The 57,671-nt window shown below is 72.3% G+C and carries 44 protein-coding genes and 2 pseudogenes (1 of these 46 running past the window's edge); 24 read left to right on the forward strand and 22 right to left on the reverse strand.

Going from position 1 to position 57,671, the window contains the following annotated elements:
- Window positions 1–144: 144 nt before the first annotated feature.
- Both H181DRAFT_RS18565 and H181DRAFT_RS18575 read right to left on the reverse strand, forming a co-directional pair.
- A complete protein-coding gene (locus H181DRAFT_RS18565) occupies window positions 145–1,014 on the reverse strand; it encodes a PaaX family transcriptional regulator (protein ID WP_074467936.1) in 870 nt (289 codons plus the stop codon).
- A 9-nt stretch (window positions 1,015–1,023) separates the two neighbouring features.
- Window positions 1,024–2,847 carry an AMP-binding protein gene (locus tag H181DRAFT_RS18575; RefSeq protein ID WP_045865675.1) on the reverse strand — a complete coding sequence of 608 codons (1,824 nt, stop codon included), beginning with the start codon at window positions 2,845–2,847 and terminating at the stop codon, window positions 1,024–1,026.
- Between the two features lie 224 nt (window positions 2,848–3,071).
- Here H181DRAFT_RS18575 and H181DRAFT_RS18580 point away from each other — a divergent pair, with 224 nt between their 5' ends.
- From H181DRAFT_RS18580 to H181DRAFT_RS18600, 5 genes are all read left to right on the forward strand, one after another.
- On the forward strand, window positions 3,072–4,199 hold the full coding sequence (locus tag H181DRAFT_RS18580) for an acyl-CoA dehydrogenase family protein (RefSeq protein ID WP_045865676.1): 1,128 nt from the start codon (window positions 3,072–3,074) through the stop codon (window positions 4,197–4,199).
- Window positions 4,200–4,246: 47 nt separating this feature from the next.
- Window positions 4,247–4,639 carry a RidA family protein gene (locus H181DRAFT_RS18585; RefSeq protein WP_045865850.1) on the forward strand — a complete coding sequence of 131 codons (393 nt, stop codon included), beginning with the start codon at window positions 4,247–4,249 and terminating at the stop codon, window positions 4,637–4,639.
- An 84-nt stretch (window positions 4,640–4,723) separates the two neighbouring features.
- Complete coding sequence (locus H181DRAFT_RS18590) at window positions 4,724–5,548, forward strand: GNAT family N-acetyltransferase (RefSeq protein ID WP_045865677.1); 825 nt, start codon at window positions 4,724–4,726, stop codon at window positions 5,546–5,548.
- A gap of 91 nt (window positions 5,549–5,639) precedes the next feature.
- Window positions 5,640–6,149 carry a MarR family winged helix-turn-helix transcriptional regulator gene (locus H181DRAFT_RS18595; protein ID WP_045865678.1) on the forward strand — a complete coding sequence of 170 codons (510 nt, stop codon included), beginning with the start codon at window positions 5,640–5,642 and terminating at the stop codon, window positions 6,147–6,149.
- On the forward strand, window positions 6,146–7,381 hold the full coding sequence (locus H181DRAFT_RS18600; protein WP_045865679.1) for a multidrug effflux MFS transporter: 1,236 nt from the start codon (window positions 6,146–6,148) through the stop codon (window positions 7,379–7,381). The genes H181DRAFT_RS18595 and H181DRAFT_RS18600 overlap by 4 nt, the downstream gene beginning before the upstream one ends.
- Here the strand turns inward: H181DRAFT_RS18600 and H181DRAFT_RS18605 are convergent.
- The 11 genes and pseudogenes from H181DRAFT_RS18605 to H181DRAFT_RS18655 form a co-directional block, all read right to left on the reverse strand.
- Entirely contained in the window at window positions 7,357–8,208 is an 852-nt protein-coding gene (locus H181DRAFT_RS18605) for an isocitrate lyase/PEP mutase family protein (protein ID WP_045865680.1), read from the reverse strand. The genes H181DRAFT_RS18600 and H181DRAFT_RS18605 overlap by 25 nt on opposite strands.
- Window positions 8,205–9,038, reverse strand: a complete 834-nt coding sequence (locus H181DRAFT_RS18610) for a helix-turn-helix domain-containing protein (protein ID WP_254666905.1) — start codon at window positions 9,036–9,038, stop codon at window positions 8,205–8,207. Before H181DRAFT_RS18610 ends, H181DRAFT_RS18605 begins: the two co-directional genes overlap by 4 nt.
- Before the next feature lie 100 nt (window positions 9,039–9,138).
- Window positions 9,139–9,924, reverse strand: a complete 786-nt coding sequence (locus H181DRAFT_RS18615; protein WP_045865681.1) for a hypothetical protein — start codon at window positions 9,922–9,924, stop codon at window positions 9,139–9,141.
- Window positions 9,925–10,068: 144 nt separating this feature from the next.
- The gene (locus H181DRAFT_RS18620; protein ID WP_045865682.1) at window positions 10,069–11,415 is read right to left on the reverse strand and encodes a hypothetical protein; all 1,347 of its coding nucleotides are present in this window, start codon (window positions 11,413–11,415) and stop codon (window positions 10,069–10,071) included.
- A gap of 181 nt (window positions 11,416–11,596) precedes the next feature.
- Entirely contained in the window at window positions 11,597–12,253 is a 657-nt protein-coding gene (locus H181DRAFT_RS18625) for a hypothetical protein (protein ID WP_045865683.1), read from the reverse strand.
- A gap of 287 nt (window positions 12,254–12,540) precedes the next feature.
- Window positions 12,541–13,251, reverse strand: a pseudogene (locus H181DRAFT_RS18630) (ABC transporter ATP-binding protein); the annotation flags it as partial.
- Between the two features lie 158 nt (window positions 13,252–13,409).
- A complete protein-coding gene (locus H181DRAFT_RS18635; protein ID WP_052708640.1) occupies window positions 13,410–14,804 on the reverse strand; it encodes a hypothetical protein in 1,395 nt (464 codons plus the stop codon).
- Complete coding sequence (locus H181DRAFT_RS18640) at window positions 14,801–15,709, reverse strand: hypothetical protein (protein ID WP_045865685.1); 909 nt, start codon at window positions 15,707–15,709, stop codon at window positions 14,801–14,803. Before H181DRAFT_RS18640 ends, H181DRAFT_RS18635 begins: the two co-directional genes overlap by 4 nt.
- Window positions 15,706–16,317: an RNA polymerase sigma factor gene (locus H181DRAFT_RS18645; protein ID WP_045865686.1), complete on the reverse strand. Its 612-nt coding sequence runs from the start codon at window positions 16,315–16,317 to the stop codon at window positions 15,706–15,708. The genes H181DRAFT_RS18640 and H181DRAFT_RS18645 overlap by 4 nt, the downstream gene beginning before the upstream one ends.
- Window positions 16,318–16,479: 162 nt before the next feature.
- Window positions 16,480–17,838 (reverse strand): hypothetical protein, encoded by a 1,359-nt coding sequence (locus H181DRAFT_RS18650; protein WP_045865687.1) that lies wholly within the window; start codon window positions 17,836–17,838, stop codon window positions 16,480–16,482.
- A 248-nt stretch (window positions 17,839–18,086) separates the two neighbouring features.
- On the reverse strand, window positions 18,087–19,616 hold the full coding sequence (locus H181DRAFT_RS18655; protein ID WP_045865688.1) for a helix-turn-helix domain-containing protein: 1,530 nt from the start codon (window positions 19,614–19,616) through the stop codon (window positions 18,087–18,089).
- 511 nt (window positions 19,617–20,127) lie between these two features.
- On the opposite strand from H181DRAFT_RS18655, the gene H181DRAFT_RS18660 reads away from it, so the two are divergent.
- From H181DRAFT_RS18660 to H181DRAFT_RS18710, 11 genes are all read left to right on the forward strand, one after another.
- On the forward strand, window positions 20,128–22,980 hold the full coding sequence (locus tag H181DRAFT_RS18660; protein WP_045865689.1) for an aconitate hydratase: 2,853 nt from the start codon (window positions 20,128–20,130) through the stop codon (window positions 22,978–22,980).
- Between the two features lie 334 nt (window positions 22,981–23,314).
- Window positions 23,315–24,739: an N-acetylglucosamine/diacetylchitobiose ABC transporter substrate-binding protein gene (ngcE, locus tag H181DRAFT_RS18665; protein ID WP_045865690.1), complete on the forward strand. Its 1,425-nt coding sequence runs from the start codon at window positions 23,315–23,317 to the stop codon at window positions 24,737–24,739.
- A 47-nt stretch (window positions 24,740–24,786) separates the two neighbouring features.
- Complete coding sequence (locus H181DRAFT_RS18670) at window positions 24,787–25,710, forward strand: carbohydrate ABC transporter permease (protein ID WP_045865691.1); 924 nt, start codon at window positions 24,787–24,789, stop codon at window positions 25,708–25,710.
- Complete coding sequence (locus H181DRAFT_RS18675) at window positions 25,710–26,654, forward strand: carbohydrate ABC transporter permease (RefSeq protein WP_078895828.1); 945 nt, start codon at window positions 25,710–25,712, stop codon at window positions 26,652–26,654. Before H181DRAFT_RS18670 ends, H181DRAFT_RS18675 begins: the two co-directional genes overlap by 1 nt.
- A 189-nt stretch (window positions 26,655–26,843) precedes the next feature.
- Window positions 26,844–28,151 (forward strand): ROK family transcriptional regulator, encoded by a 1,308-nt coding sequence (locus H181DRAFT_RS18680; protein ID WP_045865692.1) that lies wholly within the window; start codon window positions 26,844–26,846, stop codon window positions 28,149–28,151.
- Window positions 28,152–28,381: 230 nt separating this feature from the next.
- Entirely contained in the window at window positions 28,382–29,473 is a 1,092-nt protein-coding gene (locus H181DRAFT_RS18685; protein ID WP_045865693.1) for a substrate-binding domain-containing protein, read from the forward strand.
- Window positions 29,474–29,572: 99 nt separating this feature from the next.
- Complete coding sequence (locus H181DRAFT_RS18690; protein WP_045865694.1) at window positions 29,573–30,370, forward strand: ATP-binding cassette domain-containing protein; 798 nt, start codon at window positions 29,573–29,575, stop codon at window positions 30,368–30,370.
- 50 nt (window positions 30,371–30,420) lie between these two features.
- A complete protein-coding gene (locus H181DRAFT_RS18695) occupies window positions 30,421–31,677 on the forward strand; it encodes a sugar ABC transporter permease (RefSeq protein WP_045865854.1) in 1,257 nt (418 codons plus the stop codon).
- A gap of 530 nt (window positions 31,678–32,207) precedes the next feature.
- Entirely contained in the window at window positions 32,208–34,118 is a 1,911-nt protein-coding gene (gene dxs / locus H181DRAFT_RS18700) for a 1-deoxy-D-xylulose-5-phosphate synthase (RefSeq protein WP_175439802.1), read from the forward strand.
- Window positions 34,119–34,208: 90 nt separating this feature from the next.
- Window positions 34,209–35,729 carry a glycosyltransferase family 39 protein gene (locus H181DRAFT_RS18705; protein WP_045865696.1) on the forward strand — a complete coding sequence of 507 codons (1,521 nt, stop codon included), beginning with the start codon at window positions 34,209–34,211 and terminating at the stop codon, window positions 35,727–35,729.
- Window positions 35,730–35,898: 169 nt separating this feature from the next.
- Window positions 35,899–36,564 carry a DedA family protein gene (locus H181DRAFT_RS18710; protein WP_045865697.1) on the forward strand — a complete coding sequence of 222 codons (666 nt, stop codon included), beginning with the start codon at window positions 35,899–35,901 and terminating at the stop codon, window positions 36,562–36,564.
- Between the two features lie 123 nt (window positions 36,565–36,687).
- Here the strand turns inward: H181DRAFT_RS18710 and H181DRAFT_RS18715 are convergent, their stop codons facing one another.
- From H181DRAFT_RS18715 to H181DRAFT_RS18735, 5 genes are all read right to left on the reverse strand, one after another.
- Complete coding sequence (locus H181DRAFT_RS18715) at window positions 36,688–38,817, reverse strand: 3-hydroxyacyl-CoA dehydrogenase NAD-binding domain-containing protein (RefSeq protein ID WP_045865698.1); 2,130 nt, start codon at window positions 38,815–38,817, stop codon at window positions 36,688–36,690.
- Complete coding sequence (locus H181DRAFT_RS18720; RefSeq protein ID WP_045865699.1) at window positions 38,814–40,055, reverse strand: thiolase family protein; 1,242 nt, start codon at window positions 40,053–40,055, stop codon at window positions 38,814–38,816. Before H181DRAFT_RS18720 ends, H181DRAFT_RS18715 begins: the two co-directional genes overlap by 4 nt.
- Before the next feature lie 287 nt (window positions 40,056–40,342).
- Window positions 40,343–41,647, reverse strand: a complete 1,305-nt coding sequence (locus H181DRAFT_RS18725) for a ribonuclease D (protein ID WP_045865700.1) — start codon at window positions 41,645–41,647, stop codon at window positions 40,343–40,345.
- A 197-nt stretch (window positions 41,648–41,844) separates the two neighbouring features.
- A complete protein-coding gene (locus H181DRAFT_RS18730) occupies window positions 41,845–42,519 on the reverse strand; it encodes a response regulator transcription factor (protein WP_045865701.1) in 675 nt (224 codons plus the stop codon).
- Between the two features lie 183 nt (window positions 42,520–42,702).
- Window positions 42,703–43,386, reverse strand: coding sequence for a DUF3000 domain-containing protein (locus H181DRAFT_RS18735; protein ID WP_045865702.1), 684 nt, complete (start codon window positions 43,384–43,386; stop codon window positions 42,703–42,705).
- Window positions 43,387–43,702: 316 nt separating this feature from the next.
- Between H181DRAFT_RS18735 and hemE the strand changes: the two genes are divergently transcribed.
- A complete protein-coding gene (hemE, locus tag H181DRAFT_RS18740) occupies window positions 43,703–44,782 on the forward strand; it encodes a uroporphyrinogen decarboxylase (protein WP_045865703.1) in 1,080 nt (359 codons plus the stop codon).
- 15 nt (window positions 44,783–44,797) lie between these two features.
- Here the strand turns inward: hemE and H181DRAFT_RS18745 are convergent, their stop codons facing one another.
- Window positions 44,798–46,204, reverse strand: a complete 1,407-nt coding sequence (locus H181DRAFT_RS18745; protein WP_045865704.1) for an FAD-dependent oxidoreductase — start codon at window positions 46,202–46,204, stop codon at window positions 44,798–44,800.
- A 124-nt stretch (window positions 46,205–46,328) separates the two neighbouring features.
- On the opposite strand from H181DRAFT_RS18745, the gene hemG reads away from it, so the two are divergent.
- Both hemG and hemQ read left to right on the forward strand, forming a co-directional pair.
- Window positions 46,329–47,801, forward strand: coding sequence for a protoporphyrinogen oxidase (hemG, locus tag H181DRAFT_RS18750; protein WP_045865705.1), 1,473 nt, complete (start codon window positions 46,329–46,331; stop codon window positions 47,799–47,801).
- Window positions 47,802–47,806: 5 nt separating this feature from the next.
- Window positions 47,807–48,523, forward strand: a complete 717-nt coding sequence (hemQ, locus tag H181DRAFT_RS18755) for a hydrogen peroxide-dependent heme synthase (RefSeq protein ID WP_045865706.1) — start codon at window positions 47,807–47,809, stop codon at window positions 48,521–48,523.
- A 22-nt stretch (window positions 48,524–48,545) separates the two neighbouring features.
- Here hemQ and H181DRAFT_RS18760 read toward each other — a convergent pair whose 3' ends face one another.
- From H181DRAFT_RS18760 to H181DRAFT_RS18770, 3 genes and pseudogenes are all read right to left on the reverse strand, one after another.
- Window positions 48,546–50,141, reverse strand: a complete 1,596-nt coding sequence (locus tag H181DRAFT_RS18760) for an alpha/beta hydrolase (RefSeq protein ID WP_045865707.1) — start codon at window positions 50,139–50,141, stop codon at window positions 48,546–48,548.
- A 296-nt stretch (window positions 50,142–50,437) separates the two neighbouring features.
- A pseudogene (locus tag H181DRAFT_RS18765) lies at window positions 50,438–51,710 on the reverse strand (DUF692 family multinuclear iron-containing protein).
- A 284-nt stretch (window positions 51,711–51,994) separates the two neighbouring features.
- A complete protein-coding gene (locus H181DRAFT_RS18770) occupies window positions 51,995–52,732 on the reverse strand; it encodes an aminoacyl-tRNA hydrolase (protein WP_254666906.1) in 738 nt (245 codons plus the stop codon).
- A 58-nt stretch (window positions 52,733–52,790) separates the two neighbouring features.
- Between H181DRAFT_RS18770 and H181DRAFT_RS28900 the strand changes: the two genes are divergently transcribed.
- The 5 genes from H181DRAFT_RS28900 to H181DRAFT_RS18795 form a co-directional block, all read left to right on the forward strand.
- Complete coding sequence (locus H181DRAFT_RS28900; RefSeq protein WP_045865709.1) at window positions 52,791–53,636, forward strand: ATP-binding cassette domain-containing protein; 846 nt, start codon at window positions 52,791–52,793, stop codon at window positions 53,634–53,636.
- Window positions 53,633–54,301: a hypothetical protein gene (locus H181DRAFT_RS28905; RefSeq protein WP_045865710.1), complete on the forward strand. Its 669-nt coding sequence runs from the start codon at window positions 53,633–53,635 to the stop codon at window positions 54,299–54,301. The genes H181DRAFT_RS28900 and H181DRAFT_RS28905 overlap by 4 nt, the downstream gene beginning before the upstream one ends.
- A gap of 303 nt (window positions 54,302–54,604) precedes the next feature.
- Entirely contained in the window at window positions 54,605–55,129 is a 525-nt protein-coding gene (locus H181DRAFT_RS18785; RefSeq protein WP_107068799.1) for a (2Fe-2S)-binding protein, read from the forward strand.
- Window positions 55,116–56,105, forward strand: coding sequence for an FAD binding domain-containing protein (locus tag H181DRAFT_RS18790; RefSeq protein ID WP_045865711.1), 990 nt, complete (start codon window positions 55,116–55,118; stop codon window positions 56,103–56,105). Before H181DRAFT_RS18785 ends, H181DRAFT_RS18790 begins: the two co-directional genes overlap by 14 nt.
- Window positions 56,102–57,671: the 5' portion of a xanthine dehydrogenase family protein molybdopterin-binding subunit gene (locus H181DRAFT_RS18795; RefSeq protein WP_045865712.1), read on the forward strand. It continues 638 nt past the right edge of the window; 1,570 of the gene's 2,208 nt are visible here — the first part of the coding sequence; the start codon lies at window positions 56,102–56,104; its stop codon lies beyond the right edge, outside the window. The genes H181DRAFT_RS18790 and H181DRAFT_RS18795 overlap by 4 nt, the downstream gene beginning before the upstream one ends.

Here is a 57,671-nt window from a genome sequence, read left to right on the forward strand (position 1 = left end):
CCCCGACACCAACGAAACCCACCCCACACACCAGCCCCCCCGCCAGCCACACACACCCCGCCACGCCCGACCCCGACCCGCACCGACCAGACACACGCCCGCACCCAGGACCCATGCCCCCAGAACCTGCGCGTCCCAGGGGACTTACGCGCCTGCCCCCGCGCCCGCCTCCGACCCGACGGCCCCGGGCCGCCCCACGGCGTGCTCCCGGGCCGGGCCGCTCAGCTTGCCGTGCAGCGCGAAGAACACCTCCGCCGACCGTTCGCCGGGCCACGGGGCGGGCAGCAGGGACGTCGGCAGTCCCGGGTCGGCGTAGGGGAGCCGGCGCCAGGCGTCGAGGGCGGGCAGATAGTCGCTGTAGGCCTCTTCGGGCGGTACCCGGCGGCGCTTCGACCAGCTCCGGAGCACCGGTTCGTGGACGCTGAGGAAGGAGTGGTGCAGCGTGGCCAGCGCGTCCAGGTCCCACCAGCGCGCAACGGCTTGCGCGGTCGGCTCGAAGCCCTCGTGCGTCCCGCTGAAGAGGTCGACGTACGCGGAGAGGCCGAGTCTCGTGAGGCTGTGCCGGGTCTCTTCCTCCAGATGGGACGGTGCGACCCAGATGCCCGGGGCGGCGTTGCCGAAGCCGAGCCGGGCGAGCCGGGACCGCAGTATGTGACGGCGTCCGCGTTCGCTCTCGGGGACGGAGAAGACGGCGAGCAGCCAGCGCCCGTCCGGCTGCGGCTTGGCGTACACGCGGCGGTCGCCGTCGTCGAGGAGCTGGCGGCCGGCGGCCGAGGGGGCGTACCCGGCGGCTTTGCTGCCGGGCCGGTCGGCGGTGAGCAGCCCGCGCCGCTTGAGCCGCGAGACCGCTGAGCGTACGGACGGGCCGTCGACGCCGACGGCGCCCATGAGCCGGACGAGGGTGGCGATCGGCACGGTGCCGTCGGGGTAGTCGCGTCCGTACGCGCCGTAGAAGGTCAGGATGAGCGAGCTCGGCGACGGCTTGGGCACGGTGGGGGGCGGCTGCGCGTTCACGCCGTCACTCTAGATCGGCCTTCGGGGGCTTCCTCCGTCCTCCGCGGCGGCCTGCCGCAGCAGGAACCGCTGGAGCTTGCCGGTGGGGGTGCGCGGCAGCGAGGAGACGAAGACGATCTCCCTGGGGCACTTGTACGGCGTGAGGTGCGAGGTCACGAACTCCCGGAGCTCTTCCGCTGTTTCGTCCTGTGACCGGCCCGCCGTTTCTCTCTGCTCCGCCCCGTCTCCCTGCCCCGCCCCTGCTTCCTGCTCCGCCCCTTCTTCCCGCTCCGCTCCTGCTCCCCGCTCCGTCTCCTCTTCGCCGGAACTCTCCGGCGGGGCGGCTGCGGGGTGCTCGGCGGCGTCCCGCATCACCACGTACGCCACGGCGACCTGTCCGCGCAGTTCGTCCGGGCGTCCCACGACGGCGGCTTCGACGACGCCGGGGTGGCGCAGCAGGACGTCCTCGACCTCGGGGCCCGCGATGTTGTAGCCGGCCGAGACGATCATGTCGTCGGCGCGGGCGACGTAACGGAAGTAGCCGTCGGCTTCGCGTACGTAGGTGTCGCCGGTGAGGTTCCAGCCGCCCCGTACGTATTCGCGCTGCCGCGGGTCGGCCAGGTAGCGGCAGCCGACGGGGCCGCGGACGGCGAGGAGTCCGGGGTCGCCGTCGGGTGCGGCCACGAGCTCCCCCTCGGGGCCGGTGTGCACGACGCGGGCCTCGAAACCGGGTACGGCGACGCCGGTCGTGCCGGGCCGTATCGCCTCGTCGGCGGCGCTCACGAAGATGTGCAGCATCTCCGTCGCCCCGATGCCGTTGATCAGGCGTAGCCCCGTCGCCTCGTGCCACGCCGTCCACGTGGCCGCGGGGAGGTTCTCGCCGGCCGAGACGCATCGTCGCAACGAGCTGATGTCGTACGGGCGTTCACTGTCGGGGCCCGCCGGGCCGAGTGCGGAGAGCATGCCGCGGTAGGCGGTCGGGGCGGTGAACAGCACGGTGACGCGGTGCTGTTGGACCGCGGCGAGCATCTGCTCGGGTCCGCTCCACTGGCCCAGCAGGGCTGAAGCTCCCGCTCTCATCGGGAAGATGACGAGTCCGCCCAGTCCGAAGGTGAATCCCAGGGGCGGGCTGCCGGCGAAGATGTCGTCGGGCCGGGGGCGCAGCACGTGGGCGGAGAAGGTGTCGGCGATCGCGAGTACGTCGCGGTGGAAGTGGACGCAGCCCTTGGGCCGTCCGGTGGTGCCGGAGGTGAAGGCGATCAGTGCGACGTCGTCCGCGGCGGTCCGCACCGCCTCGTACCGGTCGGGCTGCTCCTCGCACAGGGCGAGGAGGTCGTCGGGGGCCTCGCCGCCGAACACCGTCACGTCCAGCCCCGGCACCTCGGCCTTCGTCAGCTCGTCGACCGCGCTGATGTCGCACAGCGCGTGGCTGACCTGGCCGATCGAGCAGACGGTGCGCAGCTCATGGGCGCGCTGCGCGGCGAGGACGGTCACGGCGACGGCGCCCGCCTTCATCACCGCGAGCCAGCAGGCGGCGAGCTGCGGGGAGTTGGGGCCGCGCAGCAGTACGCGGTTGCCGGGTTCGACGCCCAGGACGCTGGTCAGCACGTGGGCGATCCGGTCGGTGCGGCGCTGGAGTTCGCCGTACGTCCAGGTCTCCCCGTCGGCGCCGCGGAAGGCCGGGCGCTCGGCGCCGAATTCTTCGACGGTGCCGTCGAGGAGTTCCGCTCCGCAGTTGACGTGCCGGGGGTATTGCAGCTCGGGACGGTCGAAGACCAGCTGCGGCCATTCCTCCGGCGGGGGCAGGTGGTCCCGGGCGAAGGTATCGGTATGTGCGGACGGGCTCAGGTGCATGACGCTGCCCCCTAGCGGCCGTCCCGCCTCTGGACGGGTGAGGGGAGGCGGCCTGGAGTGCCGGTGTCGCCGGTGTGCCGTTGAGCGTAACGTGTTGGTGACGACAGTCAACGGTCCGCGATACAGCGAACTGCGTCCGGCGCCTCGCCGGACGCAGCGGAGCGGTCCATGGCCGGACGGCCGCGGCCGTACGCGTGCCGCGTGATCTTGGAGGAGACCCGCCGATGCCCGCCTTCGCACTGGACCCGGAACAGCTCGCCTGGTGCGGGGAGTTGCGGGCGCTGGCCGCCGAGGAGCTGCGTCCGCTGGCGGACGCCGGCGAGGAGGGCGTCGTCAACCGCGAACTGCTCGCCGCGCTCGGACGCTCGGGCCTGCTCGGCCGCCTCTTCGCGCCGGACGGGCGGCCGGCGAGCGCACTGGACCTGTGCCTGCTGCGGGAATCGCTCGCCTACGCCTGCACGGAGGCGGAGACGGCCCTCGCCCTGCAGGGGCTGGGTGCGGGCCCGCTCGCGCTCGCGGGCACGGCCGCGCAGCGCGGGCGATGGCTGGGCCGGATCATCGAGGGTCGCGCTGTGGCGGCCTTCGCGCTGAGTGAGCCCGGCGCGGGCAGCGACGCCGCGGCGCTGGCCCTGCGGGCGGAGCCCGACGGCGGGGGAGGGTGGCGGCTGACCGGCACCAAGAAGTGGATCTCCAATGCGCCGTTCGCGGACGTCTACGCCGTCTTCGCACGTACGACGGAGGGTGCCGGCGCGCGCGGCGTGACGGCTTTCCTCGTCCCCGCCGACCGCGCCGGACTGTCGGGTGAGGCGCTGGAGATGCTGTCGCCGCATCCGATCGGCACCCTCGTCCTCGACGGGGTGCCGGTGACGCGTGACGACCTCCTCGGAGAGCCGGACGGAGGCTTCGGCGTGGCGATGAGCACGCTGAACCTGTTCCGGCCGAGCGTCGGCGCCTTCGCGAACGGCATGGCGCAGGCGGCACTCGACGCGGCGGTCCGACACGCGGGCAGCAGGGACGCGTTCGGCGGGAAGCTGCGTGATCTGCAGGCCGTCTCCCACCAGTTGGCCGAGACGGCCACGCGGGTCGAGGCGGCGCGGCTGCTCGTCTACTCCTCTGCGGCCGCCTACGACAGGGGCGAACCGGACATCGCGCGGCGCGCGGCGATGGCGAAACTGCTGGCCACGGAGACGGCGCAGCAGGCGGTGGACGTCGCGGTGCAGATTCACGGCGCCGCCGCGCTCCAGCGCGGCCACCTCCTGGAGCATCTGTACCGCGAGGTGCGTGCTCCCCGGATCTACGAGGGCGCCAGCGAAGTGCAGCGCTCGATCATCGCGAAGGAGCTCTACAGGTGACCGACGCAGACGCCACGACCGGTTCCCGTCCGCCCTCCGGACCGCACCTGGAGCGGATCAACCCGCCTGCGCTCTCCCCGCCCACCGGGTTCTCCCACGCGGTGACCGCCACCGGCTCCCGGCTCGTGTTCCTCGCGGGGCAGACGGCCCTGGACTCCGGGGGTGCCGTCGTCGGAGACACGCTTCCCGAGCAGTTCGAGCAGGCGCTGGCCAACCTGCTGGAGGCATTGCGGGCCACCGGCGGTGCCCCGTCGGATCTCGCTCGCGTGACCGTCTACACCACGGACGTCCCCGCATACCGCGCCCACGCCCGGGAGTTGGGCGCCATCTGGCGGCGGCGGGCCCGCCGCGACTATCCGGCGATGGCGGTGATCGGCGTGGTCCGCCTCTGGGACGAGCAGGCCATGGTCGAACTCGACGGCATCGCGGCCCTGCCCTGAGCCGCCCGTTCGGCACGCCCGGCCGCCCGCGCGCCCGGCCGATATTCCGTTGCCGTGTGGCGGCCGTGGTGATGGGCTCCGACGATGGACCGGGACGCCGTGCTGACGGCCTACGACGACGAGATGCGCCGGAACGCGGCGCCCGACGGGCCGGGAGCGAGAGTCGAGCAAGTCGGCGGTGTGGTGCGGCAGTCGGGGGCGACCGCGGACTGGCCGGGCTGGACGGGTGTCCTGTGGTCGGATCTGGACGAGGAGACCGCCGACGAGGCGATCGGCGCGCAGATCGCGTACTTCGCCGCCAGGGGGCTGGAGTTCGAGTGGAAGCTGTACGCCCACGACCGTCCCGGCGACCTCGCGGTCAGGCTCCTGGCCGCCGGTTTCGCCCCGGGTGAGGACGAGACGCTGATGGTCGCCGAGGCGTCGGCGCTCCGTACCGAGGTGGAGCTTCCCCGCGGCGTCCGGCTTCGCGAGGCGGTGGACGCGGCGGGCGTCCGGCTGATGGCGGACGTGCACGCGGCGGCCTTCGGCGCGGACGACCCGGGTTTCCGCGCCCGTCTGGAGGCACAGTTCGCCGACTCTCCGGACGCGGCGGCGGGGGTCGTCGCGATGGCGGGTGACGAACCCGTGTGCGCCGCACGGCTGGAGCTTCCACCGGGCAGGTCGTTCGCCGGGCTGTGGGGCGGCGGCACGGTGCCGGAGTGGCGCGGACGCGGCCTCTACCGGGCCCTCGTCGCGTACCGCGCGGACGTGGCCGTGCGGAGGGGCTACCGCTACCTCCAGGTGGACGCTTCCAGCGACAGCCGTCCGATCCTCCAGCGGCTGGGGTTCGCGGCACTCACCTCGACCACTCCCTGCACGTACCGGCCCGGTGCGGCCGGGCTGAGCGGACCGACCCTCGACGAGACATGACCATTGCCAAGCTGATGCTTATGGATGTCGTCCTCTGCTGCACCTATGCCGCTGATTTGCGGCGAACCAAGCCAAGTATTAGCTTGGTTTCATGTGTGGCTCTGAGGAAGACCGGGAAATCGCCGAAACCGCGGAGCAGCTGCGGTGGGGGGTGTCGAGGCTCGCGTCGCGGCTGCGTGCCGAACAGCCGCCCGGCGGCGAGGGGTTGACGCGTCTGGCCGTGTCGCTGCTGGCGAACCTGCGGCACAGCAGTCCGATGACGCCGACCGAACTGGCAGGCGTCGAAGGGCTCCAGGCGCAGTCGCTGACGCGCGTGCTCAACGAGTTGGAGGCCCAGGGCCGCATCTCTCGTTCGCGGAGCGACACGGACCGCCGCCGGCAAGAGGTCTCCATCACGGATGAGGGCAGACAGGCACTCAGGGAGCACGTGCGGGACGGCAACGCCTGGCTTGCCTCCGCTCTCCGCGGCACCCTCACCCCGGCGGAACGCGGACTCCTGCGGCTGGCCGCGGAGTTGCTCCAGCAAGTGGCCGCTTCGGAGAGCCCGCGGCGGACCTCGGACCCGGAGGGCGGTGCCGCGGGCGCGGCGCCGCCGCTGTGAACGCCGGGACCCTTCGCGGGGCGTGGAGCCTGATCCTGGTCCTCGCCGGTCTGAGCGCCGCGAGTCCCCTCGCGACGGACATGTACGTACCGGCGCTGCCGGAGATGGCGAACTCGCTCGGCGCGGGAAGCGGCGAAGTCCAGGCGTCCCTGACCGGGTTCCTGGTGGGCGTCATCCTGGGGCAGCTCGTGTGGGGGCCGATGAGCGACGCGGTCGGACGCCGGCCCGTCCTGCTGTGGGGGACGTCGTCCTTCGCGGCCCTGTCCGTGCTCTGCGCTCTCGCTCCCACGGCGGCGATTCTGGACGCGGCCCGGGTGGGGCAGGGCCTCGCGGGAGCCGCGGGCATCGTGGTCGCGCGGGCGGTGGTCACGGACCTCTTCGAGGGACACCAACTGGCGCGCGTCTACTCCGTGTTGGGGGCCGTCACATCCATGGGGCCGGTACTGGCGCCCTTGGTGGGAGCGGCGGTGCTGACCGTCGCGTCCTGGCGCTCCGTCTTCGTCCTGCTCGCTCTCATCGGGCTCGCGGTGGCCCTCGGAGTGGGACGGTGCGTGCCGGAGACCCGAGTGCGGACGGCGCGCACGCGAGGCGGAGTGGCGGGCGGTCTCCGCTCCATGGGCCGCCTGGCACGGCGACGTGAGGTGCTCCTCCCCGTCGTCGCTGTGGCTTTCGGCGGCGCGGCGGTGTTCGCCTACATCGCCGGCACGTCGTTCGTGTTCCAGGAGCTCTACCACCTGACTCCGGCCGCGTCCGGGCTCGTCTACGGGGCCAACGCGGTCGGCAACGTGATGGGGAGCCTGGCCTGCGGGCGGCTGGCACGCAGATGGCGTGCGGAGACGCTCCTCGTCGCGTCGGCGGCGGGAGGGCTGGCCGCGACGGCGACCCTGGCGGTCGTGCAGGCGACGGTGGGGAGCGGGGTCGTCTGTACGTGGGCCTGCCTGTTCGCCGGCGTCAGCGCGTTCGGCGTCTTCTTCCCGGCGGTGACCGCGGTGGCGCAGAGCCGCGGCCGCGACGCACCGGGCGCGGCCTCCGCACTCCTCGGATGCGGCCAGTTCGCGTTCTCGGCTGCCGCCGCCCCCGCGGTCGGCTGGTTCGGCACCCGCAGCCCGCTGCCCATGGCGCTGATCATGACGTGCTGCCTGGCGTGCGCGCTCCTGGCGGCCTGCTTCACGGCGGGAGACGCGCCGGCCCCGTCACCCGTACCCGGTCAGCCGGCAGCTCCTCCGGGGTGACGATCCGGCTGGGTGAACTCCTCGTGCAGGGCCTGTACTTGGGCGTAGCCGGGTACGGGCGAGGGGGCCGGCGCGCCGCCCGGGGAGTCGCCGTCAGCCGTGGCGATCGTCCAGGCGAGGTCCACGGCGTGCTGCAGGGCGGCCCGGAAGGGCAGCGAGCCGAGGCTGACGCGGCTCACGCCCGCGGCGGCGAGCCGGCGGGCCGAGGCGTGGCCCGGGGAGTGCAGCACGTTCAGCGGGACGGGCAACTCCCGTGCCACGGCGGCGATTTCGTCCAGCTCGACCAGCCCCGGGACGAAAACCCCGTCGGCTCCCGCCGCGACGTACGCCGCGCACCGCCGCAGGGAACCCACGGGTGTGGCGTCCGTCCCGACCCAGTAGGTGTCGGTGCGGGCGTTGACGAACAGGTCCGGAGCGGCGGCCTTCACCGCCCTGATCTTCGCCGCGTGCCGCTCCGTCCCGGTGAGCGCGCCCTCGGCCCGGCCGTCCTCCAGGTTGACGCCGGCGACACCTGCCTCCGCCAACTGCGAGGCGAACAGGGCCACTTCGGACGGATCGTCGCTGAAGCCGCCCTCGATGTCGACGCTCACCGGCACCGGCAGACGGGCGATCCCCGTGCCGAGCGCCAGCGTGTGCGAACGGGCCGCGCCGCTGCCGTCCGGCAGTCCCGCGGCGGCGGCGACGCCCAGGCTCGACGTGGCCACGGCGGGAAACCCTCGCCGGTACAGCGCGGCTGCCGTCGCGTGGTCCCAGGCGTTGGGCAGCAGCAGAGGCCCCTCGCCCGCCCGGCGGTGGTGAAGCCGCCGGAAGGTCTCGCACTTGCTCACGCCGTCCCTCCCGTCCCCGACAGGGCGCCGACGTCCATGCCGAGCAGCTCCGCCATCGCCTCGCCCCCCTTCGCCGTGACGCGCAACGCCCGCCGGCTGCCGACGCGTTCGCACCAGCCGCTCCGCAGCGCGTGCGTGCACAGGGCCGCCCCGGCGCGGCCCGCCAGATGCGGCCGGCGCTCCGTCCAGTCCAGGCAGGCTCGCGCCATCGGACGCCGTCCGGACCGCTCCGACAGGTCCATGCCGAGCTCCGCGAACCAGGCCACGCCGGCCTCCGTCACCGCGAAACCGGTCGACTGCTGGAGCAGTCCGCGCTCCAGCAGCGCGTCCGTGACGGCCACCCCCAGGGCGCCCGCCAGATGGTCGTAGCAGGTGCGGGCCCGGGCCATCGCCGCTCCCGCCGAAGCGGACCGCAGGGAGGAACGGGGCCGCGGCGGCGGACCGGCATGTACGGACAGGTCCTCGACGAGCTGCGCGGCATCGGGCCCGGCCAGCCGCACGTAGCGGTGCCGCCCCTGCCGCACCTCCGCCAGCAGCCCACCGGCCACGAGCTTGTCCAGGTGGGTACTCACCGTGGCCGCCGTCACCCCGACCGCCCGGGCCAGCTCACCCGCCGTCCAGGCACGGCCGTCGAGCAGCACCAGGCAGACGGACGCGCGGGTCCCGTCGGCGAGCAGCCCGGCCAGCGCCGCGAGCGGGCGGCCGTCGCGGGCCGGGCCGGGTCCGCACGTGCGTTCCGTACGGCCGGCGCGTTCCGTGCGGCCGGTGAGGTCCATACGGCCGGCGCGTTCCGTGCGGCTGGTGGGGTCCATACGGCTGGTGGGGTCCATACGGGACATGATGCGCCGCGGACGTTTCGGTGGCCGTCGAAGTGCCCGTCGCGGCGCACCGGCCCGGGGCACCGGCCCGGCGCCATTTGTCAGACTGGTCCTAGAGGACGGGCGCTGCGCTCGCCGGCTCGCCGAGGGCGTTGCGCATCTCGGGCATCTTCAGCTCGGTGTGGCGGCGCCATCCTCCGGCACGCTCGAAGGCGTACAGGGCGTGGATCCCGGCTGCGAGGACGGCCGACTTGGCGGCGGGCCACTGCAGGATGTTCCCCATGTGCGACATCACCGCGAGGCTGACCTGGCGGTGCACGGAGATCTCCGCCAGGGCCGACTCCCGCAGGTGGTGCCCGACGGCCTCGCCGTGCCCCAGCGCGATGAGACGCAGCAACTCCTCGTGGCAGTAGGCGAGATGGGCGTCCTCGTCGTTGCTGATCATCCTGATCGCCCGGCTCGTCTCGACGTCGTCACCGCAGGCCTTCAGCAGCATCGCCATCTGGGCGGCGGCCCGTTCCTCGGTGACACGGCTGTGCGCGAGGTAGATGACGATGTCCTCTTCGCTCAACTCCCGGTCGCGGCGCAGCTTCTCGTGCATGAGCCCGATGCCGCGGCGCTCCAGCAGCATGGTGTAGTCCGTCTCCGGCGGCACCTCGACGGGCTCCAGACCGCGCTTCTTCAGCAGGGCGTTGAAGATCCGGCCGTGCTTCTCCTCGTCCTTGCCGTGCTTTGTGATCTTGGGGACGAGGGGACGCATGCTCTCGGGGACCAGTGCTGCGATCCGGGCGTTCTCCCAGCCTCCTTGCGCCTCGCCGCTCGCGGCGATCGAACAGAACAGCTGGAAGGAGCGGTCGTTGTCCAGGATCTCCCTGAACAGGCTTCGGGACGAGAGCATCGATGGCACCTCCGTACGGACGTCCGCACAACCGAGTCAAAAGGGAGCGCGGAGAACCGGCAACAGGAGCGCCGGTTCCCTGCGCCAAACGCGGGAGGTGCCGTCGGTCCGGCGGCGCGGGGCCGCAGGACCGGGGCCTTCGCGTCAGGGGGCCCTGATGCGGTCGGGGCGGCAGTCCCGTACGGCGGCGAAGTAGTCGCCCAGCCAGGCGGTGCGCTCGCCGCCGGACATCGCCTCGAGACGGCGGCTGATCTTGCCGGAGGGGCCCCAGGGGCCGTCCGGGTCAGCGCTCAGCCACGCCGCGACGGCCGTGCTGTACTCCTCCGGGATGGGCGTCTCGTACGTCTCCGGCGACTTCGCGCACCCGTACAGCGCGGTCCTGTAGGCCGCCTCCTGAGCGTAGTAGGAGGGGTCGTCCGGGAAGTTGACGGCGGGTGTGCCGATGGCCGCCTCGTCACGGCGCGGAACGTGGGCGCCGGGTACCAGGCGGCCGGTCCCCGCCACGGGCACCTCGATGAGCCGCTCCGGCGCGTTCGGGATGCCGCGAAGCCGTGCCGCCACACCCTTCAGAGCCCGCGAGACGGGCGGCAGATACGAGCTGTGGACGCTGACCATGCACACCTTGGGGCTGCCGTCGGCGCAGGTCAGCGCGGTTGCCCCGGGGTCCGTGCGCCACAGGCCGTCGGCGGTGCCGACGAGGACGCCCGCACCGGTCAGCGCGACTGCCAGGGCCACCACGGCGAGCCGTCGCCGTGCGGCGTAGGCGAGCAGAGCCGCGGCCGCCACCCCGCCGAACCACAGCGCCGACGCCGGACCGAACCACCACGCGGGGGCGTCCCAGGGCAGCCAGTGCGTGGCGGCCGGCCCGAGCGGGCTGAGGGAGTCGTGGAGGCCGACGCCGAAGGGGAAGACGTCCTCCTCCGCGAGGCTGAAGAGGACGAGGCCCGTCAGGCCCCCCAGGACGGGTGAGGCGAGGGGCCGGGGGAGGAGCCGGCCGGCGAGGAATCCCAGCAGGCCGAGCGAGCCGACCGCGACGGCGTCCGCGAAGAGCAGCGTGGGGAACGGCGAGCCGTGCGGAGGCTCGAAGTGGACCGCGGTGATGGTGATGGCGACCGCTGCGGTCAGCACGTACCCGAAGACCGGCCACAGCACCGCCGGTACGGCGGCGAGCGCGGTACGGCGCAGCGTGGACGCCGGCAGCGAGGCGTACAGCTCCCCCGTGCCCCTGCGGACTTCACGGCTGCCGAGCAGGCATCCGGCGGCGACCGCGAAGGAGCCGCCGTACAGCAGACCGAACGCGCGCAGCGAGTCGTGGAGCCAGACCCAGCTGAAGGTCAGGTTGTCGCGGTGGGGGAGCAGTTCGAGCAGCGTGCCGCCGAGCAGGGCGAGGGTGACGGCGGCCGCCCACAGCCCGCGCCGGGCCTCCGTGAGCGGGGGACGGACGCGTCGGGGCCGTGCCGCCGTCCGCGAGAGCGTTGAGACAGAGGGCATGAGCGTTCCTGGGAAGTGGGGTGGGGTTGCTGAGGAGTGCGGAGGGAGGAGTGCGGAGGGAGGGGTGATGGAGCGAGAAGTGCGGAGGGAGAAGTGAGGAGTGGGGCGGGCGCGGGCGGCAGCCCAGCGGCTTGGCGGGCGTCGCGTTGGCGGCGGGGTCGCCGGGCCGATCCGGTGCCGGTCAGCGTCCTGCTGACGTGCGGCGTGGTCCGGCCACGGCGTAGACGGCTGTGCCGGCCGCGAGGGCGCCGAGCGCGGTCGTCCAGGCACCGGTCTGCGGGCCCGGCTGCATCAGCCAGTGCCACAGTGCTTCCGTGCCGCCCGGCCTCCGTGGGCCGAGGGCGAGCGCCGCGCCGCCGTACACGAACATCGGTAGCCAGCTGAAGCGGGCGTCGATGAAGGTCGCCGCCAGAGCGGTGACTCCGACGGCGCCTGCCACGTTGCGCACCATCGCCCCGGTGCCCCAGTCGACGGGCGATCCGGGCACGGCAGTGGCGAGGAGAGTGGCGGCGAGGACCGTCATCGCGATCAGGTGCCCTGCACGCAGCGTCCACCAGCGCCGGGAGGCCGAGCGGTCCGCGTCGGGGCAGAGGCTGTGCAGGCTGACGCCGATGGCCGCGGCGGCGAGCACCGGGAAGCCCACGGTGACGACGGCACGGGCGGACGCCTCCCCGCCCGGCTGGGCCATCAGCCACCGCAGAGCCGCAGCGGCACCGGCGGCGGCCCCTGCCAGCAGCGCGAGCGTCGACGGAAGGGCGCGGCAGCGCAGATGCAGGACGTGCGGCGCGGGGCGCGGTGCGGGGTGCGGCGCGGTGCCGCCGGACGAGCGGCCGTTCACGGTCCGGACTTGGTCGCCGGTACCTGCGAGGCTGCTGTGCTGTTCGGGGTGGTGCGGTGGCGGCGGAGGGCGGCCAGGTAGCCCCGCTCGATGGCGGTGTCGCCGGCCTCCTCGGCCTGCCAGGTGTCCTCGGCCTGCCAGGTGTCCTCGGCCTGCACGGCGTCCCCGGCCTGCACGGTGTTCCCGGTGTCCGCGGCGCCCCTGGTACCCGCCGCGTCGCCGGTGCCCGCGGCGTCCCCGACCTGCACGGCGTTCCCGGCGTCCGCAGCGTTCCCGGTGTCCGCGGCGAGGGCGGCCAGGGCCGCCGGGGTGTCCTGGTAGATGACGTGGCCCTCGTCCATCAGCGTGACGTTCGTGCAGGCCGCGGCCACGTCCTCCACGAGATGGGTGGCGACGACGACGGTCGAGGTGGTGCCCAACTGCCGCAGCAGCGACCGGAACCGCACGCGCTGCTCCGGGTCGATCCCGGTGGTCGGCTCGTCGAGGAGCAGCACGTCCGGGTCGTTGACGATGGCCTGGGCGATACCGACCCGGCGCACCATGCCCCCGGAGAGCGTCTTGATCTTCGCGTCGATGCGGTCGGTGAGGCCGACGCGGTCGACGGCCCGCTCGACGGCTTCGGGAGTGGCGTCCCCGGGCATCTCCTTCAGCCACGCCACATACGTGACGAACTCACGGACGGTGAAGCGCGGGTAGTAGCCGAACTCCTGCGGCAGATAGCCGAGTCGGCGACGCGCCGCCGTACGTGCGGAGTGCCCGGAGGCGCCGCCCGTGACGTCGCGTCCCAGCAGTCGCACGCTGCCCGACTTCGGTGCTGCGACGGTTGCGAGCACCCGTATCAGCGAGGTCTTGCCGGCCCCGTTGGGGCCGAGCAACCCGTGCACTCCGACGCCCAGTTCGAGGTCGACCGCGTCAAGTGCCGTGGTGCGGCGGTGTTTCACCGTCAGGCCGTCGACGGCGACGGTGACGGCTCCTTGCGGAGAGGGTGGCTTGCTCACTTGAGCTCCAGCAGTTCGAAGGTCGGTTGGAGAAGGGCCAGGGCCTGGGGCAGGGCCAGGGCCTGGGACAGGGGCGGGGCATGTCCCTGTGCCTGTGGCTGTGCCTGTGCCTGGGGCGGGTGTTGGGCAGGGGTGGCTGCGTCAGTGGCTGGGCTGGGTCAGTGGCCGGGGCTGGGGCTGGGGCTCGGTGGGCGGATGCGCGCCGGGCTGCAGTCGCGTACGGCGGCGAAGTAGTCGCCGAGCCAGGCGGTCCTCTCGCGTTCCGGCATCGCTTGCAGCTGCTTGTGGGCCGCTCCGCCGTAGCCGGGCTCCCGTTCGGGGGACGAGGACAGCCACGCGGCGACGGCCTCGCTGTACTCGGCCGGTACCCGCGTCCTTCCGTCCTCCGCCGCCTCCGCTGCCGCGTCGTGCTCGGGCTCCGCGCAGCCGTAGAGCGAGACGCCGCGCGGCGCGCCTCCCGCCCAGGAGGCGGGCCGCTCCCGGAACGGCCGCGTCGGCTCGTCGAGGATCGCGTCGCCCTCGGCCAGGGCGGGCACCGGTGCTCCCGTGCCTCTGTTGGGCACCTCGACGAGGCGGGCGGGCGCGTTGGGGATGCCGCGCAGCTTGCTCTTCAGCTCCGTCAGCGCGCGGGACATGCCCGCGAGGTACGGGCGGTGAGCGCGGACGGCGCACACCTGCGGAGTGCCGTCGTCGCACACGAGGGCCACGGCGTCCCGGTCCGTGCGCCAGTGCGCGCCCGCGGTGCCCGCCAGCACGCCGCCGCACGTCAGGGCGAGCACCAGTGCCAGGACGGCGCCGCTCCTCGCCGCACAGCACGCGAGGAGCGCGGCCAGCGCCAGGCAGCCGGTGAACAGCGCGGACAGCGGGCCGAACCACCAGACCGGGACCTGCCATCCGGCCATGTGCTCGGCAGCCGGGCTGAGCGCGTGCAGGCCGTCCTGGTGGAGCACGAGCCCCGGCAGGTTTCCGTCGCCGAGCGTGGACATGAGGACCCCCGCGCCGATTCCCAGGACCGGCGCCGCCAGGAGCCGCCGCAGCAGGCGCAGCTTCCGGCCCGCGGCGAAGCCGATGACGCCCAGCGACCCCACTGCGACGGCGTCCGCGAGGAGGAGCGTGGGGTGCGGCAGCCCGGAGGGCACGTCGAGGACGGTCCGGGTCACCGCGAGGCAGGCAGCGGCCGTCACCACGTACGCCGTGACGGGCCACAGCACCGCCGGCGAGACAGCGACGGCTTCCCGGCGGAGCCTGCCCACGGGCGTGGACGCGAGCAACTCCTCAGTACCCAGGCGGACTTCCCTGCCGCCGAACCGGCAGCCGACGGCGAGGGCCCAGGAGCCGCCGATCAGCACGCCCTGGGCGCGCAGCGCGTCGTGCGACCACACCCAGCTGTGGGCGAGGTGCAGACGCTGGCCGAGCAGCTGGACCAGCGTGCCGTAGAGCATCACCGCGACGGCGAGCAGGACCCAGGAGCCCTTCCGCAGCTCCGTTCCCAGCGGGCGGGGGCGGGCCGCGGCTCCGCGCGTCCCGACCGGTTCGTGGAGGACCGTGTTCACATCCGCTCCAAGTGGTCGAAGGACGCCCGGCGGAGGATCACGAGCCCGGCGCACAGCGCGGCCGCGACACCCCAGCCGCCCTGCGCCGCCGGCCCCGAGAACAGGCCGTGCAGCGTCTCGGCGAGCAGGACCCCGAACGGCTCCCCGCTGCCGCCGCCGGGTGCGGCCGGTGCGGTTCCCGGACGGGAGGCGAGGGCCACCCCCGCCGGCCACATCGCGGAGACCCCCGCAGCGGCGTACCGGAACCCGGTGTACGAGCCGAGGGTCAGCGTGGCCAGGGTCAGCGCCAGCGCCGGCAGCAGCCACGTCGCGGCACCGGGGGTGCCGGGTGCGGAAGGCAGCAGGAACCCGGTCGCGGTCACCAGCGGCGTGGTCACTCCGAGCACCGCGGCCGTCCTGACCAGCAGCAGACGCAACCCGCCCGACGGGGTCGAAGCGGCGACCTCGTGCAGCGGATCGGCGTACCGGCCGTACGTCAGCGCGGGGCCGGCGAGCGGCAGGACCGGCGCGAACAGCAGCAGCAGCGGCCGGGCTCCGTCGATCTGGCCGATGCGCGCCATGGCGACGGCCAGGGCGGCGACGGCGACGAGTGCCAGCAGCCACGGCAGACGCAGCGCCGGACCGGCCGCCCAGCCGAACCGGACGGCCCACCCCCGTAGGGTCGCTCCGGTCCGGCCGGCTGCCGTCTCCGAGGCCGCGACGGCCAGCACCGTCTCACGGGTGCGGGCCAGTCCGGACGCGGCGGGCCCCGCGAGGACCAGGTCGGAGACTCGCCGCGCGCAGGACGAGCATGCCTCCAGGTGCTTCTCCAGCGACCAGCAGTCCGTCTCCGCAAGGGAGTTCGCGGTGTAGGCGAGCATGCTCTCGTCGCTCACGTGCCACGCAGCGGCGGTACGGCGGCTCATGCGGGGCCTCCGATCGGGTGCGTCGTGGCTGCGCCGAGGAGCGAGAGGGCGTCGCGCAGCTCCCTGCGGGCGCGCATGGCCCGGGTCTTGACGGTGCCTTCCGGTATGCCGAGCAGGTCGGCGGCCTCCCGGGTGCTCAGACCGTCGACGACGGTGGCCCGCAGCACTTCGCGCAGTTCGGGCGAGAGGCGGTCCAGCGCCGTTCCGAGATCGCCGTATTCGAGGCCGCCCGAGAGCACACGCTCCTCCGCGGACGGCGCCACGGCCCGTACGGCGTCCGGCTCGCGGCTGGCGTGGGCCTGCTGGATCTCGGCGGCACGGAGCTGACTTCGCCGGGCGTCCACGAGCCGCCGCGAGGCGATGACCCACAACCAGCCGCCGGCTTCGCCCCTGTGCCGGCCGGCGGCGGACCGCCACACGGTGACGAAGGTGTCCTGCAGGACTTCGGTGACGGTCTCGGGGTCCGCGCAGCGACGGCTCAGACGCACGTGCAGCCAGCCCGCGTGGCGGTCGTACAGCGCGGCGAGCGCGTCCGGTTCGCCGGCGGCGACGGCACGCAGCAACTGAGCGTCGCTCCGGGCGGACCACTCGGTTCGGAAGAGTCTCACGCTCTCTCTATCGTCTCCGGGCGCCGGAACGGTTCACGCCGCGGCGAACGAATCCTGAACCGAGCCGGGATGGGGGGAGGGAGACGAGCTGGGATGGGGGGAGGGAGACGAGCTGGGAGCGCGCGGCCGGCTGCGGGTGGGGGCGGGCGCGGGCAGGGGCGGCTAGAAGCCTCCGCCGCCGAAGTCGCCTCCGCCGAACCCTCCGCCGCCGCCGAAGTCGCCGCCGCCGAAGTCCCCGCCGCCGAAGTCGCTTCCGCCGAAGTCGCCGCTCCCGTCCCCGAATCCCGCGCCGTACGCGCCCGGCAGGAGGGCGTTGCCGAGCAGGGTGCCCGCCAGCAGTCCCGGCAGGAGTCCGCCGCCGAAGTAGCCGCCGGCCCAGGGCGCGTAGGCGGGACCGGCCTCCCAGTAGGGGCGGCGGCCCTCGGGGGTGTCGACCGTGCGGGTCATGGGTTCGGCGCCGTCGGCGAGGCGCGCCGCGTCGGCCGCGCAGACCGGCACGGGACGCGGAGTGCCGCCGGGCGGGGCCCACTCGACGTCCTTGACGGACGGCCCGTGCCGCGGGTCGAAGAAGCACGGCACGTGGCGTTCCGGAAGCGGGCGGCCGTCGCGCCGCGCCTCCAGCGTCGCGAGGGCGAACCGGCCCTCTTCCAGCGCCTCGGTGACCGGCCGGACGTCATTGGGGCCGCGGGCCTGGGACATGCGCCGCTTCGCCTCGTCGTAGGAGTCGATGGCCCGGGTGTAGTCCTCGCGCATGGCGTCGTCGGAGTCCGTGGCGTTCGGATCGAAGGCGATGCGGTCCAGTTCCTCGCCGAAGGCCGTGATGTCCTCGTCCACGACGGGCCGCAGCTTCTCCAACTGCGCCTGCTCCTGCGCGACCTGGCGCTTGCGGGCCCTGTTCCTGGCGACGAAGCCGGCGCCCACGCCCACCACGAGGAGCGCGAGCAGCACCGTGAGGACGATGCTGCCGTCGCGGCCGACCTGGGAGCCGCCGTCCCAGGACGCGGGGGCACTGCCGCGTGCGTCCTCCACCGCGCCGTCGACGAAGCGGTCGAGCAGCTTGTCGGTGTCGCCGCCGGCGGACCGCTGTGCCGACTCGTCGAGGTTGCGGACCGTGCTCTGCGAGAGGACCGACCGGTCCGAAGCGGCGGCGAAGTCGTCACCGAGCGCGACCGCGTAGACGCCCCTGTCACCGACCTGGGCGCGCAGGTCCCGCAGGAGTGTGGAGGGCGGGAACTCGTCGGCCTTCGGGAGCACCGCGACGAAGATCGGCTTGTCGGCGTTCTCGATCTTGTCGGCGAGCGCCTCGGCGTCGGAGTCGGAGAGCCTGTCGGAGGCGCGCGGGTCGACGAAGACCGGGCCTTCGCGCAGCGCTTCCGCGACTTCCTCGACGCTGTCCGCTCTGGGCGCTGCGGTGGCGTCACCGGACGCGCCGGGCGCCATCGTGACCGCCACCGCTGCGAGGACGGCGGCCACCAGGAGCAGGAACGGCCGGAAGAGTCCGAATCGCCTGGTGGTACCCATACGCCATTTGTACCCCAATTCGAACAAGATGACCTGTTCGGGAGAACGCTCGACGCTCCAGGGCTGCCTGCCTGCCTGGCTTCCTGATTGCCTGGCTGCCTGGCTGCCTGGCTGCCCGGCGGCCCGTGTCCTGCGGCAGGCGGCGCGGCGCCGCTCCCGGACCCGCGTGGGGGCCGTGTCCTGCGCCGCGTGCCTCAGGTGTCCCCGCGTGCCTCAGGTGTCCCTGGGACCTCGGATGCCCCTGGGGCTCAGATGTCCCTGAACGTCTCGATCTGCGCGCCCACTTCGTTGAGGCGCTCCGCCAGGTCCTCGTAACCGCGGTTGATCACATAGACGTTGCGCAGCACCGACGTGCCCTCGGCCGCCAGCATGCCCAGCAGTACCACCACGGCGGGCCGCAGCGCCGGCGGGCACATCATCTCCGCGGCGCGCCAGCGCGTCGGGCCCTCCACGAGGACGCGGTGCGGGTCGAGGAGCTGGAGCCTCCCGCCGAGGCGGTTGAGGTCCGTGAGGTAGATGGCGCGGTTGTCGTAGACCCAGTCGTGGATGAGGGTCTGACCCTCGGCCGAGGCGGCGATGGCGGCGAAGAAGGGGACGTTGTCGATGTTGATGCCCGGGAAGGGCATGGGGTGGATCTTGTCGGCCGGCGCTTCGAGCTTTGAGGGGTGCACCGTGAGGTCGGTGAGCCGGGTGCGGCCGTTGTCGGCCGCGTACTCGGGGCTCCGCTCGGCCTGCAGGCCCATCTCCTCCAGGACCGCCAGCTCGATCTCCAGGAACTCCACCGGCACCCGGCACACCGTCAGTTCCGAGCCGGTGACGACCGCGGCGGCCAGGAGGCTCATCGCCTCGACGGGGTCCTCGGAGGGCGAGTAGTCGACGTCGACGTCGATCTCCGGGATGCCGTGCACGGTCAGCGTGGTCGTGCCGATGCCCTCGACCTTGACGCCCAGCTCCTCCAGGAAGAAGCACAGGTCCTGGACCATGTAGTTGGAGGACGCGTTGCGGATCACCGTGACGCCGTCGTGGCGTGCGGCGGCGAGCAGCGCGTTCTCGGTGACGGTGTCGCCGCGTTCGGTGAGGACGATCGGACGCTCGGGCGTGACGGCCTTCTCGACGACGGCGTGGTACAGCCCCTCGGTCGCGGTGATGTCCAGCCCGAAGCGGCGCAGGGCGATCATGTGCGGCTGCACGGTGCGCGTGCCGAGGTCGCAGCCTCCGGCGTAGGGGATGCGGAAGCGGTCCGTCCGGTGGAGCAGCGGCCCGAGGAACATGATGATGCTGCGGGTGCGGCGGGCGGCGTCGGCGTCGATGGCGTCGAGGTCAAGTTCGGCGGGCGGCACGATCTCCAGGTCGGCGCCGTCGTTGATCCAGCGGGCCCGTACGCCGATGGAGGAGAGCACCTCCAGGATCCGGAAGACCTCTTCGATGCGGGCGACCCGGCGCAGCACCGTCCGGCCCGAGTTGAGCAGCGAGGCGCACAGCAGCGCGACGCAGGCGTTCTTGCTCGTCTTGACGTCGATGCTGCCGGACAGGCGCCGCCCTCCGACGACGCGCAGGTGCATCGGGCCGGAGTAGCCGAGCGAGACGATCTCGCTGTCCAGCGCCTCCGAGATGCGGGCGATCATCTCAAGACTGATGTTCTGGTTCCCCCGCTCGATGCGGTTGACCGCGCTCTGGCTGGTCCCGAGGGCCTCCGCGAGCTTCACTTGGGTCCAGCCCCGGTGCTGGCGGGCGTCACGGATCAACTGCCCGATGCGGGCGAGGTAGTCATCAGTCATGCAGACGACGGTATCTCACATGTGAGATGACTTCGTGCCGAGAGTGTGGCGGCGAGTCGGCGGAAGCCGGCAGATTCCCTGCTCCCCGGCGGCGGGTGGCGAGGGCGGTTCCCGGTCCGAAGCGGGGGCCGGGTGCCGCTTCTGCCTGCGGATTCCGGGGTGACGCGGCCGCCCCGCCCGTGCCTGCCGCGCCTGCCGCCCAAACCAGACCGCCTGTCCCCGTGTCCGGCCGGAGCGGACCGCTTGTTGCGGAGTTGTCGAATATCCCGGGTGGCCGGGCTCGTGCCCAGCGAGACGTTTGCCGTCCTCTCCGGGGAGCACTTCGGCAGAGCCGGGGGATTGGGCATGACCGGTCGACAGTCGTGTACTAGAGTTATCTCGACATCGAGATAACTGCCGAAAGCGCACATACGACCGCTGCCGAGCAAGGCTTGCCTGCTCTCACAGCGCCCGTCCGGGGTCCCCGGCACCGTCCGGGGAGATCGGCAATGACGTACTGAAGGAGACTGTCGTGTCGGCGAACAGCTTCGACGCCCGCAGCACGCTGCAGGTGGGCGACGAGTCGTACGAGATCTTCAAGCTGGACAAGGTGGAGGGCTCGGCCCGTCTCCCGTACAGCCTGAAGGTCCTGCTGGAGAACCTCCTCCGCACCGAGGACGGCGCGAACATCACCGCCGACCACATCCGCGCGGTGGGCGGCTGGGACGCCAAGGCCCGGCCCAGCCAGGAGATCCAGTTCACGCCGGCACGCGTGATCATGCAGGACTTCACCGGCGTGCCCTGCGTGGTCGACCTGGCGACGATGCGCGAGGCCGTCAAGGAGCTCGGCGGCGACGCGGACCGCATCAACCCGCTCGCCCCCGCCGAGCTGGTCATCGACCACTCCGTGATCGCGGACAAGTTCGGCACGCCCGGCGCCTTCGCCGAGAACGTGGAGCTGGAGTACGGCCGCAACAAGGAGCGCTACCAGTTCCTGCGGTGGGGCCAGACCGCCTTCGACGAGTTCAAGGTCGTACCGCCCGGCACCGGCATCGTGCACCAGGTCAACATCGAGCACCTGGCCCGCACGGTCATGGTCCGGGGCGGCCAGGCATACCCCGACACCCTCGTGGGCACCGACTCGCACACCACGATGGTCAACGGCCTCGGCGTCCTCGGCTGGGGCGTCGGCGGTATCGAGGCCGAGGCCGCCATGCTCGGCCAGCCCGTCTCGATGCTCATCCCGAGCGTGGTCGGCTTCAAGCTGACCGGCGAGCTCCCCACGGGCACCACCGCGACCGACCTGGTCCTCACGATCACGGAGATGCTCCGCAAGCACGGCGTGGTCGGCAAGTTCGTCGAGTTCTACGGCGAGGGCGTCGGCGCCGTCCCGCTCGCGAACCGCGCCACGATCGGCAACATGTCGCCGGAGTTCGGCTCCACCGCGGCGATCTTCCCGATCGACGAGGAGACCATCAACTACCTCAGGCTCACGGGCCGTTCGCAGAGCCAGCTCGCGCTGGTCGAGGCGTACGCCAAGGAGCAGGGCCTGTGGCACGAGGCCGCGAACGAGCCGGACTACAGCGAATACCTGGAGCTGGACCTCTCCACGGTCGTCCCGTCGATCGCCGGTCCCAAGCGCCCGCAGGACCGCATCGCGCTCTCCCAGGCCAAGCAGCAGTTCCTCGCCGACCTTCCCGACTACGTCGCCGAGGACGTCACGGGCGGCTCCGATCGCAAGCCCGGCGTGCCCCAGCAGGAGAAGCCGCACGGCGTGGCCTCCCCGGTGGACGAGGCGGGCTCCGAGTCCTTCCCGGCGAGCGACTCCCCGGCGTACGCGCACGACGAGAACGGCGACGGCAAGCCCTTCCACACCGCCATCGACCCCACGGTGGAGGGCCTCAGCAACGTCGTGACGGTCACCGGCCCCGACGGCAAGTCCTACGAGATCGACCACGGCGCCGTCGTGGTCGCCGCGATCACCTCGTGCACCAACACGTCGAACCCGTACGTCATGGTCGGTGCGGCGCTCGTGGCGAAGAAGGCCGTGGAGAAGGGCCTCACCCGCAAGCCGTGGGTCAAGACGACCCTCGCCCCCGGTTCGCAGGTCGTCATGGACTACTACGACCGGGCCGGCCTCACCCCGTACCTCGACAAGCTCGGCTTCAACCTCGTCGGGTACGGCTGCACCACCTGCATCGGCAACTCCGGCCCGCTGCCGGAGGAGGTCTCCAAGGCCGTCAACGACAACGACCTCGCCGTCGCGGCCGTCCTCTCCGGCAACCGCAACTTCGAGGGCCGGATCAACCCCGACGTGAAGATGAACTACCTCGCGTCCCCGCCGCTGGTCGTCGCCTACGCCATCGCGGGTTCGATGAAGGTCGACATCACCACCGAGCCCCTCGGCACCGACCAGGACGGCAACCCCGTCCACCTGGCCGACCTGTGGCCCTCCGAGCACGAGGTGGAGGAGGTCGTGGCCTCCGCCATCGGTCAGGAGATGTACACGAAGGGTTACACCGACGTCTTCGCGGGCGACGCCCAGTGGCAGGCGCTGCCCGTGCCGACGGGCAACACCTTCGAGTGGGACCCGGAGTCCACGTACGTGCGCAAGCCCCCGTACTTCGACGGCATGGGCCGTGAGCCCTCGCCGGTGGGCGACATCTCGGGTGCGCGCGTGCTGGCCAAGCTGGGGGACTCCGTCACCACCGACCACATCTCCCCGGCCGGCGCGATCAAGGCGGACACCCCTGCGGGCCAGTACCTCACCGAGCACGGTGTGGCCCGCCGCGACTTCAACAGCTACGGCTCGCGGCGCGGCAACCACGAGGTGATGATCCGCGGCACCTTCGCCAACATCCGGCTGCGCAACCAGATCGCGCCGGGCACCGAGGGCGGATACACCCGGGACTTCACGCGGACCGCCGAAGGTGACGGGGAGGCGCCGGTCTCCTTCATCTACGACGCCTCGCAGAACTACCAGTCCCAGGGCATCCCGCTGGTCGTCCTCGCCGGCAAGGAGTACGGCTCCGGCTCGTCCCGCGACTGGGCCGCGAAGGGCACCGCGCTGCTGGGCGTGAAGGCCGTCGTCGCCGAGTCCTACGAGCGCATCCACCGCTCGAACCTCATCGGCATGGGCGTGCTGCCGCTGCAGTTCCCCGAGGGGCAGAGCGCCGAGTCGCTGGGGCTGACGGGCGAGGAGACCTTCGACATCACCGGGATCACCGCCCTCAACGACGGCGGCGTCCCCGGGACGGTCAAGGTCACCACGGACAGCGGGGTCGAGTTCGATGCCACCGTGCGCATCGACACCCCCGGTGAGGCCGACTACTACCGCAACGGCGGGATCATGCAGTACGTGCTGCGCTCGCTGCTGCGCAAGTAGGCAGCCGCACAGCCGCGGAAGGCGCGCACCGAGGCGGGTGCCGGGTACGTCCCGGCGCCCGCCTTCGGCGTACGCCGAGCCGCCGGCGTCCGGGGAGGTCTCAACTCGGGAAAGACTCACCATTCGGGTTGCTTTGATCTTGCCCTGTTGACGCCAAGTGGACTATACCTGTCGGCACCTCACGAGGGCCCCGTGCGCGCGGCGCTCCTGGCGGTAGCGAGAAAAAGAGCACCACTCAGCTTCAACTGACCCGCGGTGTCGGGCCCTTCGCCGGTGGGCGAACGTCGGGAGACCGGAACACCGCCTGAGTCCTGGAGAAGGCGAGGACTTGAGCATGGGATCAACCAACGTCAACCGCCGTGATCTGATCAAGCGATCGGCCGCAGCCGGCCTCATAGCCGTCCCCGCGGTGGGCGCGCTGACCTCGTGTGCCAGCGGCAGCGGCGAGGACAACAAGGTCGACAAGGGCAAGAAGACCAAGGACAACCCGCTCGGCGTGAACAAGAGCGCGCCCCTGGAGATCTACATCTTCGACGGCGGCTTCGGCACCAAGTACGCCAAGGACGCCCAGGCCGTCTACGAGAAGAACTTCCCCAAGGCCAAGACCAAGCTGAAGTCGACCCAGAAGATCCAGTCCGTGCTCCAGCCGCGCTTCAACGGCGGCACGCCCCCGGACCTGATCGACAACTCGGGCGCCGAGCAGATGGACATGGGCGTCCTCGTGGGCAAGAAGCAGCTCACCGACCTCACGGAGCTGCTGGACGCGCCCTCCATCGACGACCCCGGCAAGAAGGTCCGCGACACCCTGCGCCCCGGCGTGGTGGAGATGGGCCAGTTCGACGGCAACCCCGTCTGGATCCTGTACTACGCCTACACCGTCTACGGCGTCTGGTACTCGCAGAAGGCGCTCGACAAGCTCGACGTGGAGTACCCGGAGACCTGGGACGACATGCTCTCGGTCTGCGCCAAGGCGAAGAAGAAGGGCATCGCGGGCTGGACGTACGCGGGCAAGCACCCCTACTACCTGCCCTTCAGCCTCTACCCCTTCATGGCCAAGATCGGCGGCACGAAGGTCCTGGAGGCCATCGACAACCTGGAGCCGGGCGCCTGGAAGCAGCCGGCCGTGAAGGCGGCCCTCGAGGCGTACTACGAGCTGTACAAGAAGGGCTACGTCCTCGACGGCACCCCCGGGCTGGACCACATCGAGTCGCAGACCGCCTGGAACGAGGGCAAGGCGCTGTTCATCCCGAACGGCTCCTGGGTGGAGAACGAGGCGAAGAAGACGACGCCCAAGGACTTCGAGATGCGGGTCGCCGCACCCTCCGGTCTGGACAGCGGCGACAAGCTGCCGTTCGGCACGCTGTGGGCCTCCGGAGGCGAGCCGTTCATCGTGCCGGCCAAGGCCAAGAACCCCACCGGCGGCATGGAGCAGCTGCGCATCATGCTCGGTGAGGACTCCTCGAAGAACTTCACCAAGCAGGTCTCGTCGCTGACGTCCTTCGACGGCGGCACCGACGGCCTGGACCTGCCCCCCGGCCTGAAGTCGGCCGTGGGCGCCCTGGACAAGGCGGGCAAGAACATCGTCAACCCCCGCATCCAGGACTGGTACGTCGCCCTGCAGAAGGAGAAGATCGGCGTGGCCTGCCTGGGCGAGATGATGGCCGGCCGGATGACCCCCGCCGAGGCCATGAAGAAGGCCCAGCAGTTCACCGACGAGGCGCGTGAAGACGACTCCATCACGCACTACAAGCACAACTGAATGAGCGTGACCAGCGGCGGCAGCACTTCGATCGGAGTCGGTGAGTAATGGAGCACGGCAAGTACCGGTTCATCGTGGGGTTCTTGATCGCTCCCCTCACGATCTACGCGGTCTTTGTCATCTGGCCGTTCGCCCAGTCGATCTACTATTCGTTCACCGACTGGACCGGCCTGAGTCCCGACTTCAAGATGGTCGGCTTCGACAACTACGCCAAGTTGTTCGGCGACGACGTCTTCTGGAAGTCGTTGCAGCACAGCCTGCTGTTCCTCGTGCTGCTGCCGCTGGTGACGATCAGCCTCGCGCTGTTCTTCGCGTTCATGATCAACGTCGGGGGGCGGCGGCGGAAGAACTCCGCCGTCTCCGGCGTGCGCGGGTCCAGCTTCTACAAGATCGTCTACTTCTTCCCGCAGGTGCTGTCGATCGCCATCGTCGCGCTGCTCTTCCGCTTCGCGTACAACCCGCGCAGCGGCTCGCTCAACGCGGCGCTGGACGCCGTGGGCCTGTCCTCGTTGAAGACGGCGTGGCTGGGCGACCCGGAGACGGCCCTGTGGGCCGTCATGGCCGTGATGGTGTGGAGCACGGTCGGCTTCTTCGTCGTCCTCTTCTCGGCCGCCATGACGTCCATCCCGCGTGACTACTACGAGGCCGCGCTGCTGGACGGCGCGGACCGCATCACCACGTTCTTCCGGATCACGCTGCCGCTGCTGTGGGACACCGTGCAGTCCGGCTGGATCTACATGGGCATCCTGGCGCTGGGCGCCGAGGCGTTCGCGGTGGTGCAGATCATGACGACGGGCCCGGGCGGCCCCGCCTACTCGACGACCGTGCTTCCGCTGTACGTGTACCTGAAGGCGTTCCGCGACGGCCAGGCCGCCTACGCGACGACGATCGGCGTGGCACTCCTGGTGGTGACCCTGGCCTTCGCGGCCGTCGTGCTGAAACTCGGTCGCCGGGAGAGGTTGGAGTACTGATGAAGAGCGCCGGCACCCTTCCCGAGGAACCGGAGATGACGGAGACGCAGTCGGTGGGCAAGGCACTCACCGCCGACCCGCTGCGGGGCACCGCCGACAAGGAGAGCGCACGGGGCAGCGAGGGCAGGACCCTCAACGTCTTCTCGCACGGGATGCTCGTCCTGTGGGCCGTGATGGTGGTGATGCCGCTGCTGTGGGCGGTGATGACCTCCTTCAAGGACGACAAGAGCATCTTCACCTCGCCCTGGTCGCTGCCGACCTCGCTCAACTTCGACAACTGGTCGCGCGCCTGGAGCCAGGCGCACATGAGTGAGTACTTCTTCAACACCCTGCTGGTGGTGGGAGGTTCACTGTTCGGCACCATGCTCCTGGGCAGCATGGTGGCGTACGTCCTCGCCCGGTTCGACTTCCCCGGGAACCGCTTCTTCTACTTCCTGTTCATCGGCGGGATGAGCTTCCCGATCATCCTGGCCCTCGTGCCGCTCTTCTACGTCATGAGCAACACCGGCCTGCTGAACACCCGGCACGGCCTGATCCTCGCCTACATCGCGTACTCGCTGCCGTTCACGACGTTCTTCCTGACGTCCTTCTTCCGCTCGCTGCCGACGTCGGTGGCGGAGGCGGCGCTCATCGACGGGGCCTCCCACACGAGGACCTTCTTCCAGGTGATGCTGCCGATGGCGAAGCCCGGCCTGATCAGCGTGGGCATCTTCAACTTCCTCGGCCAGTGGAACCAGTACATGCTGCCGACGGTGCTCAACACCGACCCCGACCAGCGGGTGCTCACCCAGGGACTGGTCGAACTGGCCGCCAGCCAGGGCTACAAGGGGGACTGGTCGGGCCTGTTCGCGGGGCTGGTGATGGCCATGCTGCCCGTGCTGGCGGCGTACATCATCTTCCAGAGGCAGGTCGTCGCCGGTCTCACGGCGGGTGCGCTGAAGTAGCTTCGCGCTTCCGCTCACGCTCCTGCGGGCCTCCACAGGTGAGCGCAATACCTCGCTCAAGGTCTTGACGGGAGAGATCCCCTCGGGCTCTGCTTAGAGTTCATATGTTGGAGGCATGCCGTTCCATTGACGCGGTGCGGCGGACGGTCCGATGGTCGCGCCGGCCGTCGAGGCGGGAGTGGATCAGTGGTGGAGACTCCGGGGTCGCAGTCCTCTCTGCACCGGGCCAATCTTGAACGGGTCGTGCGCGCGGTGCGGATGGCCGGCTCGCTGACCCAGGCGGAGATCGCCCGCACGACCGGCCTGTCCGCGGCGACGGTCTCCAACATCGTCCGGGAGTTGAAGGAGAGCGGCACCGTCCAGGTGACCCCCACCTCCGCCGGCGGGCGCCGGGCGAGGGCGGTCTCCCTCAGCGGCGACGCGGGCGCCGTCGTCGGCGTCGACTTCGGCCACTCCCATCTGCGGGTGGCCGTCGGCAACCTGGCGCACCAGGTGCTCGCCGAGGAGGCCGAGCCGATCGACGTGGACGCGTCCGCCGACGAGGGCTTCGACCGTGCCGAGCAGCTCGTCCACCGCCTCGTCGCCACCACCGGCATCAGCCGCGAGAAGCTGATCGGCGTCGGACTCGGCGTCCCCGGCCCCATCGACGTGGAGACGGGCGAGCTGGGCTCGACGTCGATCCTGCCGGGCTGGGCCGGCACCCATCCCCGCCAGGAGCTGGCCTCGCGCCTGGGCGTGCCCGTCCACGTCGACAACGACGCCAACCTCGGCGCTCTCGGCGAGCAGGTGTGGGGCAACGGCCGCGGTGCCGGCGACCTCGCGTACATCAAGGTCGCCAGCGGTGTCGGCGCGGGCCTCGTCATCAGCGGCCAGATCTACCGCGGCCCGGGCGGCACGGCGGGCGAGATCGGGCACATCACCCTCGACGAGTCGGGGCCCGTCTGCCGCTGCGGCAACCGCGGCTGCCTGGAGACGTTCACCGCCGCCCGCTACGTCCTGCCGCTGCTGCACTCGAGCCACGGCACGGACCTGACGATGACGCGCGTCGTCGAGCTCGCACGGGACGGCGACCCGGGCTGCCGCCGCGTGGTGGCCGACATCGGCCGGCACATCGGCAGCGGCGTGGCCAACCTGTGCAACCTGCTCAACCCCAGCCGCGTCGTGCTCGGCGGCGACCTCGCCGAAGCGGGCGACCTGGTGCTGGGCCCCGTGCGGGACTCGGTGGCGCGGTACGCGATCCCCAGCGCCGCACGGCAGTTGACCGTCGTGCCGGGAACCCTCGGCGGCCGCGCGGAGGTGCTGGGCGCGCTGGCGCTCGTGCTGAGCGAGATGGGCGACGCGACGCTGCTGGACTCGGCGGGCGGCTCGTCGCCCGGCGGGCAGGTCAAGGGCGAGCCGGGGACGAGGCGGAACAGATCGGCGTCGGCGCGTGCCGGAGCCTCCTCGGAGGGCGGCCGGCGGCGGACGCCCGTCGGCGCGGTGGTGGGATTCTCCTGACGCCGTCGCGCGGCGGCCCGGGCGGCCCCTCCGCACCGCGGGCGGGCGCTTCCGACTCCGTACCGGGCCCGGACGGTTACCTAAAGTACCGTTTTGGGTTCACGCAGATAACGGATGGCATCGTTGCCGTCTCGTTAATGATTTACTTCTTGACGCTTGACTTCCCTCAGAGTTGACTTCCGACCACCTCGGCCGCAACGACGCGGCCCCGTCAGGGAGGTTGGAACCCCATGAACGCAAAGGTGCGTCGCGTCGTCATAGGTACGGCGGCCGTCTCGATGGCCCTGTCGCTCGCCGCGTGCGGCAAGGCAGGCGGTGGCGACGGCGGCGGTGGCGGAGACGACAAGACCATCGGTCTTCTGCTGCCGGAGAACAAGACCACTCGCTACGAGACGTTCGACCGTCCGTACATCGAGAAGAAGATCAAGTCTCTCTGCTCGGAATGCAAGGTGAAGTACAACAACGCCTCGCAGGACTCCGAGACGCAGAAGAAGCAGTTCGACGCGCTCATCGCCCAGGGCGTCAAGACGATCATCCTCGACGCCGTGGACGCTCAGGCCACCAAGTCGTGGGTGGACCGGGCCGCGAAGAAGGACGTCAAGGTCGTGGCGTACGACCGCCTCGCCGAAGGCGACATCTCCGCCTACATCTCCTACGACAACGAGCGGATCGGCGAACTGCAGGGCCAGGGCCTCGTCGACGCGCTCGGGGACAAGGCGCAGGACAGCAACGTCGTCATGATCAACGGGTCGCCCACGGACCCGAACGCCCCGCTGTTCAAGAAGGGCGCGCACAGCGTGCTCGACAAGAAGGTCAAGAAGGTCGTCTACGAGCAGGACATCCCGGACTGGTCGCCGGACGAGGCGAACAAGAAGATGGGCGCCGCGATCACCAAGCTCGGCAAGGACGGCTTCGACGGCGTCTACGCCGCCAACGACGGCATGGCCGGCGGCGTCTCGACCGCCATGAAGAAGCAGGGCGTCAAGGACGTGCCGCTCGGTGGCCAGGACGCCGAACTCGCCGGTCTGCAGCGCATCATCAAGGGCGACCAGACGCTCACGATCTACAAGGCGATCAAGCCGCAGGCCGAGACGACCGCCGAGATCGCGGTGGCTCTCCTCAAGGGCGAGAAGATCGACGAGTTCACGCCGAAGAAGGTCGACAGCAAGAGCAAGAAGGGCGTTCCGTCCCAGCTGTACGACGCCAAGATCGTGACCAAGGACAACATCGAGGACACGATCCTCAAGGACAAGGTCTACAAGGTCGACCAGATCTGCACGCCGCAGTTCGAGAAGGCGTGCGAGGCAGCCGGTCTGAAGTGACCCCCGGGCCACGGCGCGTGGCCCGCAGCCATCGGGAAGTGAAGGCCGCCGCCCCCGCCCGCCGGGGGCGGCGGCCGACGGAAGATCGGAGTTGGCCCAGTGGCGAAGGAAGCCGTACTGGCGCTGCGCGGGATCTCCAAGCGGTTCGGTGCCGTGCAGGCGCTCACCGACGTGGATCTGGAAGTACGACCCGGCGAGGTGATCGCCTTGGTGGGCGACAACGGCGCCGGCAAATCGACCCTGGTGAAGACCATCGCCGGGGTCCACCCCATCGACGACGGCACGATCGAGTGGGAGGGCAGGGCGGTCGCGATCAACAGGCCGCACGATGCCCAGGACCTCGGTATCGCCACCGTCTACCAGGACCTCGCCCTGTGCGACAACCTGGACGTCGTCGCGAACCTGTTCCTCGGCAACGAGGTGCGCAGCGCCGCGGTTCTGGACGAGATCGCCATGGAGAAGCGGGCGATGGAGCTGCTGGACACGCTCTCCATCCGCATCCCCAGCGTCCGTATACCTGTCGCGTCGCTCTCCGGAGGCCAGCGGCAGGTCGTCGCCATCGCCCGCGCGCTCATCGGGGACCCCAAAGTGGTCATCCTCGACGAGCCGACCGCGGCGCTCGGCGTCGAGCAGACGGCCCAGGTCCTCGACCTCGTGGAGCGGCTGCGGGAACGCGGCCTCGCCGTCATCCTCATCAGCCACAACATGGCGGACGTCAAGGCCGTCGCCGACCGTGTGGCCGTGCTGCGCCTGGGCCGCAACAACGGCGTCTTCGACGTGGCGAGCACCTCCAACGAGGAGGTCATCGCGGCGATCACGGGCGCGTCGGACAACGCGGTCACCCGCCGTCAGGCGCGTACCGCGACGGCCGGCACCGACAAGGAGGTGGCCAAGTGAGCGACACCGTCGACAAGGAACGCGGCGAGAGCGGTCCGGCGCCGGACGCGCTGACGAAGACCCCTGACGCGGCCGCCCCCGGCGGCGGTGCCGCGGTCGACCCGCGGCTCCTCGTACGCGAACAGGGCTTCGCGGGCTACCTGACGGACTTCAAGCGCCGGGTGAAGGGGGGCGAGCTCGGCTCGCTGCCCGTCGTGCTCGGGCTGATCATCATCGCCGTCATCTTCCAGTCGCTGAACGACAACTTCCTCTCCGCGGGCAGCGTCAGCGACATCGGCGTCTACATCGCCGGTACGGGCATCATGGCGACCGGCATCGTCTTCGTGCTGCTGCTCGGCGAGATCGACCTGTCGGTCGGTTCGGTCGCTGGCGTGGGCGCCGCCGTGTGGGCGGTCCTCAGCGTCACGAACGACGTGAACGACTGGCTGGCGGTGCTCATCGCCATCGCCTCCGGTCTCGCCATCGGCACCCTGCACGGCTTCTTCTTCGCCAGGGTCGGCGTACCCGCGTTCGTGGTCACCCTCGCCGGGTTCCTCGGCTGGAGCGGCCTGCAGATCTGGCTGATGGGCTCCGAGGGCAGCATCAACACTCCCGAGGGCAGCGTCGTCGAGGACCTGACCGGCTACTACTTCGAGGACATCGCCGCCGCCTACGGCCTGGCACTGGTGGCCGTACTCGCCTACGCCGCGGCCCTGTTGACGGACGCCAAGCGGCGCCGGGCGGCCCGCCTGCCGTTCAGGCCCGTCAGCGAGATCGTGGTGCGCACGGCGGTCGTGGCGGCGGTGGCGTTCGTCGCCGCCTACGTGCTGAACCAGTCGCGGGGCCTGCCCCTGGCGCTGGTGCTCTTCCTCGCCGTGCTCGTCGTCGCCGACTTCGTGGTGCGCCGCACCACCTACGGCCGGCAGATCTTCGCGGTCGGCGGCAACGCCGAAGCGGCACGCCGGGCCGGCATCAACGTCGAGCGGGTCCGCATCACCGTCTTCGGCATCGCGGGAATGCTCGCGGCCTTCGGCGGGCTGTTCATCGCCAGCCTCTCCGGCGGCGCGACGAAGAGCCTCGGTGCCGGCAACACGCTGATGAACGTGATCGCAGCGGCCGTCATCGGCGGTACGAGCCTGTTCGGCGGACGCGGCAAGATCTGGTCGGCGCTGCTGGGCATCCTCGTCATCCAGTCGATCCAGCAGGGCCTGAACCTGCTCGGCATGGCGAGCGAGATCCAGTACATGATCACCGGTGCGGTGCTGCTGGCCGCCGTGGTCATCGACTCCGTCTCCCGACGTACGCAGAAGACGGCCGGACGTACGTAGCGGGCGCCGGCGCCCGCCCAGTCCGCGGTGAGTCCGAGGCGCCCGGCCGGGAAACCCCGGCCGGGCGCCTCGCGCGTTCCCGCCGTGCCGTGACCGGCCCGTCCCGCGGCTCACCCGGGTGCCGTCCCCGGAACGGGTGCCGTCCGCGGAAGGACAGCGGGACCCCGGCCGGGGCGGGACGGCTCGTTCAGCCCGTGCGACACCCCTGCGAAGCCCTGCGCCAGCCGTTCCGCGTACAGCTCGCTCCACCACTTCCGTACGCCCGGATCGGTGAAGTCCGGTCCGCGGCCCCTTCCCCGCGCCCGCCCGCCGGCAGCCCGCCGGGCCGCTGCTGCCGCGCCCAGTCGGGTGACCCATCTCGCACGACCGGAAGAACCCGTCTCCGGTAGGAACATTAGACTCGTCTGAATCAGCACAGTCGAGATGCTCGACAGCAAGGAGGCACCGTGGATAAGGGGCCGCGCTCCGCGCGCCATCCCGGGTCGGGGGCGGTGGAGTTCCCCAGGGCACAGCGAAGGGGAAGGTGGGACCTGCTGACCCGTGTGAAGGGTCCACGTGACCTCGACGATCTCGCGCCCGAGCAGCTGGAGCAGCTTGCCGGGGAGGTCCGCTCGTTCCTGGTCGACTCGGTGGCCAAGACAGGCGGGCACCTGGGGCCCAACCTGGGCGTCGTCGAGCTGACCATCGCGCTGCACCGCGTGTTCGATTCCCCCAAGGACAGCATCCTCTTCGACACCGGCCACCAGAGCTACGTGCACAAGCTGCTGACCGGGCGTCAGGACTTCTCCCGGCTCCGCCTCAAGGGCGGCCTCTCCGGGTACCCCTCGCGTGCCGAGTCCGAGCACGACGTCATCGAGAACAGCCACGCCTCCACCGTCCTCGGCTGGGCCGACGGCCTCGCCAAGGCCAACGAGGTGCGCCAGAAGGACGACCACGTCGTCGCCGTCATCGGCGACGGCGCGCTGACCGGCGGCATGGCCTGGGAGGCGCTGAACAACATCGCCGCCGCGAAGGACCGTCCGCTCGTCATTGTCGTCAACGACAACGAGCGCAGCTACGCGCCCACCATCGGCGGTCTCGCCAACCACCTCGCCACGCTCCGCACCACCGACGGCTACGAGCGCTTCCTCGCCCGCGGCAAGGAGGTCCTCAACCGCACCCCGGTCGTGGGCAAGCCCCTCTACGAGACGCTGCACGGCGCGAAGAAGGGCCTGAAGGACTTCATCGCCCCGCAGGGCATGTTCGAGGACCTGGGCCTCAAGTACGTCGGCCCCATCGACGGGCACGACGTCGCCGCCGTCGAGTCGGCCCTGCAGCGGGCGAAGCGTTTCGGCGGGCCGGTGCTGGTGCACTGCCTGACGGAGAAGGGCCGCGGCTACCAGCCCGCGCTGGAGGACGAGGCCGACCAGTTCCACGCCGTCCCCGTCATCCACCCCGACACCGGGCTGCCGGTGAAGACCTCGGGCGCCGACTGGACTTCGGTGTTCGGCGAGGAGATGGTCAAGCTCGGCAGGGAACGCGAGGACATCGTGGCCATCACGGCCGCGATGATGCGCCCTGTCGGACTGCACGAGTTCGCCGAGGAGTTCCCCGAGCGCGTCTACGACGTCGGCATCGCCGAGCAGCACGGCGCGGTCTCCGCGGCGGGCCTGGCCACGGGCGGGCTCCACCCCGTCTTCGCCGTGTACGCGACGTTCCTCAACCGCGCCTTCGACCAGTTGCTGATGGACGTCGCGCTCCACAAGTGCGGGGTGACGTTCGTACTGGACCGCGCGGGCGTGACCGGCACCGACGGGGCCTCCCACAACGGCATGTGGGACATGTCGATCCTGCAGTGCGTCCCCGGACTGCGCCTGGCCGCCCCGCGCGACGCCGACCAGGTGCGCGCCCAGCTCCGCGAGGCCGTGGAGGTGGACGACGCCCCGACGGTCGTGCGCTACTCCAAGGGCGCGGTGGGGCCCGCGGTGCCGGCGGTCGGCCGCGTCGGCAGGATGGACGTGCTGCGCAAGGCCTCCGACACGCAGCGCCCCGACGTGCTGCTGGTGTCCGTCGGGGCGCTCGCACCGATGTGCCTCGAGATCGCCGACCTGCTGGACAAGCAGGGGATCTCCACGACCGTCGTGGACCCGCGCTGGGTCAAGCCCGTCGACGAGGAGCTGGCCCCGCTCGCCGAGCAGCACCGCGTCGTGGTGACGGTGGAGGACAACAGCCGTGCGGGCGGCGTCGGTTCGGCCGTCTCGCAGGCGCTGCGCGACGCCGGTGTGGATGTGCCGCTGCGTGACTTCGGCATCCCGGAACGCTTCCTGGACCACGGCTCCCGAGCCGAGGTCATGGCCGAGATCGGGCTCACCGCGCCCGACATCGCCCGGCAGGTCACGGGTCTCGTGGCGAAGCTGGACGGCCGGTTCGAGACGCAGGCCGCGGAGGTGGCACGCGACTGAGGCACCGCCTCGGCACACCGCTGAAGGGCCTGACGGATCCCGCGAGGGACCGGTCAGGCCCTTCGCCGTCGTGCCCGCTAGCTTGAACGCATGCCGACCTCCCGCCCCTCCGCCGCCCCGACGCCGGTGCCCGTACAGGGCCCGCCGCCGCAGCCGGGGGCGGCCCGGCTGCTGCCGGGGAGCTTCTGGAGGCGGCTGCTGCCCGTCCTGGCGCTACTGGCGCTGGTGACCCGTACGCCGTCGTTCGCACGTCCGCTGTGGAATCCGGACGAGGGCTTCCTCGCCACGCAGGCAAGGCAGTTGGAGGCCGGCGGGGCCCTGTACGAGACGGTCGTCGACCGCAAGCCGCCGCTGCTGCCCTGGCTCTACGAGGCCGCGTTCGCGGTCTTCGGGGACGGCTCCCTGTGGCCGCTGCGGGCGGCCGCCGTGGTCGCGGTGCTCACCGGCGCCGTGCTGCTCGCGTCGCTGGCGCGCCGCCGCTGGGGAGACCGGGCGGGCGTGCTCGCGGGGGTCTGCTACGTGCTGGCGTCCGTGGGGCTCGTCCCCGAGGACACGCAGGCGGCGACCTTCGAGGTCTTCATGCTGCCGTGGACCGTCCTCGCCATGTGGTGCGCCGACCGCGGCCGTTGGGCGGGGGCGGGCCTGGCGGTCGCGGCGGCCGCGCTGACGAAGCAGACGGGAGGCGCCGTCCTGCTGCCGGTGCTGTGGCTGCTGTGGCAGTCGCGGTGCGGCAGCCGGGCGGCCGCGCGGCTGCTCGGGGCGGCCGCGCTTCCCGTGCTGGCCTCCGCGCTCGCTCTCGGGCCGGGACGGCTGCTGTTCTGGACGGTGACCGGTTCGGGCGACTACGCGTCGGTCGACGGAGCCGCCGCTCACGCCGCGCTGCGGGCGGCCGCCAACGCGGCGCTGCTGGCGGGGGGTTGCCTGCCGGTCGTCCTCGCGGCGCTGTACGCGCGGCGCCGGGGCGGGAAGCAGCCCCGAGACGGCGGGGGGACGCGGACCGCCGATGTGTGGGTATGGCTGGGCGCGTCCGCCGCCGCCGTGACGGCGGGCTTCCAGTTCTTCGGCCACTACTTCCTGCAACTCACCCCCGCCCTGGCGCTGCTGGCCGCCGCAGCGCTCCGGCATCTGCGCGGACGGCCGCTGTCGGCAGCTCTCGCAGTCCAGGCGCTGGTCACGGCGGGCTTCCTGCTGTGGGCGCTGCTCGCCCCGAACGGCGAACTCGCCCACCAGCAGCGGCTCGCGGCGGAGATCCGCTCCCGCACCGCCCCGTCCGAACGGGTGCTGCTGTGGGGCATGCACCCCGAGACCTACTGGCTCGCCGACCGCGCACCGGCGTCCCGCTACCTGACCGCCGGATTCCTCACCAACTTCAGCGGCGGACGCGGCGGCGTCCGGGTGGGGGAGCGGTACGCCATGGACGGCGCCTGGCCGTACTTCGAAGGCGAGTTGCGGCGCGATCCGCCGGCGCTCGTGGTCGACGACTCGCGCGGCAAGCCCTACGCCGTGCGGCACACGCCGACGCTGCGCGCGTACCTCGGGCGCCACTACGAGCGTGCGGGCACCGTCGGCGGCGCCGTCCTGTACGTCCGCGTGCAGCGCCCCGCGGACTGACCGCCGCCCGGCCGCGTCCCGGGTTCGGCCGGCCGCGTCCCGGGTTCGCCCGGCCGCCTCGCGGGTGTGCCGGGTTGTAGGGCGGGGCCGGTTCCGGGGTAGGCGGGCAGGAACGGCCGAGTCTTCCCCGGGTTGGGCCGGCCGCCTGTCAACGCCGGAAGGGTGACACATGCAGTCCTTGAACCTGGCCTCGGGACAACAGCCCGCGGGGGGCATCGCGGGCTGGGCCTCCGACCTCGTCGAGACCATGGGCGGGCCCGGAGCGGGCCTGGCCATCGCCCTGGAGAACCTGTTCCCTCCCCTTCCCAGCGAGGTGGTGCTGCCCCTCACGGGCTTCGCGGCCGGGCAGGGCGTGCTCTCCCTGGTCTCGGCGCTCTTCTGGACGACTCTGGGCTCGGTGGTCGGCGCGGCCGCCCTCTACTGGCTCGGCGTGCTGCTCGGCCGCGAGCGCCTGCACGCGATCTGGGCGAAGCTGCCGCTGGTGAAGGCCGGGGACCTGACCCGGACCGAGGAGTGGTTCGCCAAGCACGGGACGAAGGCCGTCTTCTTCGGCCGTATGGTCCCCGTCTTCCGCAGCCTGATCTCCGTGCCCGCCGGGGTCGAGCGCATGCGGCTGCCGGTCTTCCTGCTCCTGACCACCGCGGGCAGCCTGATCTGGAACTCCGTGCTGGTGATGGCCGGTTACTGGCTCGGGGACCGGTGGAGCGCGGTCGGGGAGTACGTCGGGCTGTTCTCCAAGGCCGTCGGGGCGCTCCTCGTGGTCGCGCTGGTCGTCTTCGTCGTGATGCGGCTCTCGCAGCACCGCTCCGGACGCACCGGGGACCACCGCTCCTGACGACTGGGGACCCCCACTCCTGACGCCGCGCCCCTGCCGTCCGCCCCGTCGGTGGCCGCACACGAAGGCGCCCGCCCGCGAACCCTCGCGGACGGGCGCCCTCGGCAGCTCCCGGAGCGTCCCCTACGCGGGGACGCTCGCCACGCCCGGCTCCAGGAAGCGGCGTCCGGTCGCCCGCTCGCTGACGCCCTCACGGTCCAGGTACGGGGTGATCCCGCCCAGGTGGAAGGGCCAGCCGGCACCGGTGATCAGGCACAGGTCGACGTCCTGCGCCTCGGCGACGACACCCTCGTCGAGCATGAGGCGGACCTCCTGCGCGATGGCGTCCAGCGCCCGCTCGCGCACCTGCTCCTCCGTGAGGACCGTGTCCCCGGTCCGGAACAGCGCCTCGACCTCCGGGTCCAGCTCGGGCTTGCCCGAGTCGTGGACGTACAGGTTGCGCTTGCCCGCCTCGACGATCCGGCCGAGGTTCTCCGAGACGCCGAAGCGGTCGGGGAACGCGGCGTGCAGCGTCTCCGAGACGTGGTGGGCGACGGCGGGCCCGACGAGCTCCAGCAGCACGATCGGCGACATCGGCAGCCCCAGCGGCGCGAGGGCCCTGTCGGCGACCTCGACCGGAGTGCCCTCGTCGATGGAGCGCAGCACCTCGCCGAGGAAGCGGGTCAGGACCCGGTTGACGACGAAGGCGGGGGCGTCCTTGACGAGGACCGCCGTCTTCTTCAGCGACTTGGCCACGGCGAACGCGGTGGCCAGCGACGCGTCGTCCGTGCGCTCCGCGCGCACGATCTCCAGCAGCGGCAGGACCGCGACGGGGTTGAAGAAGTGGAAGCCGACGACCCGCTCGGGGTGGTTGAGCTGCGAGGCCATCTCCGTGATGGACAGCGACGAGGTGTTGGTGGCCAGGATGGCGTGCTCCGGCACGACGGCCTCGACCTCGGCGAAGATCCGCTGCTTGAGGCCCATCTCCTCGAAGACGGCCTCGATGACGAAGTCCGCGTCGGCGAAGGCCGTGGCCTTGTCCAGCGAACCGGTCACCAGCGCCTTCAGCCGGTTGGCCTTGTCCTGGTTGATCCGGCCCTTCAGCAGCAGCTTGTCGATCTCCTCGTGGACGTAGCCCACGCCCTTGTCGACGCGCTCCTGGTCGATGTCGGTCAGCACGACCGGCACCTCCAGGCGGCGCGCGAAGAGCATCGCCAGCTGCGAGGCCATCAGGCCCGCACCCACCACGCCGACCTTGGTGACGGGACGCGCCAGCGACTTGTCGGGTGCGCCGGCGGGCCGCTTGGCGCGCTTCTGCACCAGGTTGAACGAGTAGATGCCGCTGCGCAGCTCGCCACCCATGATGAGATCGGCCAGCGCCTCGTCCTCGGCGTCGAAGCCGGCGCCCAGGTCGCCGCTCTTGGCCGCGGCGACGATGTCGAGGGCGCGGTAGGCGGCGGGCGCCGCACCGTGCACCTTGCCGTCGGCGACCTGCCTGCCCCGGGCCACCGCCTGGTCCCACGCCTCGCCACGGTCGATCTCGGGCCGTACGACCTCGATCTCGCCCTTGAGGACGGACGCCGTCCAGCGCAGCGACTGCTCCAGGAAGTCGGCGCCCTCGAACAGGGCGTCGGCGATGCCCAGTTCGTAGACCTGCGGGCCCTTGATCTGCCGGTTCTGGTTCAGGGAGTTCTCGATGATGATCGAGACGGCCTTGTCGGCGCCGACGAGGTTCGGCAGCAGGGCGCAGCCGCCCCACCCCGGGACGAGTCCGAGGAAGACCTCCGGAAGCCCGAATGCGGGTACCGCCTGCGAGACGGTGCGGTAGGTGCAGTGCAGACCCACCTCGACACCGCCGCCCATCGCGGCGCCGTTGTAGTACGCGAACGTCGGTACGCCCAGACCGGACAGGCGCCGGAAGACGGCGTGCCCGCCCTGCCCGATGGCGAGGGCGTCGTCGCGCTCCTTGAGCAGTTCGACGCCCTTCAGGTCGGCGCCGACGGCGAAGATGAACGGCTTGCCGGTGAGCCCGACGCCGACGATCTCGCCCTCCGCCGCCTCCTTCCCGACCTGGTCGAGGGCCGCGTCCAGGTTGGCCAGCGAAGCGGGCCCGAACGTGGTCGGCTTGGTGTGGTCGAATCCGTTGTCCAGCGTGATCAGCGCGAACCGGCCCGCCCCGCCCGGGAGGTCGAGGTGGCGCACGTGCGCCTGCGTCACGACCTCGTCGGGGAACAGCTCCGCAGCGCCCTTCAGCAGCTCAGCTGTGTTGCTCACTTGCCTGCTCCCTCGTGTCCGTCGGCCGCGCCGCTCCAGTGCGGGTTCTCCCAGATGACCGTTCCGCCCATGCCGAAGCCGACGCACATCGTCGTCAGTCCGTAGCGCACGTGCGGCTGCTCCTCGAACTGCCGGGCCAGCTGCGTCATCAGCCGCACACCGGACGAGGCGAGCGGGTGGCCGTAGGCGATGGCGCCGCCGTACTGGTTCACGCGCGGGTCGTCGTCGGCGATGCCGTAGTGGTCCAGCAGGGCCAGCACCTGCACGGCGAAGGCCTCGTTGATCTCGAACAGGCCGATGTCGTCGATCGACAGCCCCGCCTTGGCGAGGGCCTTCTCGGTGGACGGCACCGGACCGACGCCCATGACCTCGGGCTCCACGCCGGCGAAGGCGTAGCTCACCAGCCGCATCCTGACGGGCAGGCCCGCCTCCTGGGCGAAGTCCTCGGCGGCGATCAGCGACGCGGTCGCACCGTCGTTGAGGCCCGCGGCGTTGCCCGGCGTGACGCGGCCGTGCGCGCGGAAGGGCGTCTTGAGCCCGGCGAGCTGCTCCAGCGTGGTCCCCGGACGCATCGGCTCGTCCTGCGTGGCCAGGCCCCAGCCGGTCTCCCCGGCCTCCTCGTTCGAGCGGCGCACCGAGATCGGCACGAGGTCCTGCTGGATCCTGCCGTTGGCGTAGGCCTTGGCGGCCTTCTCCTGGCTGCGCACCGCGTACTCGTCGGCACGCTGCTTGGTGAGGTGGGGGAAGCGGTCGTGCAGGTTCTCCGCGGTCATGCCCATGAACAGCGCGGACTGGTCGACCAGTTTCTCCGAGACGAAGCGCGGATTGGGGTCGACGCCTTCGCCCATCGGGTGCCGGCCCATGTGCTCGACGCCGCCCGCGACGACGATGTCGTACGCGCCGAAGGAGATGGATCCGGCGGTGCTCGTCACCGCCGTCATCGCACCGGCGCACATGCGGTCGATGGAGTACCCGGGCACCGAGTTGGGCAGCCCGGCGAGGATGCCGGCGGTGCGGCCCAGCGTCAGGCCCTGGTCGCCGATCTGCGTGGTGGCGGCGATCGCCACCTCGTCGATGCGCTCCGGCGGCAGGTCCGGGTTCCTGCGCAGCAGTTCACGGATGCACTTCACGACCAGGTCGTCGGCCCGGGTCTCGTGATAGATGCCCTTGGGGCCCGCCTTGCCGAACGGTGTACGGACGCCGTCGACGAAGACGACGTCCCTAGCGGTACGAGGCACTTTGGCTCTCCTCCAGGTGCGGTACAGATACGCCGGACGGCGCGCTTCCCACGGGCCATGCTACCCATGGGTAACTCAGGGGCAAGGCCCGCCTCCGGCGAGGGGCACACGTCACACTCCGGCCGGTGCGCGGCAGCCACCACGGAGCTTCAGCGGCCGCCTCCGCGCAGCCGCCGTACGCGCGGGGCGAACCGGCCGGGGGCCTTCAACCGGGGTCCACCCTGCTGCGGCTCCGGCGCCCGCGACGCGGCGCACCCGAGACAGGGCACGCCCCCCACGGGCACTTCCTAACCGCGTCCCTCGCCCCGCGCCGCCTCCTCCGACGGTGCGGGCGCCGCCAGGGCCTCCGTCAGCAGCGCGGCGGTCTGCTCGATCTGCCACTCCCGCGCGCCCAGCGCCCGCAGCGCGGAGACGACCTCCGCCTCGGTGCGCACCCGGGGCGGCTGCCAGCACAGCCGGCGCACGCTGTCCGGAGTGAGCAGGTTCTCCTGCGGCAGCCGCAGTTCCTCCGCGCGGGCGGTCACCGCGGCACGGGCGGCGGCGAGGCGGGCCGCGGCCGCGGGGTCCTTGTCCGCCCAGGACCTCGGCGGAGGCGGCCCGTTGGTCGCCTGGCTCTGCTGGGGCAGTGCGGTCTCCGGCAGGGCCTTCGCCCGCTCGACGGCCGCCTGCCAGTGGTCGAGCTGCTTGCGTCCCATGCGGTGGCCGAAGCCCGGCAGGGCGGACAGGGCGCGGGCGTCGGAGGGCATGGCGAGCGCGGCCTCGACGATCGCCGCGTCGGTGAGGACCTTGCCGGGGGAGACGTCCCGCTTCTGCGCGATCTTGTCGCGGGCGGTCCACAGCTCCCGTACGACGGCGATCTGACGGCGCCGCCGCACCTTGTGCATGCCGGAGGTGCGCCGCCAGGGGTCCTTGCGCGGCGGGGCGGGGGGAGCGGCGGCGATGGCCTCGAACTCCTCCCGGGCCCAGGGGAGCTTGCCCTGCCGGTCCAGGTCCGCCTCCAGCGCGTCCCGCAGGTCGACGAGGAGCTCCACGTCCAGGGCCGCGTAGTGCAGCCAAGGATCGGGGAGCGGCCGCGTCGACCAGTCGACGGCGGAGTGGCCCTTCTCCAGGGTGTATCCGAGGACGTTCTCGACCATGGCGCCCAGCCCGACCCGGGCGTGGCCGGCCAGCCGGCCCGCGAGCTCGGTGTCGAAGAGCCGCCGCGGGACCATGCCTATCTCACGCAGGCAGGGCAGGTCCTGGCTCGCGGCGTGGAGCACCCACTCGGTGTCCGCCAGCACGTTTCCCAGCGCGGAGAGGTCGGGGCAGCCGACGGGGTCGATCAGCGCGCTCCCCGCCCCCTCGCGCCGCAGCTGCACGAGGTACGCCCGCTGCCCGTACCGGTAGCCGGAGGCACGCTCGGCGTCGACGGCGACAGGACCCGAACCGGCGGCGAACGCGGCGACGACCTCGGCGAGACCCGCCTCGTCCGCGACGACGGGCGGAACGCCCTCGCGGGGCTCCAGCAGAGGGACCGGCGCCGGACCTGTGTCCGGCTCCTCGGGCGGGGCCTGAGCTGCGTTTGCTGATGCGGTCTCTTGGGCGTCGGTCACCGGTCAAGAGTATCTGCGAGCGCAGGGTGGTTGTCCGAATGTCCGGGCAGACGGTTGCCCATACCACCGGAAACACCGCACCCCCGGTCCACGCGAGCGGGCCGTACTCGTCTGCGGCCCCGGGCACGGCAGAGGCGCCCGCCGGCGGAACGTGCCGCCGGCGGGCGCCTCTGGGGGAGCGGTGCGGGTGGGTGGCGTCAGTGGATGATGCCGGTGCGGAGCGCCACCGCGACCATGCCGGCGCGGTCGCCGGTGCCCAACTTGCGGGCGATGCGGGCGAGATGGGACTTGACCGTCAGGGCCGAGAGGCCCATTGAGACGCCGATGGCCTTGTTGGACTGGCCCTCCGCGACCAGCCGCAGCACCTCGACCTCGCGTCCGGACAGTTCGCGCTGCCCGCCCGGGTGGCCCGGGCCGCCGGGCCCGCCGCCGGGACGGCGGTGCATGCGCGCGGCGGCGGCACCGATGGGGGCGGCGCCGTGCCGGGTCGGCATGGCGCCGAGGTTGTTGCGGGTGCCGGTGACGACGTAGCCCTTCACGCCGCCCGCGAGGGCGTTGCGTACGGCTCCGATGTCGTCGGCGGCGGAGAGGGCCAGGCCGTTGGGCCAGCCCGCGGCTCGGGTCTCGGAGAGCAGGCTGAGACCGGAGCCGTCGGGGAGATGGACGTCGGCAACGCAGATGTCGCGCGGGTTGCTGACTCGGGGACGTGCCTCCGCGATCGACGACGCCTCGATGACATCCCGTACGCCGAGAGCCCAGAGATGTCGGGTCACGGTGGATCGGACTCGGGGGTCTGCCACGACGACCATTGCGGTCGGCTTGTTCGGGCGGTAGGCGACCAGGCTTGTGGGGTGCTCAAGAAGAACAGACACCGGGCCTCCGAGGGCTGGCTGCGGACGGAACGATTCCGGTGACCGTGCGGGGTGATCCGGGGTGTTCCGTGTTGAAGGGGTCATAGACTCCTTCGGCAGGTCGGGGGCCTGCCTTTAGGGAATGATCACCAATTGGTGACCGATATTCCCGAATCGGACAGCCGCTCGACCTGGCGCGGACCGTCAGAGCGGCTGGGGCCCGCGCCTCTTCGGCAGGGTGACGACGGAGGCTCCGTCGCCCTGCTCGGGCGGCAGCCCCGCGCACTGGCACAGCAGCTCCGCCCACGCCGAGAGATGGGCCGCCATGTCGGGCAGCGCGTCGGGTGCGGCAGGGTCGTCGGGGCGGGGCGTCCAGCTCGCGCGGATCTCCAACTCGCTCTGCGGGGGGCGCTCTTCGAGCCCGCCGAAGTAGGACGAGCCGGAGCGGGTCACCGTGCCGCTCGGGTCGCCGTACGTCGCCGAGCGCGTCTCCAGCGCACCGGTCAGCCACGACCAGGTGACCTCCGGCAGCAGCGGATCGCCCGCCATCTCCGGCTCGAGTTCCGTGCGGCCGAGGGTGACGACGCGGAACGTGCCCTGCCAGGACTCCTGCCCCGACGGATCGTGGAGCAGGACGAAGCGGCCGTCCGCGAGCTCCGGGGGGTCGCCGTCGCCGCCTTCGGCCTCCGGGTCCGTGACGCTGGCCGAGAGGGCGAAGGTGTAGGGCGCGAGGCGCTTGGGAGCGGGCAGCGCGGAGAGCTGCACCTCCGGACGCGTGCGTGCGGCGTTCAGGGCCGCTACCGCGCGCTGAAAGGGCAGCGGGGCGCTGTCGCCTCCGCCGCCCGAGCTGCCGGAGCCCTCCGTCATCTGTGGTCGAGCCGCTGCCATGGGCCGAAGAGTAGGCCGCGGCGGCGGCGCAGACCCGTAGGGACACTCGCAAGTGGCCGAAGAGTGGTGGGTGTTGAGGCCGGACGTGGCGCCGGAGGCAGCCGTGAGCCGGGCGTGGGACGGGTACGGCCGCCGAGGGGCCGCGGCGAGAATGGCCGACAAGTGCGGGCCCGCTGCGGGGACGTGACCGCGTGAGCCGGGCGTGGGACGGGTACGGCCGCCGAGGGGCCGCGGCGAGAATGGCCGACAAGTGCGGGCCCGCTGCGGGGACGTGACCGCGCGCGGGGGACCGCCGGGGGCGTGGGAGACTTCCTGCGTGAGTGCCAACGACCGCGCGACGGGCCAGCCGACCGCTTCCGGGGACCGGCCCCGCGACTCCGTTTTCCTCAAAGCGTGCCGGCGGGAGCCCGTGCCGCACACACCGGTGTGGTTCATGCGGCAGGCCGGACGCTCGCTGCCCGAGTACCGCAAGGTGCGGCAGGGCATCGCGATGCTCGACTCGTGCATGCGGCCCGACCTGGTCACCGAGATCACGCTGCAGCCGGTGCGGCGCCACGGCGTGGACGCGGCGATCTACTTCAGCGACATCGTGGTGCCCCTGAAGGCGATCGGCGTCGACCTGGACATCAAGCCCGGTGTCGGCCCCGTCGTCGAGTCGCCCGTCCGCACCCGCGCGGACCTGGAGCGGCTGCGCCCCTTGGAGCCGGGGGACGTCCACTACGTGACGGAGGCCGTCCGCCTGCTGACGCGCGAACTCGGCGGCACCCCTCTCATCGGCTTCGCCGGCGCGCCGTTCACGCTGGCCAGCTACCTCGTGGAGGGCGGCCCCTCGCGCAACCACGAGCACACCAAGGCCATGATGTACGGCGACCCGGAGCTGTGGGCGGCGCTGCTGGACCGGCTCGCGGACATCACCTCCGTCTTCCTGAAGGTGCAGATCGAGGCCGGGGCCTCGGCGGTGCAGCTCTTCGACTCGTGGGCGGGGGCTCTCGCTCCGGCCGACTACCGGCACTCCGTGCTGCCCGCCTCGGCCAAGGTCTTCGACGCCGTCGCCGGGTACGGGGTGCCCCGCATCCACTTCGGCGTCGGCACCGGCGAGCTGCTGGGCGCCATGGGCGAGGCGGGCGCGGACGTCGTGGGGGCGGACTGGCGGGTGCCGCTGGACGACGCCTCCCGCAGGATCGGCGCGGGCAAGGCCGTGCAGGGCAACCTCGACCCGGCGGTGCTCTTCGCGCCGCGCGAGGCGGTGGAGGCGCAGGCGCGCCGGGTGCTGGACGCGGCGCGCGGCCTCGACGGGCACATCTTCAACCTCGGCCACGGGGTAATGCCCGACACCGACCCGGACGCCCTGACGCGGCTCGTGGGGTACGTCCACGAGCAGACCGCGACGGGCTGACGGCGACGGGCTGGCCTACTCCCGGCGTTCCTGCCGGACCGCTGCCGCCGCCTTCCGCGCCGCCACCAGGACCGGATCCCACACGGGGGAGAAGGGCGGCGCGTATCCGAGGTCGAGGTAGATCATCTGCTCGACCGTGAGTCCGGCGGTCAGCGCGACCGCGGCGACGTCCACGCGCTTGCCCGCACCGGTGCGTCCCACGATCTGCGTGCCCAGCAGCCGGCCGGTGCCCCGTTCGGCGAGCATCTTCACGCGCATGGACTCGGCGCCCGGGAAGTAGCCCGCGCGTCCGGTGGCGTCGGCGGTCACCGTCACGAACTGCAGCCCGGCCTCGCGGGCCTGCGCCTCCAGCACGCCCGTGCGGGCGATCTCCAGGTCGCAGACCTTGCTGACCGCGGTGCCCACGACGCCGGGGAAGGTGGCGTAACCGCCGCCGATGTTCGCTCCGATGACCTGGCCGTGCTTGTTGGCGTGGGTGCCCAGCGCGACGTGGCGGGTGCGTCCGGAGACGAGGTCGAGGACCTCGACGCAGTCGCCCCCGGCCCAGATGTTCGTGTGGCCGCGTACCCGCATGGCCAGATCCGTCAGCAGCCCACCGGACTCGCCGACGGGCAGCCCGGCCTCGCGGGCGAGCGACGTCTCGGGGGCGACGCCCAGGCCCAGTACGACCACGTCCGCGGGGTAGGTCTTCTCCCCGGCGGCGACGGCGCGGGCGCGTCCCTCCCCGTCGGTCTCGACCGCGGTGACCTCGGCGCCCGTGACGACCTCCATGCCCATCCCGCACATCGCGTCGCGCACCAGTGCGCCCATGTCCGGGTCGAGAGTGGTCATCGGCTGTTCGGCCTGGTCCAGGACCGTGACCTCGTAGCCCCGCAGAGTCAGCGCCTCGGCCATCTCCACACCGATGTAGCCCGCGCCGACGACGACGGCCCGGCGCCGCTCGCCGCCGGACCCGGACTCCACGCCGCCGAGGGTGCCGAGCAGGGCCTCGCCGTCCTCCAGGGTCTGCACGGCGTGCACGCCCGGGGCGTCGATGCCGGGGAGCGGCGGACGCAGCGGGGTGGCTCCCGTGGCGACGACCAGTTCGTCGAAACCGGTCCATGTCTCACCGCCGTCCCCCGACAGGCCGCGGGCGCGCACCCGTCCGCCGTCCACGTCGATCCGCGTGACCTCGGTGCGCATGCGCAGGTCGATGCCGCGTTCGCGGTGCGCTTCGGGCGTACGGGCGATGAGGTCGTCCCGCGCGTCCACCGATCCGCCGATCCAGTACGGGATGCCGCACGCCGAGTACGAGGTGAAGTCGCCGCGCTCGAACGCGATGATCTCCAGCTCGTCCGGGCCCTTGAGCCTGCGGGCCTGGGAAGCGGCCGACATCCCCGCCGCGTCACCTCCGACGACGACCATCCGGCGTGCAGCGGCCATGGTGCGTGCTCCCTCCGTCTCGTGGGCGTGGGCGCGGGCGGGACCCGTGCCGGCGTGAAGCCGGGTGCCCCGGTACGCCGGTCCCCACTGCCTTGCCGGTCGTACCCCGTGCAACAGTTTCCGCATGCATGTGATCGTGATCGGCGGCGGCGTCTCCGGGCTCGCCGCGGCGCACCGGCTGCTCGCCGGCGGTGCGTCCGTGACCCTGCTGGAGGCTTCGCCGCGGCTCGGCGGGAAGCTCCTGACCGGGGAGGTGGCCGGGACGGCCGTCGACCTGGGCGCCGAGTCGATGCTCGCCCGCAGGCCCGAGGCGGTGCGGCTGGCGCGGGAGGCAGGGCTGGGCGACGCGTTGCAGCCGCCGGCGGTCGCGGGCGCCGCCGTCTGGTCGCGGGGCGAGATGTGCGCCATGCCGAAGGGGCACGTGATGGGCGTGCCGGGCGAACCGGAGGCGCTGAGCGGTCTGCTCTCCGACGCCGGCCGCGCCCGCGTCGCCGAGGACGCCCGGCTGCCGGCGACGGAGGTCGGCGAGGACGTCGCCATCGGCGAGTACGTCGCCGCCCGTGTGGGCCGCGAGGTCGTGGACCGGCTGGTCGAGCCGCTGCTGGGCGGGGTGTACGCGGGAGACGCGTACCGCATCTCCATGCGTGCCGCGGTGCCGCAGCTGTACGAGGCGGCGCGCGGCGAGCCCTCGCTGCTGGCGGCCGTACGCGGACTGCTCCGGGCCCAGGCAGAGACACAGGGCCGGGCAGAGACACAGGGCCGGGCGCAGGGCCGGGCAGAGACACAGAGTGCTGCCGGTGCTGCCGCGGGGGCGCCGGTGTTCATGGGGGTGGAGGGCGGCGTGGGGCGCCTGCCGGGAGCCGTCGCCCGGGTCTGCCGCGACGCGGGCGCCGAGATCCGCACCGGCGTTGCCGTACGCACGGTCCGCGGCCCCCGGACGGGCGCCCGCTCCGGCCGGGAGGTCGTCACGGAGGCCGGTGAGGTGCTCGCCGCCGACGCCGTCGTGCTCGCGGTGCCCGCCCCCCGGGCGGCGGCGGTCCTCGCGGACGAGGTGCCCGCCGCGGCTGCCGAGCTGAACGCCGTCGAGTACGCGTCGATGGCCCTCGTGACGATGGCGTTCCGCCGCGCGGACATCGGGGTGCCGCCGCCGGGCAGCGGCTTCCTCGTGCCTCCCGTCGACGGGCGCACCATCAAGGCGTCGACCTTCTCCAGCAACAAGTGGGGCTGGGTCGCCGCAAGCAGCCCCGGACTGTTCGTGCTGCGGACCTCCGTGGGCCGGTACGGCGAGGAGCGGGTCCTCGAGCGGGACGACGCGGACCTCGTCGAACTGTCCCTGCACGACCTGCGGGAGGCGACGGGGCTCTCGGCCGCCCCCGTCGACAGCGTGGTCACCCGCTGGGACGGCGGTCTGCCGCAGTACCCCGTCGGCCACATGGAGCGGGTGGAGCGCGTCCGCCGTGCCGTCGGGGAGACCGGCGGTCTGGCGGTGTGCGGAGCCGTGTACGAGGGCGTCGGCATCCCCGCCTGCGTCGGCAGCGGCGTGCGGGCCGCCGAGCAGACCCTCGCGCGGGCCGTGCCGGAGGACGAGCGAGAATAGGCCGCATGACTGCTGCACCGGACAAGGCGCCCAACGCGGGCAAGAAGGCCAAGGACCTCAACGAGATCATCCGCTACACCCTGTGGTCGGTCTTCCGGCTGCGGGACGTGCTTCCCGAGGACCGCACCGGATACGCGGACGAGGTGGAGGAGCTGTTCGGCCAGCTCGCCGCGAAGGACGTCACAGTGCGCGGCACCTACGACGTCTCGGGGCTGCGTGCCGACGCGGACGTCATGATCTGGTGGCACGCCGAGTCCTCCGACGCCCTCCAGGAGGCCTACAACCGCTTCCGGCGCACGCGGCTGGGCCGCGCCCTGGAACCGGTGTGGTCGAACATGGCGCTGCACCGTCCCGCCGAGTTCAACAAGTCGCACGTCCCGGCCTTCGTGGCGGGGGAGGAGCCCCGGGCGTACGTGAGCGTCTACCCGTTCGTGCGCTCCTACGAGTGGTACCTGCTGCCCGACGAGGACCGGCGGCGGATGCTCGCCGACCACGGCAAGATGGCCCGCGGCTTCCCGGACGTGCGGGCCAACACCGTGCCGTCCTTCTCGCTCGGCGACTACGAGTGGATCCTCGCGTTCGAGGCCGACGAACTGCACCGCATCGTCGACCTCATGCGGCACCTGCGCGGTTCGGAGGCGCGGATGCACGTACGCGAGGAGGTGCCCTTCTACACGGGACGGCGGAAGCCGGTCGCGGAGCTCGTGGCCGGGCTGGTCTGACGGCTCACACGGCCGCTGCCGGTCAGCTCCCGTCCGGCAGCGGCCGCGGTACCGGACGGGCCGCGCACTCGGCTGCCCGTCCGGGCGTCCTGCCGTGCAGCAGATACGCCGTCAGTCGGCGGTCCACGCACGCGTTGCCCCCGGCGACGCCGTGCGTCCCGGCGCCGCGCTCGGTGACGAGCGACGAGCCGGGCAGCCGCTGCCAGGTGCGCACGGCGCCCTCGTAGGGAGTGGCGGGGTCGCGGGTGGCGGCGAGCAGCAGGACGGGGGGAAGGGCGCCGGGCCGGGCTCCCACGTCCACGGGCCGTGACCGCTTGCCGTGCCAGTACGCGCAGGGCAGGTTCGTCCAGGTGTTCTCCCACGTCTGGAACGGCGCCTTGCGGGCGACTGCCGTACTGTCCCGGTCCCAGCGTGCGAAGTCGCGCGGCCAAGGGGCGTCGGAGCACTTCACCGCGTTGTGGACCGCGTCGCTGTTGGCCCTGGCCGCCGCTCCGTGGCGGTCCGGGGCTGCCTCCGCGACGAGGGGCCGCGGGTCGCCGTGGCGGAACGCCGACAGGGCGGCCGCGTGCCGGGGCCAGGTCCCGGCGTCGTAGCCGACGCGGACGTAGTCGGCGAGCAGTTGCCTGGAGCCGAGGTCGCGTCCCGCCGATCCGCCCACGCGCCTGGCGTCGAGGGTGGTGCGCACCTTGTCGAACTCGCGCTGCACGGCACGCGGGGTCCGGCCGAGGCGGTAGACGGAGTGGTTCCGGGCCACCCACCTCTTCCAGTCGAGCCAGCGGCGTTCGAAGGCGATGTTCTGTTCCAGGTCGGAGCGGTACCAGACGCGGCCGGGCCGGGGGTCGACGACGCTGTCCAGGACGAGGCGGCGCACACGGCCGGGGAAGAGCGTCGCGTAGACGGCGCCCAGGTAGCTGCCGTACGAGGTGCCGACGAAGTTGAGTTTCCCGCTGCCCAGCGCGGCGCGCAGGACCTCGAGGTCGCGCGCGTTGTCGGGGGTGGTGAAGTGGTCGAGCCGGTCGCCGGCCCGTGCGGCGCAAGCCGTCGCGTACGCCGCCGCCTTCCGCCGCATCGCCCGCTTGTACGCCGCGGAGGGGTCGCGCGGGGAGCGGGCCGGACGGGCGGCGGCCCGTCCGGCCCGCTCCCCGCACTTCAGCGGGGCGGACCGGCCGACGCCGCGGGGGGCGTAACCCACGAAGTCGTACGCCTTGTTGAGCTTCCTCCACACGGGGTCGCCGAAGGGAGCCGCGTACATCGGGAAGCTCATGCCGTTGCCGCCCGGGCCGCCGGGGTTGTACAGCAGCGCTCCCTGGCGTGCGGGGCCCGTCGCTCCGCGCCTGCTGACGGTGAGCCGGATCTTCTCGCCCGCGGGGCGCGCGTAGTCGACGGGGACCGTGACCTTCCCGCACTCCACCGGCGCGGGAAGCTGCTCGGCGGCGGGACACTCCGTCCAGTCGATCCCGGCGGCCGCGGCGGCGGACGCGGCCGACGCGGTGCCGGCCTTCTCCCGGGCGTCCCGGAGGGGGAACGGCACGACTTCCGGCGCGCTCCCGGACGGTACGACGGCGGCAGCCGTCAGCACCAGGGCGCTGAGTGCGCCGTGGAGTGCAACTGAGCGCACAGGGAGCCTCGTTCCTGCTCGTCCGCGAGGGCTGACGCTGACCGGGACCCTTGCCCCGGGAGGGAGCGGAGAGTGGGCAGTCGTGAGCGGTGAGTGACAAGTCGGATGCTCTGTGCGGGAGTTGGTGAAGTAAAGGACCGCGGCGCGGTGTCGGCGTGATGCGCTCGATGCAGCGACGGCCCACGCTTCTGTGCGGGTGGTGCGGGTGGTGCGGGTGGTGCGGGTGGTGGGGTGGTGGGGGTGGTGCGGGCGGTATCGGCAGGGTGCGGTGCCGGTCGCGTCGCGGGGGTGGGCCGTCAGCGCGTCTGCCGGGCGGCGCGCAGCAGGTACAGGGCGCGGCGCACCCGGCCTTCGGGCGGCGGTGTCGCGCCGGAGCGTTCGAGCCACCAGCGGCGCACCTTCAGCCGGGTGGCCCGGTCGGCCACCGTGCCCTCCTCCGTCAGACAGTGTGCGAAGTCCAGGGCGTCGCGCCGGTAGCCGCCCTCCATCGGGCGGCCGCGCGCGTAGGCGGCGAACTCGGTGCGGAAGGTCTTCTCACCGAGGATCTCCGGCAGTTCGGGTGCGATCTTCGCGACGACATCGGCTCGATTGCCGATCAGGGCCCGCCGCTGCACGGCCAGCCGTTCCGCGTCGAAGCCGTCAGGCACGGGTCCGTCCGCGACCAGCGCCGCCAGCAGCGCGGTCTGGGCATGGGCGAGCCGCTCACGGGCCGCGGAGGTGCCGCTGCCGGGGTGTGTCTCAGCCATGCCGGGCCTCCGCTCCCGCGCCGCTGCCCGCGAGGACGGCGCGTATGCCGTCCAGTTCGGCCGCCAGTTCGGCGACGGGCGGGAAGTTCTCGTCGCGTTCCAGCAGCACTCCGGGCGGCGCGGTCCGGGCACACAGCTGCGCGAGTACGTCCAGGACGGGCCGCGGCACCGGGTGGCCGTGGCTGTCGTGCCAGACGCCGTCCCGCTCGAATCCGCCCGCGACGTGCACGTACGCCAGGGCGTCGAGGGGGAGTTCGCCGAGCGCGACCGCCGGGTCCTCGCCGCGGTTGACGTGGTTGGTGTGCAGGTTGGCGACGTCGATGAGCAACTGGACGCCCGTACGCTCCACCAGCTCGGCGAGGAAGCGTCCCTCGCTCATCTCCTCGCCCGGCCAGTTGACGAGCGCGGCGATGTTCTCCACGGCGAGCGGCACCGGCAGCGCCTCCTGCGCCGCCGCCACGTTCTCGCAGAGCACGTCCAGCGCGTCGCGAGTGCGCGGCACGGGCAGCAGGTGGCCCGCCTCCATACGCGGCCGGCCCGTGGCGCCCCCGCCGGCCCGTACGAAGGCGATGTGCTCGGTGACCAGCGGGGCCTGAAGCGCCTCCGCGCGCTCGGCGAGCGCCGCGAGCTTCGCCCGGTCGGGGCGGTCGGCTCCGCCGAGGCCGAGCGAGACGCCGTGCGGGACGATCTTCGTTCCGCGCTCGCTCAGGCGCAGCAGCGGCTCGGGAAGATGATCCGGGCAGACGTTCTCGGCGACGACCTCGACCCAGTCGATGCCCGGCAGCGCCTCGATGCCGTCCGCGATCTCGGGCCGCCACCCGATGCCCGTACCGAGCCGGACCCTCGTGTCCGTGGCCCGCGTGCCGGTGGCCCTGGTGTCCGTGGCCCGCGTGCCGGTGGCCCTGATCTCCGTTGCCTCCATGTGCGTTCCTCCCCCGTGGAGCCGTCAGCGCGACGGCTCCGGTCGTCCTGTGCACCGGCCAGTGCGATCCGGTGGTCGCGCCCCCTGCGCCGCTCTACGGGCTTCTGCCACGCAGCGGCCGCCCGAACCCCGGGCACCGGGATTTCAGAGCCCTGCTTGAGCTTTCACTCCTCGCGCAGGTGGGATCAGCGGTCCAGCGCCGGGTGATCGGCGACGACCGTGCAGGTGCCCGGGGCGATCTCGGTGTGGCCCGCGTCCTGCACGACGGGGAGGCCGCTGCGCACCAGCCTCTCCCATTCCGCCCTGTCCGGCGCCCTGCGTACGGCGAGAGCGAAACCGGTCGCCGCCCAGGCCGCACGGTCCTCCGACGGCAGCCGCCACCAGGCCAGTTGGGCTCCGTGCGCGGCCTGCGCCATCGCCTTGCCCGCGGACATCTCCAGCCCGGGAGCCATCCACAGCACCGCAGTTCCCGCCACGGGCCGCGCGGGCGGGTGCGCGTCGTCCAGGACGGTGCCCGAAACCTGCAGCCGTGACAGGTCCTTGGGCCATCCGTCCACGGGGACGGGCGGGAAGACGCGGACGGACGCCGTGCCGCCCGTGACGGTGATGCCCGGCAGCGCCTGCGCGCGGCGCCACTCCGCTCCGCGTGCCCGCCGTACGACCTTGCGGATGTCGCGCTGCTCCCACCGCCGCACGGCCTCCGCCCATTCCCCCGCCCCCGCAGTCCCGGGTTCCCCCTCGGCCGTGCCCGGCTCCGCGAAGTCGCGGCCGGGGGCGCTGCGTTCGTCGGCGAGGAGGGTGAGCACGGCGCGGGCGGCGGTCTCCAGGGCGTCGGTCAGGGCGGGCGGAGCGTCCCGTTCGAGCCGTACCACCAGCGGCAGCGCGTAGTCGGCTGCCTTCTGTGCGTCCTGTGCGTCGATCACCCACCGAAGTCTGCCAGCACGGGCTAACGTCGGCAGACATGAGATCGGACCAACTCTCATGAGGCTGGACGGGGTCGGCCGCCGGTACGGCTGGCGCGGAGACTGGGTGCTGCGCGAAGTGGACCTCTCCCTGCCCGAACGCAGCCTGGTGCGCTTCGAAGGGGACAACGGCAGCGGCAAGTCGACGCTGCTGCGGATGCTCGCCGGTGTCGAGACCCCCACGGAAGGGCAGATCACGGGGCGCCCGTCCTGCGGCTACGTACCGGAGCGCTTCCCCGCCGCGATGCCGCTCACGACGCGCGGCTACCTGACCCACCTGGGCCGCGTGCACGGCCTGAGCAGGACCGTCGCCGTCCGCCGGGCCGGCGAGTGGCTGGAGCGGTTCGGGGCCGCGGGCCACTCCGACACCCCGCTGTCGGAACTGTCCAAGGGGACGAGTCAGAAGGTCGCCGTCACGCAGGCGCTGATGGCGCGCCCCGGGCTGCTCGTGCTGGACGAGGCGTGGACCGGGCTCGACCACGACGCCCGCACCGTGCTGGACCACGCTGTCGCCGAGCGGGTGGCCGAGGGGGCGACCGTCGTCTTCGTCGACCACGACCCCGGGCGCCTCGCCGGTGCGTCCGACGCGACGTACAGGATCGAAGGGGGGCGGTTGCGGCCCGTCGCCGAGAAGGACGGACCGCGCCGCCCCGGCCGGGCGGCGGGCGGGGGGAAGCGCGTACGCGTCGTCGCCGAGGGGCCTCCCGGGCAGCCGCCGCCGGCGCTGCCCGCCTCGGTGATCGCGGAGCAGTTGCCGGGCGGCACGATCATCCTGACCGCCCCGGTCGCCTACTCCGACGTCCTGCTCGGGAGCCTGCTCGAGCAGAACTGGTACATCCGGTCCGTACGCGAGGAATCCGCATGAGTGCCCTGCTCGGCTACCACACGGCGCTGCTGATGCGCTCCCAGCGCTGGCTGCCGCCCATGCTGCTCTACGCCGCCGTCATGGGGATCGGCGTGCAGTGGGGGCAGCCCGTGCTGGACGGACTCGGGTACGCCGCGGCCGGGCTGCTGCCCGTGACCGCCTGGGTGGTCCGCATCTGCCTGAACATCGAGCCCCTGGCCGCACGGCAGTGCACCGCCGCCGCCGCGGGACCCGCGCGGGTGCATCTGGCCGGCGTCCTCGCCGCGCTGCTTCTGACCTGCGCCCTCGGCGCGGTGGGCGCCGTCTACGTCGTGGCAGTCAGCGACCCGCGGAGTTCGGCCGGGCACGTGGCGGTGCCGCTGCTGCCCGCTGTGGAGGCCGGGCTGCTGGCCGCGTTCACGTGCGCGTTCTTCGGCGCGGCCATCGGCGCGCTGTGCAACCGCCCGCTGCTGAGCAACTCGGGGGTCGCCGTTCCGTCGAGCCTGCTGGCGGTGCTGCTCGTCCTCGTCGTGGGAGGCTCCCCGGCGAACGCCGCGGTCGCCGGCCTCGTGTCCGCCTCGCACGAGGGCGCCGTGACCCTGCCCTGGCTGCCGGCCGTGGCGTCCGTGGCCGTGGCGGCGCTGGCGACGTGGCTGGCCTGCTCGCAGGCGGGACGCCGGGGTTAGGCGCGGCCCACTGCGGCTGCTCTGCTGTTGCGCTTCTGGCTCCTCGCGCCCGTCCGGTGGCCCCCGGCCGCCCGGCGGCGCGCATGCGTTCTGACAGGCGGTGCCCTCCGACCTCTGTCCGAATCGCCCGAAGTTTGCCGAAAGAGCTTTTTGTGAACCGGCTCTGGGTGAGCAAGCGACCGTCATTCGCGAGGAGTCTCCCTCCGTGCTGACCCGTCTCCCGGGCTCCTGGGTCCACCGGGCTCCGGGCCGGGGCCCGCGTCCGCGACGCGTGGCGGTCTTCCCGCAGACAGAGGAGAGGCGATGGCCAAAGCGCTGAGCCGGCAACGACGGGCACCGGCCGTTCCGGACATGCCGGTGGAGCTGTCCGTGAACGGCCGCCGGTACAAACTGCACTTGGACACCAGGGTCACCCTGCTCGACGCGCTACGCGACCACTTGGGCCTGACCGGGACGAAGAAGGGCTGTGACCAGGGGGCATGCGGGGCGTGCACCGTGCACGCCGACGGCAGGCGTGTGCTGTCCTGTCTGACGCTGGCCGCCCAGTGCGAGGACCGGGAGATCACCACGATCGAGGGGCTGGGCCCGTCGGAGGAGCCGCACCCTCTCCAGGAGTCGTTCGTCCGCCACGACGGCTTCCAGTGCGGGTTCTGCACACCGGGCCAGATCATGTCGGCCGCGGCCCTGCTGGCGGAAGGCCGGGCCGGCTCGGACGCCGACATCCGGGAGTTCATGAGCGGCAACCTCTGCCGCTGCGGTGCGTACGCCAACATCGTCGCCGCGATCCGCGATGTGGCCTCAGCAGGGGGTGCCGATGCGTCCCTTTGACTACGTGCGGGCGGCCGACGTCGACGAGGCGGTGAACCTGCTGGCCGCCGACCCCGCCGCGTCCTACCTCGCGGGAGGCACGACCCAGCTGGACCTGATGAAGGACGGAGTCCTCGGACCGGAGCGGCTGGTCGACATCACGCGTCTGCCCCTGCGCGGCATCACCCGGAGCGACGACGCCCTGCACGTCGGGGCGCTCACGACGATGGAGGAGCTCGCGGCCGACACCACGGTGGAGCGGAGCCTGCCTCTCGTGCGGCAGGCACTGCTGCTCGGCGCGTCCACGCAGCTGCGCAACATGGCGACGGTCGGCGGCAACCTTCTGCAGCGGGCACGGTGCCGCTACTTTCGCGATCCCGCCGTCCCCGAGTGCAACAAGCGCGATCCCGGCTCCGGCTGCGCGGCCGTCGAGAACACCGCGAGGATGCACGCGATCCTGGGCGTCAGCGACCGGTGCATCGCGGTGCACGCCTCCGACCTCGCCGTCGCTCTGGTCGCACTGGACGCGACGGTCCACCTCCAGGGGATGCCGGGCCGCCGCAGCGTGCCCCTGACGCAGTTCTACCGGGAGTCCGGCGCGAGCCCGGACGTCGAGAACGTCCTCGTGCACGGCGAGCTGATCACCGGCGTCACCGTTCCCCTTCCGCCGGCCTCGGCCGCCTCCTGCTACCTCAAGGTCCGCGACCGGGCCTCGTACGAGTTCGCTCTCGCGTCGGCGGGCGTCGTGCTGGTGACGCGGGAGGGCACCGTCGAACACGCCAGGGTGGCACTGGGGGGCGTCGCGTCGAAGCCATGGCGGTGCCTGGAGGCCGAGCAGGTCCTCACCGGTTCACCGGCGACGGAGGAGACGTTCCGGGAAGCTGCGGCCGCCTCGGTGCAGGGGGCGTGGACCGTTCCCGGCACCGAATTCAAGGTCGAACTCGCTCAGCGCACCCTCGTCCGTGCGCTGCGGACCGTCTCAGGAGTCACGCCGTGAGCCTCGTGGAACCCGCACCCCTCGTCGGCGCCGGAATCGACCGCGTCGACGGTGCCCTCAAGGCGGCCGGTGCGGCCGCCTATCCGAGCGATGTGAACGTCCCCGGCCAGGTGCATGCCGCGCTCGTCCAGAGCACAGTCGCCTCGGGACGCATCCGGTCGCTCGACACCCTGGCCGCCGAGGCCGCGCCCGGCGTGCTGAGAGTCATCACCCACCGCGGCATGCCCCGGCTTCCCGACGGGCCGATGACCGCTCTGGGGGCGTCACCGCCGGCCCCTCTCCAGGACGACCGGGTCCTGCACCACGGCCAGCATGTCGCCATGGTGGTGGCGGAGACCCCCGAGGAGGCCGTCGCCGCGGCACGGCTGGTGGAGGTCGAGTACGAGCCGGGCGACGCCGTCACCCGGCTCGACGACCCGCGTGCCCGGCTGGTGGAGAACCCCTGGGGCCTGGACAGCGACCGGGGTTCGGTCGCGGAGGCGCTCGACACGGCGGACGTGAAGGTCTCGGCCACCTACACCACCCCCGACAACACCAACAACCCGCTGGGGCTCTTCGCGACAGTCGCCGTGTGGGAGGGCGACAAGCTCACGGTCCACGACACCACCCAGTGGCCGTCGATGGCACGCGCGACCTTCGCGAAGGTCTTCGGCCTCCCCGAGAGTTCCGTCAGGGTGCTGGCACCGTACGTGGGCGGAGCGTTCGGGAACGGGCTGCGCGTGTGGCCGCACGTCATCCTGACCGTGCTCGCGGCACGCATGGTGAAACGTCCCGTCAAGATCGTCCTGACGCGGCCGCAGATGTTCTGCTCGATCGGCCACCGCCCGAGCAGCATCCAGCACGTAACTCTGGGCGCCGACAGGAGCGGTGCGCTGGTGGCGGTGGAGCACCGGGCCACGTCCTCGGTCGCCATGGAGGACGACGACTACGAACCGGTCGCCGCCTCGTCGGCCGTGTCGTACGCCTGCGCCAACGTGCTCACCCGTGACGTCCAGGCCCGGCTCAACATCCCAGACCCGACCTCCATGCGCGCGCCCGCGGAGGGGCAAGGCAACTTCGCCCTCGAATCTGCGCTCGACGAACTCGCCTTCGCCCTGAAGACGGACCCGCTGGAACTCCGCCTTCGCAACTACGCCGAGATCCACCCCGGGAACGGCCTGCCCTGGACGAGCAAGGCGCTCAGGGAGTGCTACCGGGCCGGGGCCGAGAGGTTCGGCTGGTCCCGCCGCGACCCCGAGCCGCGTTCCATGCGGGACGGCGACTGGCTCGTCGGATACGGCATGGCCGGCGTCAGCTACCCGTGGTACGCACAGCCGTGCAACGCGCGGGCGACGGTCAACCGGGACGGCAGCGCCTTCGTCCGCAGCGCGGCGACGGACATCGGCACCGGCACGTACACGGTGATGACGCAGGTGTCGGCGGACGCGCTCGGCATTCCGCTCGCCAGGGTCCGCTTCGATCTCGGGGACTCCGACATGCCCGTCTCGCCGCAGGCCGGGGGTTCCGGCCTGACGGGTGCCCTGGCCACGGCCGTGCGGGACGCCTGCGAACGCGTCGTGCAGCAGG

The organism is Streptomyces sp. WMMB 714 (genome assembly GCF_900090125.1).
GTDB lineage: Bacteria > Actinomycetota > Actinomycetes > Streptomycetales > Streptomycetaceae > Streptomyces > Streptomyces daqingensis.

Coding starts and splice junctions, on each gene's coding strand:
- H181DRAFT_RS18785 (WP_107068799.1), top strand. CDS start 54,605: ATGGCCAAAGCGCTGAGCCGGCAACGACGGGCACCGGCCGTTCCGGAC.
- H181DRAFT_RS18705 (WP_045865696.1), top strand. CDS start 34,209: ATGCCGACCTCCCGCCCCTCCGCCGCCCCGACGCCGGTGCCCGTACAG.
- ngcE (WP_045865690.1), top strand. CDS start 23,315: ATGGGATCAACCAACGTCAACCGCCGTGATCTGATCAAGCGATCGGCC.
- H181DRAFT_RS28900 (WP_045865709.1), top strand. CDS start 52,791: ATGAGGCTGGACGGGGTCGGCCGCCGGTACGGCTGGCGCGGAGACTGG.
- H181DRAFT_RS18735 (WP_045865702.1), bottom strand. CDS start 43,386: ATGGCAGCGGCTCGACCACAGATGACGGAGGGCTCCGGCAGCTCGGGC.
- H181DRAFT_RS18595 (WP_045865678.1), top strand. CDS start 5,640: ATGTGTGGCTCTGAGGAAGACCGGGAAATCGCCGAAACCGCGGAGCAG.
- H181DRAFT_RS18575 (WP_045865675.1), bottom strand. CDS start 2,847: ATGCACCTGAGCCCGTCCGCACATACCGATACCTTCGCCCGGGACCAC.
- H181DRAFT_RS18670 (WP_045865691.1), top strand. CDS start 24,787: ATGGAGCACGGCAAGTACCGGTTCATCGTGGGGTTCTTGATCGCTCCC.
- H181DRAFT_RS18745 (WP_045865704.1), bottom strand. CDS start 46,204: ATGGCCGCTGCACGCCGGATGGTCGTCGTCGGAGGTGACGCGGCGGGG.
- H181DRAFT_RS18650 (WP_045865687.1), bottom strand. CDS start 17,838: ATGGGTACCACCAGGCGATTCGGACTCTTCCGGCCGTTCCTGCTCCTG.
- H181DRAFT_RS18640 (WP_045865685.1), bottom strand. CDS start 15,709: ATGAGCCGCCGTACCGCCGCTGCGTGGCACGTGAGCGACGAGAGCATG.
- H181DRAFT_RS18615 (WP_045865681.1), bottom strand. CDS start 9,924: ATGCTCTCGTCCCGAAGCCTGTTCAGGGAGATCCTGGACAACGACCGC.
- H181DRAFT_RS18620 (WP_045865682.1), bottom strand. CDS start 11,415: ATGCCCTCTGTCTCAACGCTCTCGCGGACGGCGGCACGGCCCCGACGC.
- H181DRAFT_RS18655 (WP_045865688.1), bottom strand. CDS start 19,616: ATGACTGATGACTACCTCGCCCGCATCGGGCAGTTGATCCGTGACGCC.
- hemQ (WP_045865706.1), top strand. CDS start 47,807: ATGACTGCTGCACCGGACAAGGCGCCCAACGCGGGCAAGAAGGCCAAG.
- H181DRAFT_RS18675 (WP_078895828.1), top strand. CDS start 25,710: ATGAAGAGCGCCGGCACCCTTCCCGAGGAACCGGAGATGACGGAGACG.
- H181DRAFT_RS18685 (WP_045865693.1), top strand. CDS start 28,382: ATGAACGCAAAGGTGCGTCGCGTCGTCATAGGTACGGCGGCCGTCTCG.
- H181DRAFT_RS18590 (WP_045865677.1), top strand. CDS start 4,724: ATGGACCGGGACGCCGTGCTGACGGCCTACGACGACGAGATGCGCCGG.
- H181DRAFT_RS28905 (WP_045865710.1), top strand. CDS start 53,633: ATGAGTGCCCTGCTCGGCTACCACACGGCGCTGCTGATGCGCTCCCAG.
- hemG (WP_045865705.1), top strand. CDS start 46,329: ATGCATGTGATCGTGATCGGCGGCGGCGTCTCCGGGCTCGCCGCGGCG.
- H181DRAFT_RS18610 (WP_254666905.1), bottom strand. CDS start 9,038: ATGGACCCCACCAGCCGTATGGACCCCACCAGCCGCACGGAACGCGCC.
- H181DRAFT_RS18710 (WP_045865697.1), top strand. CDS start 35,899: ATGCAGTCCTTGAACCTGGCCTCGGGACAACAGCCCGCGGGGGGCATC.
- H181DRAFT_RS18580 (WP_045865676.1), top strand. CDS start 3,072: ATGCCCGCCTTCGCACTGGACCCGGAACAGCTCGCCTGGTGCGGGGAG.
- H181DRAFT_RS18790 (WP_045865711.1), top strand. CDS start 55,116: ATGCGTCCCTTTGACTACGTGCGGGCGGCCGACGTCGACGAGGCGGTG.